The sequence below is a fragment of the Mycobacterium angelicum genome (assembly GCF_002086155.1).
In the GTDB taxonomy this organism is placed as follows: domain Bacteria; phylum Actinomycetota; class Actinomycetes; order Mycobacteriales; family Mycobacteriaceae; genus Mycobacterium; species Mycobacterium angelicum.
The window spans coordinates 1-56525 of record NZ_MVHE01000027.1 but is presented as its reverse complement, the minus strand read 5'-3'; the positions used below and the strand labels follow the sequence as shown (position 1 = coordinate 56525).

The following is a 56525-nucleotide window of genomic DNA, read 5'->3' as shown; positions in this document are numbered from 1 at the left end:
GCGCAGATACCCGAGGGATCCGTCGTCGACCTGCCCGGCCGCGGTAGCACCTACGTATACGACTCCGGACCCTGCGACGGACCGACCTACATTCTGTTGCACTCGCTGGCCTGTACCGGGTTGATGACGTGGTACCCAGCGCTGGACGTGGTGCGCGAGTTCGGCCGGGTGGTGGTCTTCGATCAGCGATGCCACGGGCAAGGCATCTCACCGCCCCGCATGCTCTTCGAAGACTGCGCCGACGACGTCGCCGCACTGGCCGACGTCCTGGGCATCGACAGCTTCGTGCCGGTCGGCTATTCGATGGGCTCGCTGGTCGCTCAGCTGGTGTGGCGCCGGCATCGCGAGCGGGTCGACGGGCTGGTGCTGTGCGCGGCCACGGCGGCGGTCAGCCGCGCCGCATATGAGCGGGTGGGCACCGGGCTGTTCGCGGCGCTGATGGACTCGCTCACCCCTGGGCCCCGCCGCCGTGCACCTGCGCGCGCGGTGACGGGCGGACGCTACGCCGATTATCAGTGGGTATTGGGGCAATTCCGCGCCACCTCGCCCGGAGGCATCACGCGGGCGATCGCCGAAGTGGTCCGGTTCGACTCTTCGACGTGGGTCGGCGACATCGATGTGCCCACTGCCGTCGTCGTGACGGGCAAGGACCGTGCCTTCGGCGTGCGGCGCCAGCAGTGGCTGGCAGACCACATCCCCGACGCCGAGACGTTCACGGTCGATGCGGGCCACGGCGGGTGCACTCTGGCGCCGGCGGCATTCGTCCCGGGATTGGCGCGCGCGATCGAATCGGTACACCGCCGGCTTCCGACGGCTGATTACGCCAAGCGGGCAATCACGTAGCCCATAGCGGAGGAGCGGCGGTGAAGCGACTCAGTGGTTGGGACGTGCTGATGCTGGCCAGCGAGACTCCCAACGTTCATCAGCACACGCTCAAGATCGCCGTCGTCGACACCACCGGCTTCGAGGGCACCGCGACGTTCGAGGCGTTCCGCGAGGTGTTTCGCTCCCGGCTCCCGGTCCTGGAACCCATGCGCTACCAACTGGTGTCCACCCCGTGGCGTCTGCATCGCCCGATCTGGCGCGACGACGCCGAACTGGACCTGGATTACCACCTGCAGCGGGTGCGGGTGCCGGCACCCGGCGGACGGCGCGAACTCGACGCACTGATCGGCACGATCGCCAGCACGGCCCTGGACCGCAGCCGCCCGCTGTGGCAGTTCTACTACGCCGAAGGACTGGCCGATGAGCGCGTGGCGGTGATCGGCAAGGTGCATCACGTCCTGGCTGACGGGGTCGCCTCGGCGAACCTGATGGCGCGGGTGATGCAGTTCGGTCCCGAGCCTGCGCCGTCCCAAATTCAGCCGAAACTTCCCCCGCCGACGACCGCAGAAGTGTTGCGGTTCGCGGCGCGCGACCATGCCGCACGAGTCCGGACGCTGCCGTCGGCAATTAGGGACGGCGTCGTCGGCGCTTACCGGCTGCAGCGCCGAGCGCGCCAGCGCCATGAATATTCGGAATTGGCAAGGCAATTCGACCCTGCACCCACCTTTCTCAACCACAAGCTCGCGCCGGGACGAACATTCGCCAGCGCAGCCCTGCCGCTCGCCGAGGTCAAAGCGACCAGCAAGAAGCTCGGCGTCACCATCAACGATCTGGTCCTGACGGTGGCCGCGGGGGCACTGAGGCGGCTGCTGCTGAACCACGGAGAACCCGCCGACCGGCCGCTGACCGCTTCGATACCCACCGCCACCGACACCTCGCCCGACCGGATCGCCGGCAACGCCCTGGCCACCATGCTGGTCTCGCTGCCGGTGCAGATCGCGGACCCGATGCAGCGGCTTCGGCTCATCCGCACGTCGACGCGCATCGCCAAGGAAGATCACCAACTGCTCGGCCCGACCCTGGTGGGCCGCTGGCTGGAATTCATCCCGCCGACCGTCACGCGCACGACTTTCGGCTGGATGTCGCGGCGCGAGGCGCCCAACCAGCTGTTCAACCTGATCGTCTCCAACGTCCCGGGACCGCGCGAGCGCGCCCGCATCGCCGGCGCGGTGGTGACCGAGTTCTATTCGGTGGGGCCACTTGCCGCCGGCGCGGCGCTGAACGTCACCGTCTGGAGCTACGTCGACCAGTTGAGCGTCTCGGTGCTCGCCGACGACGCGACGCTGACCGACACCCACGAGGTTACCGACGCATTCCTCGCCGCCTTCACCGAATTGCGTGACGTAGCGGGCTGCGCCAACGTGCCGGCCGGGTAAAGCGCGAAATTACTTGGGCGCGTTCGCCTTAGGGCGCCTCCTGGCCTCGGTCTTCGCCGTTGCCTTGGCGGCTCCGGTGGTCCGTTTCACGGGCGCCTTCCTGGGCCGCGAAACCTTGGCGGCGCCGGCGCGCTGCGGTCGTCCGTTGGTCAACGCACCGGCAAGGGCCGGCTGTTCGCCGCTTGTCGTGGCCAGGTATTGCTTGAGCAGGTCGCGTACCTCGGTGAGCAGTGCCCGGTCTTCCTCGGTGAAGGTTGTCGGATGTGCGGCCGATACCTGGTCGACGGCAGGCTTGCCCTCCCCGCCATTGCTGCCCCAGGCCTGTAGCCACGCGCTGAGTGTCATACGGCTTTGATTGATGTCCGTCGGTCCGAACGGCGGCGTGTTCTCGTCTTCCGCGTACTGGTGGGCAAATACCGAAACCCCCGCCGGAACGACCGGCGGATTGTCGGGGCCGGCGTAGCGGGGCACGATGATCTTGACCCCTTTCGGCAGTGACGCGACCGGCAGCAAGTCTGGGTTGGCGTTGAAGTTTACGTAGATGCTCGCGGCTTGCCGATTGACGAAAAGCGCCTGCCCTTTCGTGATGAATTCGTTGACGCCACTGGATTGATCCCCGCGGATGTCCCACTTCGGGCCGCCGTCCTCGACGTCCACCATGAACGCCAATTCCGGGAAGACACCGCCCACCGCATCGATCGCCGCCTTGAACGTGCCCCAGTTGTCAAAGTTGGGCACCCAGAAGTGATAGGCGATGATCTTCTTTATCTTGCCCTCGGCGACCAGCTGCTTGGCCCGCGTCATGTTGTCGACGAATTTGGTGTCGATGCCCCCATAGCGAGCCGCTGTCGTGGCGCTGGCATCGGCGATCGAGGCGCGGAAACAGACGACCGGATACGGATAGGACTCGTCAATGCAGCATTCTTGATATTGGCTGTAGTCACCCCATTTGACCAAGGGAATTTCGGGTCCTTCGACTTTCGAGGCATCCCAGTCTTCGGGAAGCTGCCAGTTGTCCCGCATGACGGCGTCCCATTCAGCGGCGTACACCCCCCCATATCCGAACGCCGGGTTGGGCGGCCAACCTTTCTGGCGTTGCAGCTCGGTCGCTGCCTTGGCGGTCGCATCATCCCAGTGCTTGGTCACCGCTAGACCCAGCTTTTCCTGCCACCGGCCCAGCCCGTCCTTGGCGGCCTGCGAGTCGGTCGCGTAGTCCCCGGAGATGCAGTTGTCGGGTCCCTCCAGCGGCCCGTAGTAGTAACCCATCGGCAGGGGAAATGCCAACGGATCGGGCGGGCCGAAGATATTGAGATACCCGTCGCGCAGCCGCTGCGCGAATTGCGCGAACCGTGGATTGTTCCAGGTGTCGTAACCGCATTGAAAGTGCATTTCATCCTGATCGCCGGCACCCCAGTCGCGGCCCCAGTAGATGTTTGCCTCGAACAGCGAAAGACCCTGCTTTACTTTGGTGACCTGATCCTGCGGCATGTCATATCTGTATTGATTGAGTTCGTCGGCGCACAGATCGATTGCGGTACCCGACAAATGGTTGGAGTTCCACATGCTGTCGACCGGATCCCAATACCACCAATTCTGGTGTCCGTCAGGGGGTTCGATGGAACGTATGTTGCGGTGGAACCACGCCGCCCAGGCGGACAGCACAGTCGCGGCGTCGCCGGCACGCACCACGAGACGAACCTTGTTAGTGCCGGGTACCGACACCGTGTCGCACTCGTCGCGCGAGCATTGCGGCCACCCGTTTTCGGTGATGAGGACCATTTGGGAACCCCCTGTTGGTTGATTTGGCGGGCGGCGACTGCCCGTTCAGCCGCCGATCGGTCCGTTCTTGCCGACGTAGGTGAATGCCGCGAGGTCATTGACGCTCCCGTTTTCCCGGGTGCCCCTCACGCAGATAGCGACATTCTTCGGCATCGCCACTCCTCGTACCGCTGAAGTTGGTACGGACAGTTGATATTTTGGCACTCCAAGGTGCGCCGCGACATACCCAAATTTGGGCGATATCGCCGACGATATCGCGTTCCAAGTCGGACTATTGGTCTGGAGCGCTCAGCGAAGCTCGGGCAACTAATCAGTCGAAGATGTCGCAGCGCGGAGGTCGCGGCGGGCCTGACGGACCAGCCGGATCGACGAACCACTCATGACTGAAGATCAGGCCAAGTACGGCGGGTGGCAGTTGAAGCAGCAGACCAAACAGCCGCGCGTTGCGCCCCGTACCGATCTGCGAGCGATGCGCACCGAATGCCACGCATTTCTGCCGCGCGAACCGACGCACATTGATCCGATGCGTAATGGTGGCCCGCGGGGCGTATGCGGTGCGCACCACATCGCGGTCGTAGGGCGCCGGCAGGCGCAGCAAGCGCGCCAGATCGCCTATGCGGCTGAGCAATTCGCGTGGCATCGTCGCTTCGAGCACACGTGGAGTCGTGGCCAGTTCAGCGGCTCGCTTGCCGACGTGATGCACCTGCACGTGATCGCGGTGGCCGTACCCGCCGTTGCTCTGATAGCTGAGCAAGAGCTGCGCATTTTCGGCGCGAAGTATCGAGGCGAGCCGCTGGGCCGCCTCGTCGACATCGGCGCGGCCGAACCGGACCCGTCCCGGGGGATCGGGGTAGAAGTCGGGCCCGTAGCCGCTGTCGGCGTAGCCCAGGCACTCCACCCGGTGGACTCCGAGAATGCCTGCGCTCGTTCGCAATTCGTTCAGGCGCAGGTCGTCGTCCTCGTTACCCATCCGGCCGTCGGTCGCGGTGACGACGACCACGCGATGCCCCGCCGCCGCCGCTTTCGCGAGCGTGCCGCCGGTGAGGATGACCTCGTCGTCCGGGTGTGCGTGGAAAGCGACGACGGTGGCCATGAATTGCAGTATGCAGGGCTAGCTGAGCTCCGCCGCGACCCGCTCCAGTGCGGCGAGATGGTCGTCGACGCCGGCCAGGCCGGCTTTCATGGTGTTCACCGATACGTGCGTGGCGCCCGCGGCTTTCCAGGCCGCGATGTCGGCCGCAATCTTCTCAAGGTCGCCGGTCCAGCTGACCCGGCCTTCCATCCCCAGGCCCCCGGCATCCCGTCCCGCGGCGGTTGCCGCGCGGTGTACCTGCTCACGGGCGTAGTCCAGGCCGGGGCCCGGCTCCATCATCGGAAACCAGCCGTCGCCGAGCCGGCCGGCGCGCTCGTAAGCCCGGTCGGACGCCGCACCGAACCACACCGGAATCGGCTGCTGGCTGGGCAGCGGTGCCAGGCCCGCCCCGGTCACCGTGTGGTACTTCCCGGCGAACGTCACCGACCGCTCTGTCCACAGCTTGCGCAGCACCTCGACCTGTTCCTCCGAGCGCTTGCCGCGATTGCTGAACTTTTCCCCGAGCGCCTCGAATTCGACTGCGTTCCAGCCCAATCCGACCCCGAGCCGAAACCGTCCGCCGGTGAGGAGGTCGACCTCGGCGGCCTGCTTGGCCACCAGCACCGACTGCCGCTGCGGCAGGATGATGATGCCGGTGACCAATTCCAGCGACGTGACTGCGGCCAGGTATCCGAACATGACGAACGGCTCGTGGAACGTCGAGTCGATGTCGTAGGGTCCCCACCACCCCTGGTGCATTTCCGGATCGGCGCCCACCACGTGGTCGTAGGCCAGGATGTGGGTGTACCCGAGTTCTTCGACACCTAGTCCGTAGGCACGCAGGACCGCGGGGTCTCCACCGAGCTCGGTTTGCGGAAATACGACTCCAATGCGCATTCCGCATTCAACCGCACCGCACCGCGACTGCTTCCCGGCGGTACCCCGGCATATGGTCGAACGGTGACGATCGCGTACGACGAAACGCTGCGTGCGCAGATTCGTGCGCGCTTGGCGGGTCACGACCGCCGCGCCGTGACGGACCCGACCAAACGGCATGCCGCCGTCGCCGTGGTGCTTGTCGATTCGGAGATCGGTGAGGACCGGACCGATCCGGCGCCGGTGCACGAGTGGATCGGTGGCCGGGCGATGCCGGAACCGGGTTTGGACGGCCATATGGTCGACGTGTCCGGAGGTGCGGCATTCCTGTTGTGCCGCAGGACATCTCGGCTCAGCTCACACGCCGCGCAGTGGGCGCTGCCCGGCGGCCGCCTGGATCCGGGGGAAAGTGTGGTGGAGGCAGCGTTGCGGGAGCTGCACGAGGAGGTCGGCGTCGAGCTGTCCGACTCGGCCGTGCTGGGGGTACTCGACGATTACCCGACGCGATCCGGTTACGTCATCACCCCGGTGGTGATCTGGGGCGGCGGGCGGCTCGAGCTAAGACCCGCGCCCGCGGAGGTGCTAGCGGTCTACCGGGTGGGGCTGCACCAATTGCAGCGCCCCGATTCGCCGCGGTTCATCGCAATTCCCGAAAGCCCGCGGCCGGTCGTGCAGATCCCGTTGGGAAACGACCTCATTCACGCGCCGACGGGGGCCGTGCTGCTGCAACTGCGCTGGCTGTGCCTGGAAGACCGGCACGACCCGGTCGACGAACTCGAGCAACCGGTGTTCGCCTGGAAGTAAGCCGCTATCTCAACGAACCAATCCCACTCAGAGCCGGTGGCAACGGGCCGACATGCAGGACGCCCAGACGCTGGGTGGCGCGGGTGAGCGCGACGTAGAGGTCGGCCGCACCGCGCGGGCCGGCTGCGAGAATTCGCTCCGGCTCGACCACCAGCACGGCATCGAACTCCAGGCCCTTGGTTTGCGACGGGGTCACCGCACCCGGCACACCAGGGGGCCCGATCACCACGCTGGTGCCCTCGCGCCCGGCTTCATCGCGGACGAATTCCGCTATGGCAGTGGATAGTTCGCCTTCGTTGAGGCGCCGTGCCCAGGGTTGCACCCCGCAGGCACGGACCGATTCCGGCGGCTGGACACCGGGCGCGAACTCGGCGAGCAGTCTTGCGGCGACGGCCATGATCTCCGCCGGGGTGCGGTAGTTCACCGACAGCGACCGGTACACCCAGCGGCCGGGCACATGCGGCTCCATGATCGGACCCCACTGCGTGGCTCCGGCCGCCGAACGTCGCTGGGCGAGGTCGCCGACCACCGTGAAGGAGCGCGCCGGACAGCGGCGCATGAGCACCCGCCAATCCATCTCGGACAATTCCTGGGCCTCGTCCACCACGATGTGCCCATAGGTCCAATCCCGGTCCGCCACAGCGCGTTCGGCGAGATCGCGAGTGTCGTGCTCCTGGAAACGCTCGGCCAGGTCCTCGCCGTAGAGCATGTCCGTCGCGAGCAGCTGATCCTCGTCGTCCATCAGATCCTCACGGTGGATCATCAGATCCAGCACGCCGGCGGCATAGGCGGCCTCATCGGCGGCCTCGGCGTCGCGTTCGCGCTGGGCGGCTTCGTCTGCCGCCTTGTCGCGGCCCAGCAGATCGACCAGTTCGTCGAGCAGAGCCACGTCCGAGACCGTCCACGCTTCGCCGTCGGTACGCAACAGCGTCTGGTCGGCGCGCGCCGCGCGTAGCCGCTCCGGCGAGGTGTACAGCGATGCCAACAGTCCTTCCGGTGTGAGCCTCGGCCAGAGTTGCTCGAGCGCGGCATTGAACTGGGCGCTGTCGGCGAGTTCGGTGAGCAGGTCCTCGCGCAGTCGCTCCCAGGCCTGGCGGTCCTGTCGGGTCAGCCAGCCCCGCCCGATGCGGGCTATCGCTCTTTCGGTGAGGACAAAAGTGACGATGTCGCTGAACACCGCGCGGGCCTCGTTGTGCGGCAGTCCGCTGTCGCGTGCCTCCTGCCGGGCCCATTCCGCGGTCTCGGAGTCGATGCGCACCTCGACGTCGGACAGCTGGATGGGCAGCGGTTCCTGCGGTAGCCGCTGCCGATCGGCGATCGCCGCCGCGAGCACCTCCAAGATCTGCAGTGAGCCCTTGATCCGGGCGACTTCCGGAGCGTCTTCGGCGGTGACGTGCAGCCCGGGCATCAGGTCGCCGGTGGTCATGAATACCACCTCCGACTCGCCAAGCGACGGCAACACCCGGCCGATGTGGTTGAGGAACGCCTGGTTGGGCCCCACCACGAGTACCCCGTGACGTTCAAACCGGTCCCGCTGGGTGTAGAGCAGATAGGCGACGCGGTGCAGTGCCACCACCGTCTTGCCGGTGCCCGGGCCGCCCTCGATCACCAGCACCCCGGGGTGATCGAGCCGGATGATCTGATCCTGTTCGGCCTGGATAGTCGCGACGATGTCGCGCATCCCCGCCCCGCGCGGCGCGTTGACCGCCGCCAAAAGTGCTGCGTCACCGCGTTGTTCGCCGCTGGGGCGTCCGAAAACCTCGTCGGTGAAGTCGAGGACTCGACGTCCGCGGGTATGGAACTGGCGGCGCCGGCGCATATCCTCCGGGCTCGCGGCGGTGGCGACGTAGAACGCGCGCGATGCCGGCGCCCGCCAGTCGAGCAGCAGCGGGTGGTACTCGTTCTCGCTGTCGAGAATGCCGATCCGGCCGATGTAAAGGTGTTCGCCTGACAGGGCGTCCAGCCGGCCGAAGCACAGGCCGTCGTCGGCGACGTCCAATCGCTGCATCGCTTTGGCGAGCGAACGCACCCCGGCATCGCGCTCGACCAGGGTCCCGCCATTCTGTGGATCAATCGGATGCTGCAGGGCTTCCCGGTAGCCCTCCTTAAGTCGCGCGCGTTCGGCGTCGAGCCGCGCGTAGAGATCGGTCACGTAGCTTTGCTCGGACCGCAATTCCTCGTCGTATGTATGCGTTGACACGTGCCCCCATCTGCGCCGTTTCTGCTTAGGCCAGCGATTGTGCGGCATCAGGGGGGTCTTGCCGCAAGCCCCCGGGTGCGGTATACGGTGGAAAGAGAAATCCCTGAAATATCAGGTTGTCGCGCTTGTGCTGCCGGCCAATAGCGCAGCCGGCCCCGGCGATTGCACCGGCCGGTTCGGCAGAAACCAGGCCGGTATCAGTGCAGATCCCGCCAGACAGGCGGCAATGACACCCACAACGGCGTACGCGTGCGACAGGTCGTTCGCGGCATGGCTCATGAAGTCGGCCGGGAAAGCCTGCTGGGGTGGCGCTGAAAGGTCTAGCGGCACATCGGTTTTGGCTGGATCGCTCGGCGGCATGGCCGCCCGTTTCACCGCCGAGAGGTACGGGCTGCGATTGAACTCGGCGGTCAGGATGACCGACATCAGGGCGGCCCCGGTCGAGATGGCTATCGGCGGATTCACACCCATCAATGTCGAACCCCGCGATACCTGGTGCGGTTTGAGGGTCCCGATCGCCGCCCCGGAAATCGCTGGACTGGTGCAGCCCATGCCCATCCCGATCACGGCTAGAGCAACCAGCACCATCGGCCAATAAGCGCAGTGCCGGCTGGCGGCATATGCGAAGACGACCATTCCCGTTGCGATCAGCGCGAGGCCGCCCAGCGCCAAATAACGTGGGCCGCGTTTGTCCACGAAGTACCCGGCGATCGGCATAATCGCTGCCAATCCCAATGCCTGAGGAACCAAACGCACTCCGGATTGCAGCGGTGTCTGCCCGAGTGCTTGCTGCAAAAAGCTGGGCATCAGCAAACCGAGGCCCGAGCAGGCGGCCAGGTACAACAGCATCGTGGCACTGGCCGCCGCGAAGGTTCGGTTACCGAACAATCGCAGGTCGACCAGCGGATGGCGGGGCCGGTACAGCGCATGGAAGAGGAAGCCGGCGAGCAGCACACACCCGATCGACACGAAAAGGTACGCATGCCAGCTCTGGGTGGTTCCGCGGCGCGGAATCGAGGAGATGCCGTACAGCAGCGTCGCCAGGCTGGGCGACAGCAGCAGCAAGCCGATGAAGTCGAGCCGCTCGTTGCTGGCGGGCTCGCTGTCGGGCAGGACCGCCAGCGCCAGTAGGAATACCACCAGGCAGATGGGCGGGTTGATCAAAAAGATCCACCGCCAGCTGAAGGAACCGATCAACCAGCCGCCGAGCATCGGAGCAAAGACGGAGGGAAGCATCATGGGCACGGCGAGAACGACCATGAGCCGGCCGATCCGATGTGCGCCGGCCTCCCGGGTCACGATGATGAAGGTGAGCGGCAGCAGTACGCCGCCGGCCAGTGCCTGCACCACCCGGAACGTCACCAGCAGGGCGATGTTGGGCGCCGCGGCACACAGCAGCGATCCCGCCGCGAACAACGCCACCGAACCCAGGAAGAGTCGCTTGGTGCCGAAGCGGTCGGCGGCCCAGCCGGTGAGTGGAATCACCGTCGCCAGCGCCAAGGTGTAGCCGGTCAGCGTCCAGGCGACAATGGCTGGCGGCGAAGCGAATTCGCGCGCGAAGGTTCGCTGCGCAACGATCACGATCCAGGAGTCCAGATCGGTGATCATCACGCCCAGCACACAAACGGCGGCGATCCTCAGCACGCGTGCATCGAGGCCGTCGGACACGGTGGTGCTTCGACTTGCGGGCATCGAAATTCTCGTTGGTCGCCACGGGGGTGGATCTAAGGTTGGGACAGTACACTTCATCCCGATGAGCACCAATCCATTTGATGACGAAAACGGCACCTTCTTGGTGCTGGTCAACGACGAGGAACAGCACAGCCTGTGGCCGACCTTCGCCGACGTCCCAGACGGCTGGAAGGTGGTGTTCGGCGAGGCCAGCCGAGCGGAGTGTCTGGAGTATGTCGAACAGAACTGGCCAGACATCCGGCCGAAGAGTCTGCGCGACCGGCTCGGCGGGTAGCCGGCACGTCCGTCGTGTCGCGGGCGTACCGCAAACTGCGGTTGCCATAGAGTGCGCTTGAAGCGCACTCGTCGGAAGCAGCCCATATGGACCTCGATCGCATCGCCCACCCGTTGCGCCTGGCCAGGGGATCACACCAGCCGGGATCCGCTAAAGGGTGCGCCATGAACGCCATTTCCTACATCAACGGCGACGCGCACATCACCGACTTTCCGGCGACTTCGGCGCGCCCGCTGGCCGCCTTCGTTCAACTGTGCAACGACCTGCTGGCCGGGCCGGACGGCTACTTGTCTCCGCAAGACAGCTTCGTCGCCCTCGACCTCGGCTGGCTGACCGTCGGGACCGCAGAGTTCACCGATCACGTCATGCACATCTGGGTGGACAAGCTACTGACCAGCCCGCCCTGGGGTGTCGTGCGATACGCCGGGGATGCTGCGGCTCGGGTGATCAACGACATCGCCGAACTACATCGCCGGCTCGGCCCCGGCGACATGCCGTCGATCGCGGCCTGGGACAGCGCCGCGCGCACCGCGCGCGACCTCAGCGCGAACATGCCGGTGGGTGCCGAACGGTATGCGGTGCGCGCCGCCTACCAGTCGACCTCACTCGTCGACCCCGACGACTCGGTCACGCTGGACGCCGTGACCGGCAACGCCCTGCGCGCTCACCGAATGGCGATCGGCGAAACCGACCCGCGCCGGATCGTGGAGATCACTCGTCAGGCCATCCGCTCGTGGCGCCGGCTGGCCGGGCTCAGCGTTGTCAGCAACACCCCGATTCCGGTCAAGGGGATTGTGCGGCGGGTGGGGATAGCCGCCTAGTCAGGCCTAGCCAGGCCTAGCCAGGCCGTCCAGCAGATCGGCGGCAGCGGCGACACTTACCGCGGGATCGGTCATCTCGGCGGCCACCGCCCGGGCTCTGACCGCAGATCCCGGGCCGAGAATGGCGCCCAGGTCGGAGACCAGGGAGTCGCGGGTGGTTGCCGAAAATGCCCGTGCTGCACCTACTTCCAGTTCGGTGACCGCGGCCGCCCAGAGCGGTTGATCGAGCCAGAACCAGAGGATCAAAGTGGGGATGCCGGCCCGCATGCCCGCGGCCGTGGTGCCGGCGCCACCGTGGTGAACCACCGCGCGGCATGCCGGGAAGATGGCCGCGTGGTTCACCGCGCCGACGGCCATCAAATGGTCGCTCTGGGTTGGCTCGATGCCGTTGCCGCAAATCAGTGCACGCTCGCCCAGCTGCGCGCAGGCCGCCTCGATCATGGCCACGGTGTCTGCGGCGCGCGCCAGCGGCGTGCTGCCGAAGCCGAAGAAAATGGGCGGCTTTCCCGCGGCGATCCAGGACAGCACCGTCTCGTCGGTGTCCGTCGGCAACTGCAGCGTCAATGCGCCGACGAAGGGCCGGCGGGCATCGGGCTGCACCCATTGGTCGGCGGGCTTGGGCAAGCACAGTTCGTCGTAGGCCTGTATCTCCAGCGCCGGTGGCGCCGGCTCGGCCTCCGGCAACCCGAGTGCGGCGCGCTGAGCGCCTTCCACCGCCGTCGTGATGAGCGGTGCCGCCCCGCCGGAGGCCCAGATCCGCGCCGGGAACGGGTGCACGGCCGCCAGTGGAATACCTTGATACTCGGCGACATTGGCGGCCAGCCCTTGCTCGTTGAAGCTGGCCACCAGCAGGTCGGCGCCGTCCGTGAGCGACGTCAGGGTCGCGCTCTTGTCCAGGTTGACCAGGCTGACATGCTCGATCACCTCCGACAGCATGCTGACCGGATTCTGCACCTGCGTAGCGAACTTCCGCGCCAGATCCGACGCCGGATTCTGCTCTTCCCGCGAGTCCGGGCCGTAGGCGACGGCAATCAGTCCCGCCGACTCGACGAAGCCGACCAGATTGGGCGGGACCGCCATGCACACGCTATGACCCCGGCGCGCCAGCTCCAGGCCGACCGCGGCGCAGGGCTCGACATCGCCGCGACTTCCATACGCTGCCAGCACGACTCGCATTCGCCGACCCTAGCCCGCGGCTTCTGGGCTAACGGATCGGCAAGCCAGTCAGCGCGCGCGAGATCACCAGGCGCTGGATTTCGCTGGTTCCCTCGAAGATCGTGAAAATCTTCGAGTCGCGGTGCATTCGCTCCACCGGGTAGTCGCGGGTGTACCCGTTGCCGCCGAGGATCTGGATGGCCTCGTCGGTGACGTACACCGCGGTTTCGCTGGCCATCAGCTTGGCCATCGACCCTTCGGCCGCGTCGAAGTTCTGGTTGTTGCGGGCCATCCAGCCGGCCCGCCAGACGAGCAGCCGGGCCGCGTCGATGCGGGTTTTCATGTCCGCCAGCTTGAACGCCACCGCCTGGAATTCGCCGATCTTGCGGCCGAATTGTTCGCGCTGGCAAGAATATTCGAGTGCGTACTCATAGGCGGCGCGGGCGACACCGACGGCCATGGCGCCGACGGTGGGCCGGGTGCGTTCGAAGGTCTTCATCGCCGCCTGCCCACCGGCGGAGGCACCGGATTTGACTCGGGCGATCCGGGCTTCGAACTTCTCGCGGCCACCCAGGATCGTGTCCTCGGGAATCCGGACGTTGTCGAGAACCACCTCGGCGGTGTGGGAAGCGCGGATTCCGTGCTTCTTGAACTTCTGCCCCTGCGCCAATCCCGGCGTCTCCGGCGGGATGACGAAGGTGGCCTGGCCGCGGGTACCGAGCTCGGGATAGACCGATGCGACGACGATGTGCACGTTTGCGATGCCGCCATTGGTGGCCCACGTCTTGGTGCCGTTGAGGATCCACTCCTGGGTTGCCTCGTCGTAGCGTGCCCGAGTGCGGATGGCGCCGACGTCCGAGCCCGCGTCGGGCTCTGACGAACAGAATGCGCCGAGCTTGGGTTCGCCTGCGGTGCCGAACATTTCGGGCAGCCAGCGGCCCAGCTGTTCAGGAGTTCCGTTGCCCGCCAACGCCGCCGCGGCCAGCCCGGTGCCCATGATGGACAGCGCGATACCGGCATCGCCCCAGAAGAGTTCCTCTAACACGGTGATCATGGCCAGTCCGCTCGGTTCGCCGGACTGCTGCGCGAAGAAGTCCGGCGAATACAGGCCCACCTTCGCGGCCTCCTGGATCACCGGCCACGGGGTCTCCTCGCGCTCATCCCACTCGGCGGCGGCCGGGCGGATGACCTCGGCGGCGAACTGGTGCACCCAGTCGCGCACCTCGATTACGTCTTCACTCAATTGCAGCGAAAAAGTCATGGCTCTACTCCTTGGTTGTTAGGTAGCTGACCGTTTGGCTCACCCACGCCTCGAAATAACGCTTCTCATCAACGTTTCCGGGGAGACGGCCGGTCAGCGCTTGCAGCGTGGCGGCATAGGACAGGGAACCGATTGCGACCGCCGCGGCCGCTTCGGGGTCGCGGACGGTCATCCGTCCGCGGTTGTTCGCCTTGCCGAGTTCGTCGGCGAATCGCTGGTAGGCGTTGTCGGTGATCACCTGCCAGGTCTTCTCGTCGAGATCGCCGAGTTCGTCGGGTTCGCGCAGCATGACCTTCAGCAGATCCTCACTCTGCTTCAGGTTGTTCCAGATCAGCTGCCCGGCGGTGCGCACCGCGTCCTCGACGGTCTTCGGCCGGCCGGCCTCGTACTCCTCGCGCGCGGCGACCACGCTGTCGATGCGGTGGCTGACCGCCGCCTCCAGCAGCTCACGCTTGGAGGCGAAGTGCTTGTACAGCGCACCCGATCCCGGGGCCAGGCCGGAGGCGCGCTGAATGTCGGCGACCGACGTCGCCGCATACCCCTTAGCGGCAAACAGCTTCAGCGCCTCGGCCAGCAGCCGGTCACGTCCGGAGGCGAGCATGGGTGAGAGAGTACTCACTCACCAGCCCTCGGCGCAAACCGGTCCGGCTGCGCCGAACGTGCACCCACTGCGAAAAAATCGGCGAAAAATCGCGGTCAGTGCACGCTGGGCGCAACTAGAACCGCAACTAGAAATAGAACCCGGCGTACGGAGCCTGCGGCACCGCGAACAGCCGATCGGCCACCGCGAGCGCCGCCGGATCGTCGGCGCGGGCCAGCCCGGAGACCGCGAGGCTGCGCCAGGTAGTGCCGCCGAGCAGCACCGCGCCCAGGCCCTCGATCGTGATGTGTACTTCGGCCGGCCGGGTGCTCGATTCGGCACCGTCGGCGGTGATGGTGAACCGGCCCGAGTTGCGCAACACCGGATCGTCGACCGCGACGGTGACGGCGCCGTCGCCGGTATAGCCGCGCGCGGACAGTGCCGTTGCGACGTCAATGACGCGCAGCCAGGTTTCATCGTGCAGCGCGGTGATCTTGGCGGCCCGCCGATCCAGCAGCAGCGTAGGCAGCGGATCATCGAGCGGGAGCATCCAGAACACCACACGGTCAATGAGATCCAGGCCGAGCAGGAAACGCAGCAGCCCGAGATAGGCCTCGGTGGTGGGGGCGAAGAAATCCTCGACCATGATGGTGCGCTGATCGCTGACGAACCACGTGCCGGTGTCGGTGGGGCGGTAGCGGACGAAGCCGGATTCGGCGCCCGGCTTGCCGTGCACCGCGATATATGAAGGGCCCGGCGATGATTCGCTGCGCAGCCGCAGGCTCTCCCACCACACCTGCGGACGGTCAACCGTCCCGGCCCGGGACGGGCGATTCTCCCGGTAGATCCTGGGCAGCAGATCCCACGCCTGCCCGGCCTCGATGAGTCGCACCGGCCCGCCGGCTTCGACGCCCGGCCGGAGCCTTGCCCGCGCCGTCTGCACCTCGACGCTCTGCACCGAATTGGCGACGCCGTAGCCGTACCGTCCATAGATGGTCGCCTCCGAGGCGCGCAGTGTGGCGACCACCTCGCCGCGCGCGGCGAAGTCGCGCAGCTGGTGGTGCACCAGGTCGGTGGCGACACCTTGCCTGGTGAACGACGGCAGCACGCCGATGTGTGTCACACCGGCGTGGGCCACGGTCGCTCCGCCCGGCAGCGACAGCCGGCCGGTTATGGCGTCAGCGGTGCCGATCAGTTCGTCGTCGACGAATGCCCCGATGGTGCGGCCCGGTTCGAGCAGCTTGGTGATCTGGCCGGGCGACAGATTCGGCAGTGGCGGCAAGCCGACCATCGCCGCGCGAAACACCTTGGCGGCGGCTAGCAGCTCGTCTTCGCTGTCCAGAACGCGGATGTCGGTGCTCACCGGGCAAATGTAATCGCCGGCGCCGGCCGCCACGCCTTAGCGGATGTCGAAGTGCCCGGGCTCCGGGGCGGCCAGCATGGCCGTCAGCGTCGCGCGGTCATACGGCCACAGATCGATAGTGTTGTTCTCGGTGCGGTACCAGGAGTTGCAGCCGGTGTTCCACACCGTGGGCGTCATCGCCTCGGCCACCGCGGCGTTGAACTCGTCGGTGGCTTCCTCGGTCACCTCGATCGAGGTTGCCGTGCCGTCGCGCAGCATCTGCAGGAACCGCGCGATGTAGTCGGCCGTCCGTTCGGCCGAATACTGCAGAGAGATGGATCCGGTGGGCGAGTTCGGGCCCAGCACGGTGAACAGGTTGGGGAATCCGGGGATAGCGGTCATCCGGTATGCCCTCGGACCGCCGGCCCAGGCCTTGTCGATGGTCAGGCCGTCGCGGCCGGTGATCTCCATGGGCCGCATGTAGTTGTGCGTGTGGAATCCGGTGGCCAGGATGATGACGTCGACGGGGCGGTCACGGCCGTCGGCGGTGCGGATGCCGGTGGGCGTCACCTCGGTGATCTGTTCGGTGACCAGCTCGGCGTTGCCGGATTGTATTGCGCGGTAATAGGTTCCGGAGACCACTTGCCGTTTGCACAGCGGTTGGTAGTCGGGGGTCAACCGGTTGCGCAGGTCTTGGTCGCGGACCTGCAGGCGCAGGCAAAGCCGGGCGTAGCCCTGGACCGTGCGCCGGCGCCACGACGGCCGGGTGGTGATGTCGGCCAGAATCCCCGAAGCCCACAGCAGGCCCCGGTACAGCGCGTCGTGCACCTTGGGCCAACGGGTCAGCGCCGCGCTGAGAAAAGCGCTCTGGCGCAACGACATCGGCGCCCAGAGAATCCACTGCGGGGAGCGGACGTAGTGGGCGATGGCCGCCGCGCTGGGCTGCAGGGCGGAGACGATCTGTACACCCGTGGATCCGGTGCCGATGACCGCGACGCGCCTGCCGCGTGTCTCAAGCTCGTCGTCCCAGCGCGCGGTATGCACTACCGGGCCGGCGAACTCGTCGAGACCGGGAATGTCCGGGGTCGCCGGGTGGTGGAGCACTCCGGTGGCGCAGACGACGACGTCGGCGACGATCTGCTCGCCGTCGGTGGTGGTCAGTGTCCAGCTCGCGGTGTCCGCACCCCATTGTGCGGCAATGACTTCGGTGTTCAGCCGGATGTGATCGCCCAAGCCGAGCGAATCCACCACCTCGCGGTGATAGCGCTGGATGTCACGGCCGTCGGCCCAGACGTGTGACCAGTCGGGCTTCGGTGCGAAACCGAATTGGTAGAGCTGCGAAGGCACGTCGCAGGTGAGGCCGGGATAGTGGTTCCAGTGCCATACCCCGCCCACGTCGGACGCCTTGTCCAGGACGGTGACGTCGGTGCAGCCACGTTGGGTGAAGACGTGCAGCGCGGTGATTCCGGCCAGGCCGGCACCGATGATGACCACCCGCGGCTCTCGGCTCATCCGATGGGCCCGCTTCCCAAGCGCGATAGCTGCTTTCGGGTTGGGGTCATAGCCGGTACCGGTGGTCGATGATCGTCAACGCATGATCAGCCCAGCGAATGTTCTCCTCCTCGAACGAGATTCCGCGCAGCAACGTCAGGTAGGGCCCCACTCGCTCTGTCTCCGCGAGGAATGCCCTTTCGGTACGGCCGTCAAGCATGCGGGCCCGAAGCCGTTCGTAGCGTTGCAGTTTGGCGCTGGCCCAGTGGAGTCGTCCGGCGATGAAGTCGCGGACCGCTTGCGTGTCACCGGCGTCGGCGGCTTGGACTTTGACCAGCAACTCGTCACGGATCACCGACGGCTTGGGTGCCCGCGCGGTGAACTGCTTGATCGCCTCATGGCCGGCCTCGGTCAGCGCATACATCCGCTTGTTCGGCCGGCGTTCCTGGTGGACGACGCGGGCTGAGATGAGGCCTTGTTCGGCCAGCCGGTCGAGTTCGCGATACAACTGCTGCGGGGTGGCCATCCAGAAGTTCGCCACCGACGCATCGAAGCCCTTGGCCAGGTCGTATCCCGACGACTCGCCCTCGAGCAGCGCGGCCAGCACGGCGTCTCGCAGGGACATCGGGCGATCATATATCCACGCACCTATTCAACAAAGTGATTAATCACCTATGGACACGTCCGGGGTGTGGCGTCTAACTTGTCCACATGCATCCATTCCGTAAGGCGGTCGAAGCGCGCGACTTGGCGGCCGTCCAGGCGATGTTGGCTGACAACGTCGTATTCACCAGCCCGGTGGCGTTCAAGCCGTATGTCGGCAAGCCGATCACCGCAGCGCTGCTGCGCGGTGTGTTGCGGGTCTTCGAGGACTTTCACTACATCCGGGAAATAACCGACGCCAACGGGCGCGATCACGCGTTCGTCTTCGAAGCCGGGATTTCGGGCTCGCCGGGCGTGAAGATCACCGGCTGCGACTTCCTGCACTTCAACGACGACGGCCTCATCGACGACTTCATGGTGATGGTCCGGCCGCTGTCAGGTGCAACCGCACTGTCCGAGGCGATGGGGGCCCAGTTCGACCGGATTCAGCAAGAAGCGCTCGAATTCGCCGCGCAGGCAGGCTGACCATGAGAATCGGATTGGGCATCAACTACGCCGGCGGCTTCAAGGATGTCGCCGCCGAAGTGGCGGATCTGGAGCGGGCCGGCCTCGACATTGTCTTTGTCCCCGAGGCGTATTCGTTCGACGCGGTGAGCGCGCTGGGCTACCTGGCCGCAAGCACCGAACGCGTCGAGTTGGCCTCCGGCATCCTGCAGCTCTACACCCGGACACCCACGCTGACCGCGATGACCGCGGCCGGTTTGGACTACGTCTCCGACGGCCGGTTCACCCTCGGTCTGGGTGCCTCCGGCCCCCAGGTCATCGAGGGTTTTCACGGTGTGCCCTACGACGCGCCGATCGGCCGCACCCGGGAAGTGGTCGAGATCTGCCGTCGGGTGTGGCGTCGCGAGACCCTTGACTACCAGGGCAAGCACTACACGATTCCACTGCCGGCCGGGCAGGGCACCGGGCTGGGCAAGCCGCTGAAGCTCATCAATCATCCGGTGCGGGAACGCATTCCGATACTGGTCGCCGCACTCGGCCCCAAGAACGTCGAACTGGCCGCCGAAATCGCCGAGGGCTGGCAACCGATCTTCTATCTGCCGGAGAAGGCGCAGGACGTGTGGGGCGAGTCGCTGGCCGCCGGCCAGGCCAAGCGCGACCCAGCGCTGGGGCCGCTCGAGGTGTACGCCGGCCCGGCGCTGGCCATCGGCGAAAACGTCGAGTCGCTAAGGGAATTCGTCAAACCCCACTTGGCCCTCTACATCGGCGGAATGGGCGCCAAGGGCAAGAACTTCTATCACACGCTGGCCACCAAATACGGTTACGGACCGCAGGCCGACCGCATCCAAGAGCTCTACCTCGCCGGCGACAAGGATGGTGCGGCCAAGGTGGTGCCCGACGAACTCGTCCGCGACGTCAACCTGATCGGCACCCGCGAGTTCGTCAAGGAGCGAGTCGCGGCATTCCGCGAGGCGGGGGTGACGACGCTGAACGTGACGCCCATGGCGGGGTCACCCGCCGAGCGGGTCAAGCTCATCGAGGAGTTGCGTCAACTCGTTGACTAGCCGATGAACCGATTCGCGTTGACTCTCGCATTGCTGGTTGCGCTGACGGGATGCGCCGCTGACCCAGTGAACAGCCGCCCGGCCCGAGCGGCCGGCATATCGGGGGACTTCAGCGGTCCGATCGACATCGGCAACGGCAGGCACCTTTATCTCGAGTGTCGCGGAAAGGGCAGCCCGACAATCATTTTGGAGTCCGGCTACCACAATGCGTCGGATCTGTGGAGCGTGTCCGATGCTGCCGCGCCGGCGGTAGGCCCGGCCGTGCTGCCCGCGCTTGCCCGGGAGCATCGGGTGTGCGCCTACGACCGGCCCGGAACCCTGCGCTCGTCCCCCCCGCCCGCCATTACCGACCGCAGTTCGCCGGCTCCGATGCCCCGCACCGCCCAAGACGTCGTTTCCGACCTGCATGCGGTGCTCGGAAACGCCCGGCTGCGGGGGCCGTACATCCTGGTCGGGCACTCACTGGGCGGGTTGTTCGTCCGGCTGTACGCGCAGACCTATCCCACACAGGTGCGTGCGCTGGTCTTCGTCGACGCCTTCGCCGTCGAAATCCCGAGCCTCATGGCATCCGACTGGCCGGCTTATCGGCAGGCGCTGGATGGCCCGTTGCCGCAGTTCGCCACTGCGCGGTCGTTCGAACTCATCGACATCGACAAGAGCGTCGAGCAGGTGGGCGCCGCTGCCCCGTTTCCGCCCATCCCCATCGCCGTGCTCACCAGAACCGAGCCCTTCATCATTCCCCCGGACGTCCCGGCCGAAAGAGGCCCGCAGTTAGAACAGGCATGGCGCGACGGTGCTGCCGATCTCGTCGCACTGCGGCCGCAAACACCGCACCTGGTGGCCGCCGGTAGCGACCACTTCATTCAGATCCACCAACCTGACCTGGTGGTGGCCGGCGTCGAGTTGGTGATGCAGAGGTCGGCAGGGAGCCACTGATGTCGGATGTGAAAGTTCACCATCTCAACTGCGGCACCATGAACATGCCGGGGGCGCCCCTGGTGGCCCATGTGCTGCTCATGGAAACCCGGAACGGGCTCGCGCTGGTCGACACCGGCTTCGGCATCCAGGATTGCGAAAATCCAAGCAGGATCGGCCCTTTCCGGCATTTCCTGCGGCCGGTGTTGTCGCGCCGGGAGACCGCGGTCCACCAGATCGAAGAACTCGGCTTCGACCCCACCGACGTCCGGCATATCGTCATCACCCACTTCGACTTCGACCACATCGGCGGCATCGCCGATTTCCCGCACGCGCGAATTCACGTCACCGCGGCCGAAGCGCTCGGCGCCGTGCACGCACCCTCGGCGCGGGAAAAGCTGCGTTACCGCAGCGGGCAATGGGCGCACGGGCCCAGCTTGGTCGAGCACGGCCCGGCCGGCGAATCATGGCGAGGTTTCGCCGCCGCGAAACCCCTCGATGCCATCGATCCGGGGGTTGTGCTGGTTCCCATGCCCGGTCATACGCGTGGCCACGCCGCGGTCGCGGTCGATGCCGGCCACCGCTGGATCCTGCACTGCGGCGACGCTTTCTATCACCCCGGCACCATCGACGGGCACTCGCGAGTTCCTCGGGTGCTCAGCGCTCAAGAAACCATGTTCGCCTTCGACCGCAAACAGCTTCGCGCCAACCAGGACCGCTTGACGGAGCTGTACCACCGCCAAGAACCCGGCCTGCTCATCGTCTGCGCTCACGACCCGGGGCTCTACGCGCGGGCCCGCGACAGCCAGCAAGCGGCCTAAGGCGACCTAGAGGGATTCAGCGCGTGGGTCTTCCCAGCCCTTGTCACCCGTCAGCACCGCATTGAATGTCTTGCTCGGCCGCATCACCGCCGCGGTCTTCTCCGGGTCCGGGAAGTAGTAGCCGCCGATGTCGGCCTCTTGGCCCTGGACCTCGTTGAGTTCGCGCACGATGGCCTCTTCGTTGTCGGCCAACTTCTCGGCGAGCGCGGCGAAGTGCTTTTGCAACTCCTTGTCCTCGGTCTGCGCGCCGAGTTCCTGCGCCCAGTACAGCGCCAGGTAGAACTGGCTGCCCCGGTTGTCGAGCTCACCGGTCTTGCGTGACGGGCCCTTGTTGTTTTCCAACAACTTGCCGGTAGCCGCATCGAGCGTCTTGGACAGGACCTTGGCGCGCTCGATGTCGTTCTTGCGGCCCAAGTCCTCGAGGCTGACGGCCAGCGCCAGGAATTCGCCGAGTGAATCCCAGCGCAGATGGTTCTCTTCCACCAATTGTTTGACGTGTTTGGGCGCCGAACCGCCCGCACCGGTTTCATACATTCCCCCGCCGGCCATCAGCGGCACGATGGACAGCATCTTGGCGCTGGTGCCCAGCTCCAGGATCGGGAACAGGTCGGTGAGGTAGTCACGCAGGATGTTGCCGGTGGCCGCGATCGTGTCCAGTCCGCGGATCAGGCGTTCGATCGTGTACCGCATGGCGCGTACCTGCGACATGATCATGATGTCGAGACCCTCGGTGTCGTGGTCCTTCAGGTAGGTCTTGACCTTCTTGATCAGCTCGTTCTCGTGCGGCCGGTAGGGATCCAGCCAGAACAGCACAGGCATGCCGGAGAGGCGGGCGCGGGTCACCGCCAACTTGACCCAGTCCCGGATGGGTGCGTCCCGCACGATGGGCATCCGCCAGATGTCCCCGGTTTCAACATTCTGGGTGAGGAGCACTTCTCCGGTCTCCAGGTCGACGATGTTGGCGACGCCGTCCTCGGGAATCTCGAAGGTCTTGTCGTGCGAGCCGTACTCCTCGGCCTGTTGCGCCATCAGGCCCACGTTGGGGACGGTGCCCATGGTTTTCGGATCGAAGGCGCCGTTGGTCTTACAGAAGTTGATGAGCTCCTGATAGATGCGGGAGAAGGTGGATTCGGGCATCACCGCTTTGGTGTCCTTGGTCCGTCCGTCGGCGCCGTACATCTTGCCGCCGGCGCGGATCATGGCCGGCATCGAGGCGTCCACGATCACGTCACTGGGGGAGTGGAAGTTGGTGATGCCCTTGGCCGAATCGACCATCGCCAGCTCCGGACGATGCTCGTGGCAGGCGTGCAGGTCCCGAATGATCTCATCGTGTTGGGATGCGGGCAGCGACTCGATCTTGTCGTAGAGGTCGACCATTCCGTTGTTGACGTTGACACCCAGTTCGTCGAACAGCTCCTGGTGCTTGGCGAAGGCGTCCTTGTAGAAGACCTTCACCGCGTGCCCGAAGACAATCGGGTGCGAGATCTTCATCATGGTGGCCTTGACGTGCAACGAGAACATGACGCCGGTCTTGCGGGCGTCCTCCATCTGCTCTTCGTAGAACTCCACCAAGGCCTTCTTGCTCATGAACATGCTGTCGATGATGTCGCCCTCGAGCAGCTCGACCTTGGGCTTGAGTACGAGGGTTTCACCGCTCTTGGTCTCCAGCACCATCTTCACGTTGCGGGCGCGGTCCAGCGTCATCGACTTCTCGCCGTGGTAGAAGTCGCCGTGCTTCATGGTCGCGGCGTGGGTACGGGAGGCCATCGACCACTCGCCCATGCTGTGCGGATGCTGGCGGGCATACTCTTTGACGGCCTTCGGCGCGCGACGGTCCGAATTGCCTTCCCGCAGCACCGGATTCACCGCACTGCCCAAGCAGTTGGCGTAGCGGTCCCGGATCTTCTTCTCCTCGTCGGTCTTGGGGTCCTGGGGGAAGTCGGGTAGGTCGTACCCCTTGCCCCTCAACTCCTTGATCGCCGCGACGAGCTGGGGCACCGAGGCGCTGATGTTGGGCAGCTTGATGATGTTGGTTTCCGGCTTCTGCGTCAGCTCGCCCAGTTCGGCCAGGTTGTCGGGCACCCGCTGCTCGTCGGTCAGACGGTCGGGGAACTCGGCCAGGATGCGGGCTGCCAGCGAGATGTCGCTGGACTTGATCGTGATGCCCGCCGGTTCGGCGAAGGCGCGGATGATCGGCAGAAAGGCGTAGGTCGCCAGCAGTGGCGCCTCGTCGGTCAGCGTGTAGATGATGGTCGGCTCGGCGCTCATGGTTGTTCTCCCGGCGTCACTGTCGGTCAAGATTGACGAAGGCGGATTGCCTGTTCGACCTTACTAATGATCCGCCGGTGCTGTGCGTCCGCGGCCAGCTTTCAGCGCGCGGCCTCGCCGTTCGGCGGCGGCTTCGAGAGCAGCGCAAGCACGGCGGCGACGTCGAGGTCGTCACGGTCCTTGACCGACGTCCAGCGCTCCAGCGCCGTCGCGGCGCCTATCGCCATGTCGCCGGGAAGCCCGGCGGCGCGCAACGCCTCGTCGGCCTCGCGCATTTCCGGTGCCCATCGCCAGGCGCGGGACGCGGCGGCGCGAAATCCGTCGGTGTCGGCAAGCGGCCGGCTGTGCAACAGGTCGGCCTCCCGGGCCAGGTGGTCTTCTACGTCGTGCCGGCGGGCCAGGGCGTGGGCGACGGCGCCCAAGACCCGACTGGCCTTTTGGTAGGACGCGTAGGCCATCTTCAATGCTGACGCCTGGCCGATGTCGCCGGAGAGCGTGACGACCTCGAGTGCGGTGCCTTCGAAGAGCCGCGCGATCGGTTCCGCATGGCCGCACACGTAAAGGCGGGTGGTGCCGGGTGTCATCGGCGGCTCGCCGATGATTGCGCCGTCGGCGAGCAACGCCGTCGGCAACAGGGCCGCGACCCGCTGCATCCGGGCCGGAGAGATCGCGTTGGCGTCGAGGTAGACACCGGTGAAGGCGCGTTCGGTGCTTTCGGCAACCGAACGAGCCACGTCCTCGGCGTGCGCGGGCGGACAGATCGACACGACGATGTCGCTGCCGTCGAGCGCGGTAGCCAGCTCGGCGCATTCGGCCAGCCCCGCATCCTTGGCGCGCCTACCCGTTTCGGCACTGCGGCCGGTGCCGACCCACCGCACGGTCGCCTCGGTACGCCGCGCCTGGGTACCCACCGCCGCTCCCATCGAACCGGGATGCAACAACGTCACGACCGTCATCGCGGCTGCCCCGCGCGCAGGCCGTCGAGGGCCACTTCGGTGACCCGCTCGGCGATGTCCGCGTTATAGCCCTGCATGGCCTGGCAGCCGACCAGCAGCGCCTTTACCTCGGGCACTCCCACGTCTGGGCGCGCGGTACCCGCATCCTGGGCGGCACGCAGCAGTTCGGCGAGCAGGCTCAGGAAATCCTGCTCGGCCTCGGGGACGGTGCTGTTGATGTCGATCCCGAAACCGGCCAGCGCCTCGACGAGACCGCGGTCGGCGGCGCCCCACTGCAACACCATCGAATGCAGAAACGCAAACAAAGCCTGACCGGGCCGCTCGGTCTCGAGCAAGGCGCGGCCCTCGTCGATGATGCGGTTCATCCGGTCGGCGATCACCGCCTGGAACAGCGCTTCCTTGGTGGGGAAGTGCCGGTACACGGTGCCGGCGCCGACGCCTGCGCGCCGGGCGATCTCGTCGATCGGCACCGTTAAACCCTCGGCGGCGAAGGTCTCATAGGCGACCTCCAGCACGCGCGCCCGGTTACGAGCGGCGTCTGCGCGAACCGGCCGACCGCATCGACCCAACTTTCACCCCTGGAGTACACGTGTTGACAAAACGGGGCGCACGTTCCGTATAGTCGGGAACCAAGCGGAGCGCTCGCCCCGTTTATTGCATCATAGCGAGGAGTCCCACGTGACCAAATGGACCGCCGGCGACATTCCGGACCAGACCGGCCGCACCGCCGTCATCACCGGCGCGAACACCGGCCTTGGCTTTGAGACGGCCGCGGCGCTGGCCGCGCACGGCGCACGGGTCGTGCTGGCCGTGCGCAATCTCGAGAAGGGTAAGCAGGCGGCGGCCCGGATCGCCGCGGCCACCCCGGGTGCGGAAGTCGAATTGCAGGAGCTCGACCTGTCGTCACTGGAATCGGTGCGCGCGGCCGCGGCGCAGCTGCGCGCCGATCACGACCGCATAGACTTGCTGATCAACAACGCCGGAGTGATGTACACGCCCAAGTCGACCACCGCGGACGGCTTCGAAATGCAGTTCGGCACGAACCATTTGGGCCACTTCGCCTTCACCGGCCTGCTGCTGGATCGGCTGTTGCCCGTGCCGGGTTCGCGGGTGGTGACCGTTAGCAGCATCGGCCACCGAATCCGCGCCGCGATCCATTTCGACGACCTGCAGTGGGAGCGCCGCTACAGCCGGGTCGGAGCGTACGGGCAGGCCAAGCTCGCCAATCTGCTGTTCACCTACGAACTGCAGCGCCGACTGGCGCCGAGCGGCACCACCATCGCGGTAGCCGCCCACCCGGGCGGCTCCAACACCGAGCTGATGCGCAACCTGCCGCGGGTGCTCGTCGCCGCGAGCGCAGTGCTGGGCCCGCTGTTCCAAGATCCGTCGCTGGGTGCCCTGCCGCAGTTGCGGGCCGCCACCGACCCTGAGGTGATCGGCGGCCAGTACTTCGGGCCGGACGGGTTCCAGGAGACGCGGGGCTACCCGAAAGTCGTGGCGTCCAGCCGGCAGTCGCACGACGCCGGGCTGCAGCGCCGGCTGTGGGCGGTCTCCGAAGAACTCACCAAGGTGGTCTACCCCGCCGGCTGATTCAGGCGGCGGCTTCGGCGTGAACGTTCCTGGCGCCCTTGACATTTCGTAGGCCCGAGCAATTCACGCAGCCGATGCACCCGACGCAGTCGGTGCAGCGCACGCACCCGATGCAGGCCACGCATCGGGTGCAGGCGATGCAGCCCAGGCAGGCAACGGATTCGCGGACGGCGACACACAGCACGGTCAACAGGCTGCCGATCACCGCGACGCTGCCCGCGGTGGCCGCCGACCCGGCGACTGCGACGCTGCCCGCGGTGGCAACCGAACCGGCGACCGCCACGCTGCCCGCGGTGCTGGCCGAGCCGGCCACCGCGGCGCTGCCGGCGACCGCGACCGATCCCGCGACGGCGACACTGTCCCGAACCGCTATCGACCCCACGACAACGTCAGCGGTGTCACCGTCGACGACCGGCGTATCCCACGCAATTGTCATAGGCCTCATCATGTCAGGCTGACGCCGCGGCGGCGTGTGTCCCGGCTCGCCGGCCGGCGAAGACGCAGTCGGACAGCGATAGACCGCTGACGTAGGAGTTGGAGCAGATGCCGGCGGCGGTGCGTCCGGCGCTGAACAGGCCGGGAATCGGCTGGCCTGATTCGTCGAGCACCGCCCCGGTGTCTTCGTCCACCCGGATACCGCCCAGGGTGAGCATCGGAGTGGGGTTGAGCAGGCTGGGCCGCACCGAGATGTTCAGCAGCGTGAAGGGCGGTTGCGCGATGCGCCGGACGAACTCGGCAGGCTTGCCGGCCGGGTCCGGTGTCCCGTTGTCGGCGGCATCGTTGTGCGCCGTGACCGTGGCCAGCAGTCCCTCCGGATCGACACCGGCCGCCTGGGCGACCTCGCGCAGCGACCCCCGCCGGACCGAGTCGACGGACATCAGCGCCGCCGACTGCGCACGCTGAAACCACAAGGGCTGCTTGAGCATTTGGCGCCGGGCTTCCCGCATCAGCGCGGCGTCGGCCAGAATCCAGCCCTTACCGTTGTGGTTTCGCACCATGGCCTGTCCGACGGCGGCGCCGTAGCGGCTCTCGTCGATGATCCGGCGCCCCTGTGCGTCGACGATGATGCCGCTGATGAACGCGCTGGGCGGCGTGATGAAGCGCCACGCCGAAATGTTGTCCATCCGCTCGGCCACCGCTCCGACGCTCTGCGCCAGCGCGATGCCGCTGCCGTCGTCACCGCTGGTGCCGAGTTGCAGCCCGTTGAGGTATTGCGGTGCGAACCGTTGCACCCATTCGGTGTTGGCGATGAAGCCGCCGGCGCAGACGATCACCGCGCGCCGCGCGGTGATGCGCAGCGGTTGGGCGTAGCGCCGTTCCAGCTTGCGCAGCCGGTGTTCCGTCACCCGCCGCAGCGGCGGGTAGTAGACCCCGGGTTTGGCCGAGATAGCCGCCAGTTCGGCATATAACCGCCGGATCCGCGGCGGCGCGTAGCTCATTGTGCTCGTCTCGACCCCGGTGACGCGCCCGGCCGGATCCTGGATCAGCCGGGTGGCAGTGGTGTGCGGGAGCAGCCGAACACCAAGGGACAGTGCGGACTTGGCCAACGGCTCGTACATCTTCTTGCCGGAGGTGCCCTTTCCCTTCACCCGATGGCCACGCTGCACCGGCGGGGTGTGGCAGCGGAAGGCGCCGGCGTTCTCGCTGCCCGAGTGATAGAGGTAGTAGCGATTGTTGGGAAACGACGTCTTGTAGGGGCACAGGGTGGAATCGAACGGCACGCCGTACTTGATCAGCCAGTCGATCATTTCGGGGCTGCCGTGCACGAAGGATTCCAGCGTCTTCGCGCTGACGGCGTCGCCCACTTCAAGCCGCAGGTAGGTCAGCATCTGCTCGGCGCTGTCGCTTACCCCGGCCTGCCGCTGAATTGCCGTGCCCCCGCCGGCGTAGATGATGCCACCCGACATTGCGGTGGCACCGCCACCGTTGGCACGGTCCACTGCGATGACATCGGCACCTTGCTCGCGGGCAGCGATCGCGGCGCATGCACCGGCCGCGCCGAAGCCGATCACCACCACATCAGCCGATTGGTCGGTGGTCATTCCGTCACTGTATCGGCGATGTCGATGACCACCGCGGTGATGTTGTCCGGCCCGCCCGCATTGTTGGCGGCGTCGATGAAAGCCGCACAGGCATCGTCGGGATCGCGCTGCTCATCCAGTATCCGCACCAGGCCCGCCTCGTCGACCACTCCGGACAGGCCGTCGCTGCACAGCAGAATGCGGTCGCCCCCTTGCACATCCAGCGTCGCCGAATCGGCCAGTGCACGCGGGTACATCGCGATGTGCCGGCTCAGCGTGTTACGGGCCGGATGGCCGTCGGCGTCCTTGATGTCGACTTGGCCCGCGTCGATCAAATCCTGCAGCACCGTGTGATCGCGGGTAAGCCGCTGTAGTCGGTGCTCGCGATACAGATAGACGCGGCTGTCTCCGAGGTGTGCGACCAACGCGCGCGCACCCGCGATAACCACCGCCACCACCGTGCTGCTGGCCCCTGATGCGCGCGGATCGGTGGCCGCGTAGGCGCGAAAGTCGTCGGAGAACTCGGCGACGGCACGGCCCAACAGCTCGGCTGCGTCAGGATCGTCCTCTGACGACTTGAGGTGGCGCGCAACATATGTCGGCAGCAATTCGATCACCAGCGCGGCGGCCAGAGCGCCATCGGTGCTGCAGGCCACGCCGTCGGCGACCATGAAGAGATTCTGGTCGGCATCGGCGCCCCAGCGATCCTGGTTAGTGGATCGCAGCCGGCCGATATCGCTGCGCCCGGCAAACCGCACGCATTCGTCCACCGCTACGCCCTCTCCGGCGCGCAACCGCCGCTCATCCGCTCGGACTCCGTCAGGCCCAGGTAGCGCTCGAGGTTGCGATGCATGTTGATGACCCGCCGCTCCTCGCCGGACAGTACAAGGTGGGTGAAGCCGGGTTGATGCAATCCGCGCTGCAAGCCCGGCAGGACTCGAATATCTTGGGTGAGAACCACTCCCGGCTCGGCGTCGGCGGCAGACATCCGCATGTCCGACGGTTTGTTGCGCGGCGCGCCCGGAGGCAGCCGCGTCATCAGGAACATGACCATCTCCCCGTGATCGGGATCCGGGCCGGGCCGTGAGCACATGATGGTCAAGTGGTCGGCGTTGGCCAGAAACGTCATGTTCGGGAACACGTTGTACTGATGCAGCCGGGTGATCCGGTCGGTGTCGGCCCAGCCCAGATCTACGCCGCGGGTTGCCGCGAACTCGCGGGTCCGTGTTGCGATCAGGTCGGCAACGGTCTGTTCGGGTTGGCCGGTGGGAAATGGAGTGCCTTCGGCTGCACCCATCAGTGCTCCCTGGGTGTAGACGTAAGCGTCCCATACCTCTTCGTCGCTCAGCGCGCCGTCGAAGCGGGGGCTCTGCACGCCGTACGGTTGATCGGACTTGCCGGTATGTCCCCAGATCTGTTGCGGGGCGTGGATGTCGTCGACGCAGCGCAGCAACTCCGGATGCAAAGTCTGGATATGGTAGGTCTCGCTGTAGCCGTCCGCGATGGTCTTCCAGTTTGCCTCGACCTCGACGGTAAGTGTTGCGTAACAACGGAATTCGCTCAACCTGCACCAGGCAATGTCGTCAGGCACTGCCTCCAAGTACTCGATCAACGGCATTGCGTCGAGGTCGAGGTTGACGAAAACCATTCCCTCCCAGACTTCGACGCGGGCCGCAAGCAGCGGGAAATCGGACATGTGCAACGAGCCGAAGCCCTTGCGGTTGGGCACCCGCTTGAGCGCGCCGGCCAGATCCCAGGTCCAGCCGTGGTAGCCGCACTTGAGTTCACGCAGGCCCGAGCCGGAGCCGGCGCAGATCGAGTTGCCGCGATGGCGGCAGACATTCTGGAAGGCGCGCAGCACGCCGTCGTCACCATGGACGATCAGCACTCCATATGGGCCGCAGCGGTATTCGAAGTAGTCGCCGGGCTTCGCCACGTGGTCGGCCATGCACGCGATCTGCCACACCTTCGGCCACAACCGTTCGGTCTCGAGGGCAGCGAACTCAGCAGAGTAATAGCGTTCGGCGGGCACCAGTGTCGGAGTTGCAGGAGGTGTGCCGATGGCGTCCTCGTCGCGGGTGCAGGCCGGATTCCCGGCGGCCAGCTTCATTCCGCGACCTAACGCGCGCCGCGTACCAGGCGGCCGGGACGTGCGCCGGTGTCCACGTCATGGCGGCGCGTCACCGTTCCGCTGACAATCGTCGCCGCATATCCGCTGGCGCCCTGCAGGATTCGGCGTCCACCTGCGGGCAGATCGTAAGCCATCGCGGCCGGGTGCAGCTTCAGGGCGGCCAGATCGATCACATTGACGTCGGCCTTCTTACCGACCTCGATCGTGCCGCGGTCGGTGAGACCGTACAGGTGGGCGGTGTCGCGTGACTGCTTGCGGATGACGTATTCCAGCGACAGCTGCTCACCGCGGTGGCGGTCGCGTGCCCAGTGCGTCAGCAGAAAGGTGGGATACGAAGCGTCACAGATCATTCCGCAGTGCGCACCGCCGTCGGACAGGCCGAGTACGCCGGCCGGGTGCAGCATCATCTCCCGGATCGCGTCGTGGTTACCTTCGGCGTAGTTGAACAGGGGCAGCATCAACATGGCGGTGCCCTTCGACTCGAGCATCAGGTCGTAGAGGGTCGCCAGCGGGTTCTCGCCGCGCGAGCGGGCGATCGCGGCGACGGTCCGATCGGGCGTGGGCTCGTAATCCGGCGGGTCGCCGAGCGCGTAGAGACGCTCCAGCGAGTGCTGCACGAACGCGAACATGCCATCGAACAACTGGGTCGGGTCGGCGGGCAGGTTGTCCTCGGCCAGGATGGCCCCTTTGACCGCCGGATCGGCGAGCCGCTGCGCGAGTTCGTCGCGGCCACATTGTTCCTTCAGCCGCCGATAGGTGGGCCGATGCGAAAAGCCGTGGTGCCCTTCGAATCCGATCATCATTCCGAACGGGCGGGCCGCGATCTGCGGATACAGCCGGCTGCCTGCGGCATGCGCATCCGCGGAAAGGTCCAGCTGCTCCCGCCAGAGTTTGGGGTCGGCGTCCACCTGGATGAGCGCGAACGACAGCGGCCGGTCGATCTCAGCCCCCAGCCGTCGCATCCAATCCAGCTCCTTCCTGGGCCCCACGATGTCCTCGCCCGCGGCCCCCTGCGGAGCAAGCTCGAATACCCCCTGCCCACCGGCCGCCATGGCGCGGCCGAGGCCGAACAGCTCCTCCTCGGCGGCGAACGTACCGGGCACGGGTTCGCCGTCCATCGCCCGGTGAGCCAGCGTGCGGGACGTCGAAAAACCAAGGGCGCCGGCTGCCATGGCCTCGGTGACCAGCCGGCTCATGGCCGCGATGTCCTCGGGTGTGGCCGGCTCGTTGCGGGCGCCCCGCTCGCCCATCGCGTACGCCCGGACCGCGCCGTGGGCGACCTGACTGCCGACATCAATCGAGAACTTCTGCTTGCCGATCGCGTCGAGATACTCGGGATAGGTTTCCCACCCCCAGGTGATGCCTTCGGTGAGAGCGGTACCCGGAATGTCCTCCACGCCCTCCATCAGCTTGATCAGCCAGTCCTCGGTGCCCGGCCGCACCGGGGCGAATCCGACGCCGCAGTTGCCGGTGACCACGGTCGTGACGCCATGACCGCTGGACGGCTCGAGCACGGCATCCCAGCTGACCTGACCGTCGTAGTGGGTGTGGATGTCGACGAAGCCGGGAGCCACCACTTGCCCTGTCGCGTCGATGGTTTCGGCCGCCTGGGCCGTGTCCAATCCGGGGTCTTCGGCGCCGCGCCGGACGATGTCGACGATCTTGCCGTCCTTGATGCCGACGTCGGCGCGATAGCGCTGCGCGCCCGTGCCGTCCACGACGGTCCCGCCGGTGATTTTCAGGTCGAACATGACTACCCCGGAATCTGTGCGCATTATTACGCTACGCACGGTAGCGTATGTCCCACCGTATGCGCCCCGGCCGGTCGAGTCAATGAAGCGTGCTTAGCCGCCGACCATGGTCAGGCCGCCGTCTACCGGCAGCAATTGCCCGGTGATGAAGCCCGACCCCGTCCCGGACAGAAAGACCAGCAGCGGTCCGACATCTCGGGCGGGATCGCCCAACGCACCGCCGAGCGGAATCATCGTTTTCAGTTGCTGGTCGATCAGCGGGCCGGCTGCTGGGCCGAGGAACTCCCGCAGCCGGTCGGCCCCGGGCGTCTGCACCGCCGGCGCCAGTGCGTTGACGGTGACTTTGTCGGCGGCCCAAGCGCGCGCGGCCGAGCGGGTCCAGGCCTGCACGGCGCCTTTCGTCGCGGCATAGACCGCCGAAATAGGGCTGCCCATAACGGCTTCGGAGGATCCGAAGTTGATGATCCGGCCGCCTTTGGGATCCTGGTCCTTCATCACGGCGTAGGCGGCCTGATTGGTCAGGATCGTCGCCTTGACGTTGGTGTCGAGCAGGAAGGAAATGTCGTCGGCGCCCAGATATCCCGGTATGCCCGGCTGCCACAGCCCCGCGGCGTTCACCAGGACATCGAGCCCGCCGAGGACCTCGGCAGCTTGCCGCACCATCGCCGAAACAGCTTCGGTATCGCGTACATCGCACTGCAGCCAGGTGGCCGCGAGATCGTCCGGCGGCGGCGTCCGGTGGTAGGTCGCGGTGACGTCGGCGCCCGCTTCGGTGAGGACTCCGACGGCGGCCGCGCCGATGCCGGTCGCTGCACCGGTGACGAGAATCCGGCGGCCGCGCAGTGGTGGCGTCACTTCTGCCATGGCCGAAACGCTATATCGTCACGCCGCTCAGCGATGGTGCGCAGTGAAGAACTGCCAGATGGTGTCGGTGGCGTCGAGCGCTGTGGACGGGGCGGGGATGCCGACTCTCTCGAGTACCGGACTGCGTGAACCGCCGGGCCACTGATGGCCGGCACCGGCCACCAAGATCAACTCCACGGTGCGCCCGTCCGCGCATGCGGCCGTCTCCGTTGTCACGTCTCCAGCGGTGCTGGAGGTCGGCGGCCCGCATGCGTCAATGCCGCGCCAGGTGGCGTTGACTGATGGCACCGAGGGGCCGTCAACGCGTGCGGTTCCGTTGGCCGCGAACGCTTTACCGGGTCCTCCGCCGTAGGGCACCCGGTCGTCCGCGGTGCCGTGGATCTGCAGGACCGATGTCGGCTGGGCCCGCGAGCAATCGGTGAGCAGCGTTCCCGCCACGGGTGCGATGGCCGCGAAGGTGTCGGTCTCGCAGGCCAGCCGAAGTGCCATCATGGCGCCGTTGGACATGCCGGTGGCGTAGACGCGAGTCGTGTCGATCGGGATCTGTTGTCCGATCGCCCCGACCATCGCGGTGATGAACCCGACGTCATCCACGCCGGTATGTCCCGGCATGCCGCAGCAGGATCCGGCATTCCAGGCGCGGCCGAGGCCGTCGGGATAGACCACCAGAAAATGCCCATTGTCGGCCTCGCTGTCCCAGTGGTAGGCGCGTTCGGCCTGCGCGCCATTGCCGAAGCCGCCATGCAGCATCACTACCAGCGGCGCCGCGCCGGTCAGTCCCGCCGGCCGGTAGATGTTGAAAGTCCGCGTGGCGCCGCCGAATTCGATGCTCTGGCTGGATTGGCCGACTGGGATCGTCCGGGGCGCCGGAGCGCCGATCGCATGCCCTCCGCCGAAGCAGCCGCTGAGCGTTGTTCCCAGCGCTGCGACCAGGACCACGTTGAATATCCGAACGAATCCAGATGCCATCACCCCATCGTGACAGGGCGCGCCGAGATTGACAAGTAACTTGTCAATTTCGGAGAAAGTGGCACACTCAGCCCATGCGACGTCTTCTGGATGCGGACTGGGAGCCGACCGTCCCGGCCCTGCTGCAATTGGTGGCGGCCAGCGGCGGGCCCCGGTTGCGGGCCGCATTCGCCGCCGCTGGACTCGACGGCATCCGGCCGGCCCAAGCGGTGGCGCTGGTGCCGTTGGTCGCCGGCGGATTGCACGCCTCAGATCTGGCAGACCGGCTGCGGGTGAGCCGGCAGGCGGTGGCACAGGCGGTGGCTGCGCTAGAGCGACACGGCTATGTGAGTCGGGTGCCCAACCCCGCCGACGCCCGTTCTCGAATCATCGAGCTGGCTCCGCGGGGGCGGCAGGCGCTGCGGGTAATGCGTTCCAATGCACTGGAATTGGAGAAGCATTGGCGACAGACGCTGGGGCAGCAGCGGTTCGACGAGCTGCGTAAGAGTTTGCAGATGCTGCTGTCCGCCGAAGCTGAAACAGAACCCGAAGCCGAGCCCGAAGGCGGATCGGCGCCGCCGCCGTGAGCACCCGGGCGGCGACGAGCGCGGTCATCATCACCGTGACGCACAGCAGCCCGTCGTCCTTGAGCCCCCACTTCACCGAAGCCAGGATCGCGGCCCCCGCGACGCAGAGCAGCACGCCGACCGCGGTGCCGCGCCGGTCCGAGTTGATCGCGGGCGCGCCATCCCAGCCCGGCAGCGGTGTGTTCTCCAGCGGCCGCAGCGCGAGGAAGAGCACCGCGACGACGGCGACCATGATGAGGACCTGCGCCACGCTGATCGCGATGAAATGTGGCCGGCCGGGGTAGCGGGCCAGGCCCAACTCGTCGCACAGTAGGTGGACCGCCAGGAGCGCGGGCATATGCCAGAGGTACAGCGTCATCGCCCCGGAGTTGCCGACCACGGTCCACCACCACACCCGCGGGCGCTGCGCCCAGCGGGCGATAGCCGGAGCGGCCGCAATTGCCAACGCGCTCAGGATGATTGCGTGTCCGGCCAGCAGCAGTGAGGGCGGGCTCATGTTCGGGAAATGCTGGCCTTCGATGCCCACCAGGCTCAGTTCGTAAGGGCCCCAGCGCAGCAGCGCCACATTTACCGCCAGCAGGGCCACCGCAATGCCCAGCGCCGCACGCCCGGTGAGTAGCCCGCGGCGGTAGGCGATACCGAACATCCCCGGCAGCAGCCACACGGCCATGTTGAGATAACCGAGCGGCGCCATGGCGAGCCAGTACAGCCGCACGACGTCAATGACGGCGACCGCGCCGTAGACGGTGACCACACCGGCTACCAAGCGGCTGGTCGTGGTGATTCGCGACAGCACCGGCATTGCGGCCAGCACCAGCACGTAAGCGCCCAGAAACCACAGCAGCTGAATGCTGATGCCGGCGACCGGTTGGTAAACATGTTGCGGCAGCACGTGATACAGCAGCGTCAGGGTGACGGCCCAGAATGTCAGGTAGTAGAACACCGGCCGGAACAGCCGGGTGCAGCGTTTCATCAGCCAGCCGCCCCAGTTGGTGCCCGGCTGCCACGATGCTTCACACGCCGCGACGCCTGCGAAGAAGAACAGCGGCATGATCTGGAAGATCCAGGTCAGCGCCTGAAACGTGGTGGAGGTGGAGAGCAGGTTGTCCCAGATGAGTACGCGATTGCGGATCACGCTGGTCGCCATCACCGTGTGTCCGATCACCACTCCGATCAGGGCGGTTATCCGGATGACGTCGATCGCGCGATCTCGGCTCGGGGGCGTGCTGGCGGCAAGTTCGGCGGGGCCGGGAATCGATTTCACTCAGGAAGCATCGCCGACCCGCCGGTTGATGCGCTTGCGTAGTTCTACTCGTCCTGCCGCTTAGTTGCCCCAGTTCCACATGCACGTCGTCGCGATCATCGTGTGCGGTATCGGGAAGTCTTCGGTGGAATCGGCCGCGGCGAGCTTGGGTTCGGCGACCGCACCGATGACCAGGGCCACGAAGATGGCCGCGAGAAGGACGATATAGAGGGCTATGGACGCCGAGCCGGATCGCGACCCGAGGGCTTTGTTGCGCACGGCTGCAGCTTCCTTTCGATCAAAGTGCTTGGGCCTCAACGGCATCGGTCTGCCGCTGATTCGGTATCTCGACCCGGTTGGTCCGGAAGGTGTAGACGGTTATGGCCGCGGACGCGGCGGTGGCGGCCGCCAGCATCTGCGAGCCGTTGGCAACCAGGCTGATACATCCGCCGATGGTGGCGCCCGCGGTGTAACTGGTGAACTGCAAGATGTATCCGAGCCAATCGCTGGCCGATCCGCCGCTGATGTGACGCTCGATTCCCTGGCCGAACTTCACCAGTGTGCCGGTCACGTAGCTCACCGGAGTGGTGACCTCACCGTCGCGGACGAAGGAGGTGTTCATCGCGCCAAGAGCGAAGGCCACGAACACAATTGAGACGAACGTGACTCCGTCGACGCCGTCAACCGCATCGATCGCGGTCGCGATGATCAAGAACAAGGTCGTCAGCGCCGTCGGGCTGTGCGGGTGCCCCACCCAGAGGTGCCGCCGGCACAGCGATGCCAGCACCACACCGCCGAGGAACGACGCCATCAACATCGCACCGCTCGCCGACAGCCAGTAGTGACTCTTGAACAGCCCCACCACCGCGACCCGCGCGTTGCCGGTCATGAAGGTCACGAAGTAGCCGACGGTTTGAGTCAGGGCCGTCGCTCCCAAGAGGCCGGATAACGCTGTCAAGACCCACAACAACCGCGCCTCACGAGTGCGGATTTCACGCATGCCATTACCCAATCGGTAGGCCGCCGATGCTGTTCGACAATGAAATCAATCGACGTGAACTTGCATATATTCGCAGAATTTAGCCGCGTGCTGTTCGACCGGCCATGGGCATGTTCACCGATGCGCCCAGGTGGCGGTCGACATTGTGCACATTGCCACGATCAGGGCCGGGTCGCGGCACCGTCGTCGGGCGCTCTACCAGGGCGAAGCTTGCTGGGTGAGGTTCACGAACAGGTAGGCGAGGCAGAACAGAAAGTTCAGCACGACAAGCACCAACCCGGCGAATATGGCCGAGTGGGTGCTGCGCTTTCTAAAACGCTTGAGCTTTGCGGCCCGCTTTTCATGGTCGAGGTGGGTGGCGATGAGGGCGAAATTCACGTCCGTTAGTTCGACGGGTGAAGCGGGAGCTCCCGCCATCATTTGTTGCAGGCGCCTCGGTGCGATTTCGACGCCGACCCCGACGAAGCGCTGGCTCAGCTTGCGCGCTTGCCACCCGCTGAGAATCTGATCTCGCATCCGAAGCTGATGCGAGAAATACCGTCGTTCGTCGCCCCAGGGGTTCGACGGGGTCGTCACAAATCGGGATTGTAGTTCGCCAGCGCGTGCAATAGGGCAGTTCCACGCCGATATTTCGGGCATTGGCCGAACCATTCGTCGATGGCCGGATGAACTGCGCCGACCCCGACCTCGTGATCGAATTGCTTATACCGACTACATTTCCGAAGGGACGTGTTGATGGACGCCGACGAGGTCAGCGAGCGGGACGGCGCATCCAACGAGAACAAGCCCCGGGCCCCCGTCACCCGGCGCGGCGCGTTGCTGGGGATGGCCGCCGTGGGGGGTGTTGCCGCGGTGGATGTCGGTGGGTTCGCCTATGCGGGCGGCTGGCTGGCCAGCTTCTCCGGGCCCGGCGCGCTGACCCCGGCGCGGTTCGCCGATCGCTTCGAAAACGTCTATGGCCGCCACGACGGCTTCCGCCGAAACCACGCCAAAGGCCTCAGTGCCACAGGAACTTTCGTGAGCAGTGGGGCGGCCGCGGAGATCTGCCGGGCCGCGGTTTTCCAGCCGGGAAGCGTCCCGGTGATCGGCCGTTTCTCGCTGGGCGGCGGCTTGCCGGGTCAGGCGGACAAGCCCGACGCCGTCCGGGGACTGGGGCTGCTGTTTCAGGCCGGAGGACAGCAATGGCGTACGGCGATGATCAACATCCCGGTTTTCACCGACAGCACACCGCAGGGGTTTTACGAACGGTTGCTGGCCACCAAACCGCTGCCGGGCACCGGCAAGCCCGACCCGCAGCAGATGGCCGCATTTCTCGATCGCCATCCCGAAACCGTCGCCGCGATGAAGATCATCAGGCAATCGCCGCCGAGCTCTGGATTCGCGGACAGCACGTTTTACGGGCTGAATGCCTTTTACTTCACCAACAGTGCCGGCGCGACGGTTCCGGTGCGCTGGGCCGTGGTACCGCTGCAACCCGGTCAGCCAAAGCCGGCCCCTTCGCCGGGGGCGACGGGGAAGGATTTCCTTTTCGACGATCTCATCCGAACCTTGGCCCAAGGGCCCCGTCAGTGGCGACTGGCCATCACCCTCGGTGCGCCGGGCGACGCGACCGACGACCCCACCAAACCGTGGCCGCCGTCGCGGCGCACCGTCGACGCCGGCACCCTGACGATCGACGCGGTGCACACCGAGGAAGCCGGCAACGCACGCGACATCAACTTCGACCCGCTCGTGCTGCCCGACGGCATCAGCGCCTCCGACGATCCCATACCCAAGGCGAGATCGGCCGTGTACGCCCGCTCCTTCAGCCGCCGCGCCGAGGAACCCAAGTCGCCCAGCGAGGTCGACGTCGCGCGGGTGCTGTCATGACACAGCGGGCCACGGCCGTCACATCGCGCTTTGCTCTCCCGTCGCGGATTCTGCACTGGCTGATGGCGCCGATGGTCGTCGCACAGCTGTTCATCGGCGTCACCACGGTGGCTTCGCTGAGCTATTACCCGCTGCTGCTGGCCATCCACCGGCCGCTGGGAATCCTGATCCTGGTCTTCGCGCTGGCGCGCCTGGTTAATCGGCTCATCCACCGGCTGCCGCCGTTTCCGGCCACCATGGGCCCGGCCGAGCGCCGCATCGCCTCCTGGTCGGAATACCTTCTCTATGCCTTGCTGCTCGTGCAGCCCCTGATCGGCTGGGCGATGCTCTCGGCGGCCCGGTTTCCGATCACTGTTGCCGGGCCACTGCGGTTGCCCAGGATCGCGCCGTACAACTTGGATGTCTATGCGGCGCTTCGCTTTTGCCACAGCGTTTTCGGCTATCTGTTGTTCCTGACGTTCACCGCCCACCTGTGTGCGGTGCTGTTTCATACGTTGGTGCTGCGCGATCGGCTCCTCGACCGCATGGCGATCTGGCCCACCAAACCCACACCTGCGAAATCGGATGAACAATGAACCTGACCTACCCAAAAGACCTCACCGGCCTTCTTGTCATCGATCCGTACAACGACTTCATTTCCGAAGGTGGCAAAGTATGGGATCGGCTCAAGGGTGTTGCTGAGGCCAACGGGTGTGTTGCGCACATGAAGCAGGTCCTCGACGCCGCGCGCGCGGCCGAAATCCGCGTCTTCTATGCGTTGCACCGCCGGTATCGTCCGGGCGACTACGAGAGCTGGAAGTACATCGCGCCCATTCAGAGAGCCGCCTGGTCGCGTCAGACCTTCGCTTACGGCAGCTGGGGTGGTGAGCTCCATCCAGATTTCGAACCCCAGACGGTCCAGTCGGGCGGCCCGAAAGATATTCTTGCCCAAGAACATTGGTGTTCCAGCGGTTTCGCCAACACCGATCTGGACCTGCTGCTCAAAAAGCACGGCATCCACCGGCTCATCGTGATGGGACTGATAGCGCACACATGCGTGGAAGCCACCGTCCGATACGCCGCCGAACTCGGTTACGACGTCACGATGGTCAAGGATGCGACCGCGAGCTACTCGGAGGTGGAGATGCACGCGGCCCTCGAAGTCAACATCCCGAACTACGCCACCGCCGTCGTCACCGCCAGCGAGGTGGTCGCTGCGCTTGCCGGGCAGCCGTAGCCAGCAAAAACGTCGACAGCTCTGCCCGGAGGGGCCCGACGTTGGTAGCGTCGGGGAATGCTCTTTGCGGCACTGCGCGATATGCAATGGCGAAAACGGCGCCTTGTTATCGCGATCGTCAGCACCGGCCTGATCTTCGGAATGACTCTGGTGCTGACCGGCCTGGCGAATGGATTCCGGGTCGAGGCGAGGCACACCGTCGATTCCCTGGGCGTGGACGCATTCGTGGTGAAGACCGGGGCGGCCGGACCTTTCCTGGGCTCGACGCCCTTTCCGGATGTCGACCTGGCCCGAGTGGCCGCCGAACCCGGCGTCATCGCCGCCGCCCCATTGGGCTGCGTCGGGACGATCATGAAGGAAGGCACCTCGGGAAAGAACATCACCGCCTTCGGTGCGCCCGAGCGCGGGCCCGGGATGCCGAGCGTCTCGCAGGGCCGCACACCCTCGAGGCCCGACGAGGTCGCGGTGTCCAGTACCCTGCGCCGGCACATCGGCGACACCATTCAGGTCGGTGTGCACACCTTGCACATCGTCGGCATCGTGCCCAATTCGACTGCGCTGGCCAAGATTCCGAACATCTTCCTGACGACCGAGGGGCTGCAGCAGGTCGCGTACAACGGTCAGCCGATGATCACGTCCTTCGGGATTGTCGGCACCGCCCGCCAGCTGCCGGAGGGTTACCAGACCTATGACCGGACCGGCGCGGTCAATGACTTGTTGCGCCCGCTGAAGGTCGCGGTGAATTCGATTTCGATCGTGGCCATCCTGCTGTGGATAGTGGCGGCGCTGATCGTCGGATCGGTGGTGTACCTGTCGGCGCTGGAGCGGCTGCGCGACTTTGCGGTGTTCAAGGCGATCGGCACGCCGACCCGCTCGATCATGGCGGGGCTGGCGCTGCAGGCGCTGGTCGTCTCGCTGTTCGCGGCGGCGGTGGGCGTGCTTCTCTCGAAGCTGCTGGCGCCGTTGTTCCCGATGATCGTCGCCGTGCCGGCGGGCGCATACCTGGCGCTACCCGGGGTGGCGATCGTGATCGGCTTAGTGGCCAGCCTCGCCGGCCTGCGGCGGGTGGTGGCGGTCGATCCGGCGCTCGCGTTCGGAGGTCCCTGACCGGTGGGCGATCTCAGCATTCAGAACCTGGTCGTCGAGTACTACAGCGGCGGGTACGCGCTGCGGCCGATCAACGGTTTGAACCTCGACGTCGAAGCGGGGTCGTTGGTGATTTTGCTGGGACCCAGCGGCTGCGGGAAGACGACGCTGCTGTCCTGCCTGGGCGGCATCCTGCGGCCGAAGTCGGGGGCGATCAAGTTCGAGGACGTCGACATCACCACCTTGGAAGGGCCCGCGCTGGCAAAGTACCGGCGCGACAAGGTGGGCATCGTGTTTCAGGCGTTCAACCTGGTGCCCAGCCTTACCGCGCTGGAGAACGTCATGGTTCCGCTGCGGTCGGCCGGGATGTCGCGGGCGGCGGCGCGCAAGCGCGCAGAGGAGTTACTGACACGGGTCAATCTCGGTGACCGGATGAAGCATCGGCCGGGGGACCTGAGTGGCGGGCAGCAGCAGCGGGTCGCGGTCGCCCGAGCGATCGCGCTGGACCCGCCGTTGATTCTGGCCGACGAGCCCACCGCGCACCTGGACTTCATTCAGGTGGAGGAGGTGTTGCGGCTGATCCGCGAACTCGCCGACGACGACCGGGTGGTGGTGGTCGCCACCCACGACAGCCGCATGCTGCCGCTGGCTGACCGCGTGGTCGAGCTGACACCCGATTTCGCCGAGACGGATCGCGAACCCGAGACGGTGGAACTGAAGGCCGGCGAAGTGCTGTTCGAACAGAGCACGATGGGCGACCTGATCTACGTGGTGTCCGAGGGCGAGTTCGAGATCGTGCACGAATTGGCCGACGGCGGTGAGGAATTGTTTAAGGTCGTCGGGCCCGGGGACTACTTCGGCGAAATCGGTGTGCTGTTTCACCTGCCGCGCTCGGCGACCGTGCGCGCCCGCACCGATGCGACGGCGGTCGGCTATACGGCGCCGGCGTTTCGGGAAAGACTCGGTGCGGGCGGCTTGCGCGATCTGATCGAGCACCGCGCGCTCGCCGGCGCCGACACCGAAGCTGCTGAGCCGGCGACGACCAGGGAGGAGAGGGCTGTGCCGAACGCGGAGCAAGCGAGCCGGATGGCGTCGGGCAAGGGCTTCGTCGCGGCGCTCGACCAGAGCGGTGGGTCGACACCAAAGGCGTTGCGCCTCTACGGGATTGAGGACGACGAGTATTCCGGCGAAGAGGAGATGTTCGACCTCATCCATCAGATGCGCTCGCGGATCATCACCTCACCGGTGTTCAACGGCGATCGGGTGCTGGCGGCGATTCTGTTCGAGCAGACCATGGACCGCGACATCGCGGATGTGCCGTCGCCGACCTATCTCTGGGAGACCAAGGGTGTGGTGCCCATCCTCAAGATCGACAAGGGACTCGCTGACGCCTCCGACGACGTGCAGTTGATGAAGCCGATGCCGGGACTCGACGAGTTGCTGGAGCGCGCCGTGCGCAAGGGTGTTTTCGGCACCAAGGAGCGGTCGGTGATCGGAGGTGCCAACCCCGACGGCATCGCTGCGGTGGTCGCCCAGCAGTTCGAGGTGGCTAACCGGGTGCTGTCGCATGGCCTGGTTCCGATCATCGAACCCGAGGTCACCATCTCGATCTCGGACAAGGCGGAAGCCGAAGACATCCTGCGCGAGGAAATCACGAAACAACTGGAAACGGTGCCCGATGGCCAGCAGGTGATGCTCAAACTCACCCTGCCCAGCGAGGTCAACCACTATCGTGATTTCGTCGGACATCCCAAGGTGATGCGGGTGCTCGCGCTCTCCGGTGGCTACTCCCGCGCCGACGCCAACAAGCTGCTGGCGGAGAACACCGGTGTGATCGCCAGCTTCAGTCGCGCGCTGACCGAAGGTCTATCGGCCGATCAATCCGACAAACAGTTCAACGCCACTCTGGATGCGTCGATCCAGTCGATCTACGACGCGTCAGTCGCCGGCTGAGCGTGATCGCGGCTGGCCCAGAACGATCGATCGTCGAGCCTGCATTTTTGCAGCGAAAGTGCGAAGAGCGGCCTGCAAATCTGCAGGCTCGGCGGCGAGCAATCGAACTCGACCGCGGCGCAAACTTGGCCAACTAGGCAACGGCGGGTGGGCCAAATACACCGGGGTTGACTTTGGGCAAACGCCTGCGACTCATTTCATAGCGTCGCCGGCCTGAGCTTGGCGGTCGCATCAAACGCCGTCCGCTCCGATCGTGCCGTCCTGGCCGAGGTATTGACCGCCGCTGCCGCCGGCTCCGCCGTGCGCGGGGTTGAAACCGGACCCGCCGTTGCCGCCGTTACCGCCGTCGCCGACGAGCTGGGCGCTGCCGCCGCTACCGCCGGCCCCACCGACCCCGGATGCGGCCGAGGCCTCGCCCCCGGCCCCGCCGCTACCTCCGCTGCCGAACTGTCCAGCGTCACCGCCGTCGCCGCCGATTCCGCCGCGCGGACTGGTGCTGGACCCGTAACCGGCACCGCCCACACCGCCGCTGCCGACCCACTGCCCGCCGTTGCCGCCGTTGCCGCCGTCGCCGCCGCCGGCGGGACCGAAACCGCCGGCACCGCCGGCTCCGCCGTTACCGACCCAGCCGGCGTTGCCGCCCTGCCCGCCCCAGCCGCCGATCATGTTGGGCCCACCGGCTCCGCCCTGCCCGCCGGCTCCGCCGTTGCCCAGCAACCAGCCGCCGGCGCCACCGTGTCCGCCGCCCGGGGTGATCTTGTTGATCGCCGTGCTGTCTCCGGCTGCCCCGCCGTTGCCGCCGTTGCCGATCATTCCCGCGCTACCGCCGCGGCCGCCGGGCCGCCCGGGCGCGCCGGATCCGCCGTTGCCGCCGTTGCCGAACAGTAGGCCGCCCGGTCCGCCGGCGTCGCCGGTTCCGGGTGCGCCGTCGGCGCCGTTGCCGATCAAGGGCCGCCCCACCATCGCCTGGGTGGGGGCATTGATCAGGTTCAGCAACGATGTCGCGGCCGTCTCAGCGCTGGTGTAGGAGCCGGCGGCGGCCTGCAAGGCCGCGACGAACTGGTGGTGAAAGGCGGTCGCCTGTGCGCTTGCCGCGCGATAGGCCTGGGCGTTTGCGGCGAACAGTGTCGCCACGGCACCGGACACCTCGTCGGCGCCGGCGGCCGCGAGTCGGGTGGCCGGGGCGGCGGCGTTGGCCGCGCTCAGTGCCGAGCCGATGCCGGCCACTTCGGTTGCCGTCGCGGCGAGTGCTTCGGGGACAGCAATCAGGTACGCCACCGCATGGCCTCCTCTCTCGCGCTCAATGATCATCTCAGCCGCCCAGGAACGGCGTTTCGAAGGTCGAGCGTTCGCCACGGCCGCATCGACATCGGCCGCATTGGCCGCACACGATCTGTTGGCCCGCATCGTCGAACGGGCCGACTGCGCTCGCCCCAACCTCTGCAATGTTGGCATCGTGTTTGATCGCCATGGGCGTGACTGACCCGAAAGCACCGCCGTAGGACCGCATTCCATGTTTTGATTCGCGCCGAGACGGCGGGTATCGACAACCTGCGCGAAGTGGGACTGGGCCATCATCCCGCGGTGGTGGCCGCGGAGAACAAGTATGCGGTGCCGCTTGCCGGCATCGAAGTCACATGAGCCACAGCCGTATCGGCCAGCGGGCCAATTGGCGATTTTGAAGCGCGATATAGCGCGTTCTGAAGTCACCCATGGGTTCCCATGCGCGGGTCGACGGCAATCTGCCGCCTGCCAGTTTCAGCGGGCCCGCAGCTAACCCATGGACCGTCCCACCATCCAGTAAGCCCGCGCCGCGATCGACTTGCGCGGTATGCCGAAGTCGTGCTGCAGGACTCGGCTAACCGACCGCGTGGTGCGACTGTCGCAGGCGACCCAGCCGAAGTGGCGGTTCGCGCCGAACGCCGCCGCCCTCACCGTGTCCACTAGGGCATTTCCGTCGTCCTCCCGGTCGACCCAGGTGATTCCTTCGGTTCGCGCAACCGGCAGGTCCTTGTCGTCGTCGTAGCCCGCCTCCAGGAACACCTGAGCGGGTGCGTCACCGATCGCGCTCAGCAGCGAGTTGATCGCCGGCAGCGACGCGGCGTCGCCGACGAAGATGTATCCGGCCGGCTCGGGCTCTGGAAGGGCGAATTTGCTGCCCAAAACGGTCGCCTTGATGACGTCACCGGGCTGTGCCGCCGCTGCCCAGCGGGAGGCCAGACCGCCGTGCAAGGCGAATTCGACGTCCACGGTGTCGGCGACGGGATCGGGGTCGACCAGCGTATATCCGCGCTGGTGCAGCTTATCCCCGTCGGCGAACCACATCCGCACCCACATCGTCGGATGCGGCGGGTGCGCCTCGAGCATGCCGGCGGCGTCGAAGCTCAGCCGTAGGTAATGGGGACTGATTTGGCGCCGGCCGGTGACGGTGAGGCGGTAATCGCCGGCACCGAGCAATTTCAGGATCGCCCCGGCCATACCGCGGGAACCTCGCTCTTCGCGCATATCTGCGAGTACCCCTAGACTTCGAAGTTCAGCAAGTCGATTACCGTCCACCAGAGCCGCGACGGTCCGACGACATACCAGCAACAAAGGTTGTGCCTTGCCCGAAAATCACGATGAATCCGCCACGCTAGCTCCCCACTTCGAGGACGTACAGGCACACTACGACCTGTCCGACGATTTCTTCCGGCTGTTCCTGGACCCGACGCAGACTTACAGCTGCGCCTATTTCCAGCGCGACGACATGTCGCTCGAAGAGGCGCAGCTGGCAAAGATCGACCTCTCACTCGGCAAACTCGGGCTGCAACCGGGCATGACGCTGCTCGACATCGGGTGCGGCTGGGGCGCAACGGTCACTCGTGCTTTGGAGCGTTACGACGTGAACGTCGTCGGCCTGACACTGAGCCGCAATCAGCAGGCCCATACGCAGCAACTGCTCGACAAACATCCCAGCGGACGCAGCAAGCGCGTGCTACTGCAGGGCTGGGAGCAGTTCGACGAAAAAGTCGACCGCATCGTGTCCATCGGGGCCTTCGAACACTTCGGACGTGACCGCTACGACGACTTTTTCGCGATGGCTTACCGGGCCCTTCCAGCCGACGGCGTGATGTTGTTGCATTCCATCATCAAGCCCAGCGATGAAGAATTCGCCGAGCGTGGATTGCCGATCACAATGACCAAGCTGCGGTTCATGAAATTCATCATGGACGAGATCTTCCCGGGCGGTGACCTGCCCAATGCCAAGGCGGTTACCGAGCATGCGGAGCGTGCCGGCTTCTCCGTCCAGCTGGTCCAGCCGCTACGTCTGCATTACGCCCGCACCCTGGACACCTGGGCTACCGCGCTCGAGGCGCACCGCGATGAGGCCGTTGCGATCCAGTCCCAGGAGGTCTACGACCGGTACATGAAGTACCTGACCGGTTGCGCCGACCTGTTTCGCGAGGGCTACACCGACGTGGCGCAATTCACCCTGGCCAAGGCCGGCGGTTAACCTCGCCGGGCGGCTACCCGCAACTCGATTGCCTCAGCCGGGTCCAGGTCAGGGTGACGTGGGTGCCGTTGGGTGTGCAATCGATGGTTGCCTTGTCGGCGAGTGCCTGCATTAAAGGGATGCCGCGGCCGCGGATCTGAAATCGCGCCCCGCCGGCCACCGGCTCCGGGACGCGCCACCGGCCGCGGTCATTGACGGCAACCGCGAGGGTGTCGGAATTTTCGTCGTAGGCGGCGCTGACATCGAGCGTGCCACTGTGCGAGAAGTCGGTGTAGGCGAATTCGGCGGCATTGGCCAGCGCCTCGTTTACCGCCAGCAGCAGATCGTTGAACCGTTCGGCGCTGAGCGTGAAATGCCGCTGCAGCCAATTCCCGAACTCGAGCCGAGTCTGAGCGGCACTCGGCGCATCGGCGACGACCCGGGTCCGTTGGAAGCGGGAGCGGTCGTCGATGCAGGTAACCATTCAGTGCCGATCACGAGAGAGCCATTGCGGCAAGGCATAGATTTCTGCCGGATACCCATCTCGGCAATTTTTAACGCATTGGTTACTCGCCGAGAGCGCTGTCCAGGTCGCGGTACAGGGGGACCACCGAGTCGATTCCCATGAGCTTGATCGGCCGGCTGGTGGCCGCGCCCTCAGCGACGACCGCGAGCCGGGTGTGTGGCTGCGCCTCAGCCTGGGCGGTGACCAGCACACTCATCCCGGCCGACGCGAGAAATTCCACTTTGGACAGGTCGACGACGAGAACCGGGGGCCGGGCCTCCAGCGCGGCTCGTATCGCCTCCTCGAGCTGTGGGGCGGTCAGCATGTCCACTTCGCCGGACACCGTGAGCACGACCGCCTGTTTCACCTGGCTTTCCTCGACCGTGAATGCCCCACTACCTGGTGCAACCATGCCGTACCTCACATCCGTTTCTGCGGGGACACCACTAGTCCGAAGCTGAGCAATACCACTCGACGGGCTGTGGATTCAACCCTGCGGGAAACGCTGCTTTGCGGCAACCACGTTGCCATTGCGCCTGCGCAGCGGGCTGGGGGCGGCCCTGGCATTTCCTGATATTCCCTTGACCCTAATCCACTGCCGAGCGGCAAAGATCAGCAGGCAGTCCATTGGCTAACACTTCGTGCCCGCACGCATCAGCAGGCATATCGAGGTGAGCAACTGCCACGCGATGATCGAGTACACGCTTCCGCGCTCGGCTGCCCCATTGGGCAACACAACGGTCCGGTCCGCCGCTGAGTTGATGATCAACAAGGCCAGACATGAGAAGCCCAGGGCCGCAATGAGTCGAGAGACAATCCGGTACCAGCGGCGGCCGCCGACCGGCGCCACGCGGCCTTCCGTGGCTGCCACGATCGCCGCGTTGCCACCCACGATTGCCAGCGCGGCGCCGGCGACGTGCACCTTCCCGCTGTGCACGATTGCGATCACGATGTTCCCAACGGCATTCGCCGCAACCAGAGCCAGGAAAAGCTGAGCCCGTCGCGTGCGCGGCAGCCCGGCAAGCAGCAGCGCCCCGAGCAGGAACAGGGTTCCCTGCAGGTAGAACGCCGCACGCATCAAATAGGCCTGCGGCGAAGCCAACCCCAGATCGCTGATGTAGTCGGTCCAGTAGCGGTACCCGGGCCGGTAACCCGCGGCTACCGCCTCGAGGACCAGGTACCCCGCGGCAGCCATCAGCCAGACGGCGGCTGCACGGGCGGTACCCAAAGGGGCCTTTCGGTAGGGACTTATGCCGATACTGCGATGGCCGACAGCAGATCGGCAAGTCGATCCGGGCGGTCCAGCATCGAGAACGTCCGCGCGCCGTCGATGACCTCGAGACGGGCGTTCGGGATGGTCGCGGCCAGTCGCTCGCCGTCTTCGAACGGGAAGAACTCGTCGTCGGCCGACCACGCGATGAGGGCCGGCTTGTCGAACTCCGGCAGCCGCTGGGCAACCCGCAGCGTCACTTCGGTGCGCAGCGACAAGGTGAACTGGCGAAGATCCTCTGCGATCCGCGGATCGGACAGTCCGGGGCGCACCCAGGCCTGGGTGAGCTGGTCGATGTCGCGGTGCGCCAGGCCGGCGAAGGCGCGCTTGCGGGCCACCGGAGCCCGCATCGCCTGACTCACCGCCCGGAACGACGTCTTCGACTTTGCGGCCAGAATCACCGGTTTCAGGATCGGCGGCGGAAAGTGCTCAAACGCGTCGCAGCTCGTGAGAACCAAAGCACCCAGACGTTCGGGGTGATGGACGGCGACCAGTTGCGTGATCACCCCTCCGGTGTCGTTGCCGACCAGCACCACGTCCTGCAGGTCGAGGGCGGCCAGTACGTCGGCGACCATGCGCGCGACGCCGCCGATGGTTCGATCCGCGCCGGGCCGCAGTGGCTGTGCATGGGCACCCAGCGGCCAGGTCGGGGCGATGCAGCGCAGTCCGTGACCGGCGAGCCGCTCGCTCACCGGTCGCCACAGCTGCCCGCCCATCAGGTACCCGTGCACGAAGACAACCGGTCTGCCGTCCTCGGGTCCGGTTGCTTCGTAATGGATGGTTCCGGCACTAATGTCGATCGACGACATGGATAACCCCCACTTCGAGATATAGTTACAAACAGGCTGTCTGTAACTTACCAACAGGTTGTATGGAAATCAAGAGACGCACCCAGGAAGAGCGCTCCGCGGCCACCCGTGAGGCGTTGATCTCGGCCGCCCGCAAGCTGTGGGGCGCACGCGGTTACGCCGAGGTCGGAACGCCGGAGATCGCCAAAGAGGCGGGTCTGACCCGCGGTGCGATGTACCACCAATTCGCCGACAAGGCAACGTTATTCCGCGAGGTCGTCGAGGCGGTCGAGCACGACGTGATGGCTCGGATGGCCACGCTGGTGGCGTCCTCGGGGGCCGAGTCGCCGGCCGATGCGATCCGCGCCGCTGTCGATGCCTGGCTGGAAGTGTCCGGCGAACCCGAAGTGCGCCAGCTGATCCTGCTCGACGCGCCCGCGGTGCTCGGCTGGGCCGGCTTCCGCGAGGTGGCCCAGCGCTACAGCCTCGGAATGACCGAGCAGTTGCTCGCCGAGGCCGTTCGGGCGGGTCAATTGGCGCGGCAACCGGTACGGCCGCTGGCGACGGTGATGATCGGTGCGCTCGACGAGGCGGCAATGGCCATTGCCACCGCCGAGGATCCCAAGCGGGCCCGTCGGGAAATCCGGCAGGTGCTGCGCCGGCTCATCGACGGGATGCTGGACGACTGACGTCGTGCGGTTTCGACGCGAGCTGCGGATAGTGCTCGCTGAGGTCCCGCAGGTATTGGGGAGCCGACTGCCTGGCGACGTCGAGAAAGCAACGCACGCTTGGTGATTGGTTGGAGGTGCGCCAAACCAGGGCCAGCGGGCGGTATGGCAGTGGGCCGTGCAGCGGGACGAACCGGACACCCTTGCGATTGAGATTGATGAAAGATGTTGGCAGCAGGGCGATTCCCGCACCGGAAGCCACCAGCGCGAGAATCGTCTGAATGCGCGGCACCTCGTCGACGACGGGTGGATCGATGTCGTGCAGCCGGAACAGCTCGACCACGTCGGCGTAGGTGGTGCTCGCCGCGGCGCGTGTCCACAGCACGATCGGCTGATCTTTCAGCTGTGACGGATCGATCCGCTCATGGCCGGTAAGCGGATCGTCTTCGCACACGACCGCGGCAAGGGGATCATCGATGAGCGTCTGGATGGTCAGCGTCGGCTCGTCGACGGGCCCGCGCACAAAGCCGACGTCGAGGCGGTGTTCGACCAGTTGGGCCACCTGCTCGGTGGTGGTCATCTCGGTCAGTTCGAGCTTGACGTCGGGATACTCGCGCCGGTGGGTGCGCATGACGTAGGACAAGACGCCGTCCACCGCGGCTTGCAGGGCACCGATATGAAGATGGCCAAGATGCCCGGTGGCCGCCCTGCGTGCGGCCGCGAAGGCGCGCTCGGCGTGCGTAAGCGCGAGCCGGGCCTCCTCGAACAGTGCATTGCCGGCGTCGGTCAGCTCGATCGGGCGCCGGGATCGATCGATGAGTTCGGCGCCCAGTTGGCGTTCGAGCTTCTGAATCTGCTGGCTCAGCGGCGGCTGGGCGATATGCAGCCGCTCGGCGGCGCGGCCGAAGTGACGTTCCTCGGCGACGGTGACGAAGTACCGCAGCAACCGCAGCTCCGGATCTGCCATATCTGCAGAATATAATAGCTGTATCAATATGTCTTGGACGTAGATGGTGTCGCGAACCTACGTTGGTCCCAACGAGCAACGTAGGAGGCAAATCAAATGACCGCTGTGATCACCGAGGAACGCGATCTCGTCGAGTACTACTTCGACCAGCCGTGGAGCGACGGCCTGCCAGTGGTCCCCCCGACGCCCGAGCGCGTTGCGGCCGTGCTGGACGTATTGGGTGGCAAGCCAAAAGAACTCGTGGCCCGCATTCCGCCGCGGTGGGGCAGCCTGACCCGTGAGCTGCTGGCCGTGAACATGGTGATGGCCGGATGCAAGCCCGAGTACGCCCCCGTCGTCCGCGCCGCAATCCTGGCATTGGCCGACGCACGGTTCAACCTCAACGGCATTCAGGCCACCACCCACGTCGTCTCGCCGCTGGTGGTCGTCAATGGCCCCATTGCCCGCGAGATCGGAATGAACTCCGGCGGAAACGTTTTCGGCTCAGGCAACCGCGCCAATGCCACGATCGGCCGCGCCGTTCGGCTGATCCTGCTCAGCGTCGGCGGCGGCATCGCGGGCGAACTCGACAAGAGCACGCTGGGCCATCCCGGCAAGTACACCTTCTGCATCGCCGAAAACGAAGAGGCCAGTCCGTGGGCGCCCTACCACGTCGAGCACGGCTACGCCCCCGAAGACAGCACCGTCCTGGTGATCGGCGCCGAAGCCCCGCACAGCGTCACCAACCACATTTCCGATGACCCGCAGGGGATCCTGGACTCCATTGCGTCGGCCATGAGCACCATCGCGCACAACAACGCGGTGCTGGGCGGGTCCTGCACGGTGGTCATCGGGGTGGAGCATGCCCGCACCATCGCCTCCTTCGGCTGGAGCCGTGACGACGTCCGCCGCTACCTGTGGTTCAACGGCACCAACGATTGGGACGACGTGAGCTACGGGGATCGCTACGCCCCGCCCGGCGGACACACCTATAACCGCAATCTGCCCAAGTGGTACCCCCGGGTTTCGGGTCGCAAGCTACCAATTGTGTTCACGCCCGACGACATTCATCTGTTCGTCGCCGGCGGCGCCGCCGGCCGATTCTCCGCCTTCCTGCCCGGCTGGAGCACGGCGACCACACCGGTGCTGCGCGCCATCGAGGGCCACGCCGACCAGGCGGCCAGTGCCAGCGTCCGCGAACTTGATTGCTCCGACGGCGCCTGCCGCCTGTGATCACGACCAGTCTGAGGAGAGAAGAAATGAACGACTACATCTATGACCCGTGCGGCGTGGTCGAGGTAACGGCCATCCCGATGGCCCCGCGGTCGACCGGCATCGAGGGCTTGCGCCTGGGCGTGCTGAGCAACACCAAATGGAACGCCGCCAAGCTGTTGCGTGCCACGGTGCGTGAATTGACCGAGCACGGAATCACTTTCGCCTCGGTCACCTACTACGACAAGCACCACTTCTCCTCCGACGCCAGTCCGGAGTTGATCAGCCAGATCGCCGCCGAGAACGACGTCGCGCTCACGGCGATCGGCGACTGCGGATCGTGCTGCTCGGCGTGTGTCAACGACGGAGTGCGCCTGGAGGCGGCTGGGGTGCCCACGGTTGTCATCGTCACCACCGAGTTCGAATTGGAGGCGCGCTTGCAGCGTGAGTCGCGGGGGATGGCCGGTCTGGAGCCCGCGGTGGCCACCCACCCGATCAGCAGCCTGACGCTCGAGCAACTCGACGGCCGGGCCGCCGAGATCGCCGCACAGGCCCGGCGGATCTGGTTCGGCGCCGCCGCCAACGGTCACCTGCTGGAGGCCGCCGCCAAATGACGAATCATCATGCACCGCCACCCCTTTCGAAGCTGTTGGTGGTCGACTTCTCGCGGATACTGGCCGGACCGTTCTGCACGATGACCCTCGGTGACCTGGGCGCTGACATCATCAAGATCGAACGCCCCGAAGGCGACGACACCCGAGCCTGGGGTCCGCCGTTCGTCGACGACGACAGCACCTACTACCTCGGCGTCAACCGCAACAAGCGCAGCATCGTCCTCGATCTGCGCGACCCCGAGGACTTGCAGACGGCGAAGACGCTCGCCGAGCGCGCCGACGTAGTGGTGGAGAACTTCCGCCCCGGCACCATGGCGCGGTTCGGATTGGACGAATCCACCATTCGCCGGGCCAACCCGACAGTGGTCTACTGCAGCATCTCGGCGTTCGGATCGGGCGAAGGCGGCAGCCTGGCCGGATACGACCTGCTGGTGCAGGCGCTGGGCGGGTTGATGAGCATCACCGGGCCGAACCCCGAGACGCCGACCAAGGTCGGGGTGGCGCTGGTCGACGTGCTGGCCGGCCTGTTCGCCACGGTCGGCATTCTGGCGGCGCTGCGCGAACGCGACCAGCACGGGCGCGGCCAGTACGTCGAGATCAACCTGATGTCGGCGCTGCTGTCGGCGCTGGCCAACCAATCCGCCAGTTACGTTCTGGCGGGCGAGGTTCCGCGCGCGATGGGCAACGGACATGCCAGCATCGCGCCCTATGACACCTATCGGACCGGTGACGGAATGATCGTGCTGGCGGTGGGCAATGACAAGCAGTTCGCCCAACTCTGCGGCGCCCTGGACATCGCCCACCTGGCGCAGGATCAGCGCTTCGCCACCAACGAACTGCGGGTGCGCAACCGGGTTCTGTTGCGCGAGTACCTGGAAACCGCGTTGGCCCCCAACTCCGGCAAGTACTGGTCGAGAATTCTGCCCGAACTCGGCGTGCCGGCCGGTGCGGTCAACAACATCGCCGAGGCCTTCGCCCTGGCTGAACAACTCGGCCTGCAACCGCTGCGCGACACCGAAGACGGCGAAGGTCCCGGTCCCCAGGTAGCCAGCCCGATCAAGCTGTCCGCCACACCCGTTACCTACCGCACCAGGGCACCGCGGCTGGGCGAACACACCAGCGCGATCCGCAGCTGGCTCGCCGGCCTCGCCGGCCGCCGAACAGCCTGAAAGGAACACAATGAGTGCCCACGATTTCTTGACCATCGACGGCGGCTTGTCGGATGAGGAAAGACTGATCCGCGACACCGTTCGTGCCTATGTCCGCCGCGACCTGCTGTCCCGGATGCCCGAAGCTTACGCCGAAGGCTACCTGCCCCCCGGATTCCCCACCGCCGCGGGCGAACTCGGCCTACTCGGCATGCACCTGCACGGCTACGACTGCCCCGGTATGAGCGCCGTCTCCTACGGCCTGGCATGCATGGAGCTCGAGGCCGGCGACAGTGGGTTACGCAGCTTCGTGTCCGTGCAGGGATCGCTGGCCATGTTCGCGATCTGGCGGTACGGCAGCGAGCAGCAGAAGCAAACCTGGTTGCCCTCGATGGCGCGGGGCGCGGCCGTCGGATGCTTCGGACTCACCGAGCCCGACGCGGGCAGCGATCCCGCCGGCATGCGCACGACCGCTCGGCGCGAGGGCGACGAGTGGGTCCTCAACGGCGCCAAGATGTGGATCACCAACGGCGATATCGCCGACGTGGCGGTGATCTGGGCGAAGACGCCCGACGGCATCCGCGGATTCGTGTTGCCGCGCAACACCTCTGGCTTCACGGCGCGCGAGATCCGGCACAAGCTGTCGCTGCGTGCATCGACCACCGCGGAGCTGGCCTTCGAGGATTGCCGGCTGCCGCTGGATGCCATGCTTCCCGAGGCCCGCGGTCTGCGGGCACCGCTGTCCTGCCTTACCGAAGCCCGATTCGGAATCATCTGGGGCGCGGTCGGAGCCGCCCGCGCCTGCTACGAGGCCGCGCTCGACTATGCCGGTAGCAGAACGCAATTCGGCCGACCGATCGCCGGATTCCAGCTCACCCAGCACAAGCTGGTCGAGATGCTCACCGAGGTCAACCTCTGCTATCTGTTGGCCCTGCATCTGGGCCGGCTCAAAGATGCCGGTCAGCTACAGCCCGAACAGGTGAGCTTCGGCAAGCTGCACAACGTGCGCAAGGCACTGGATGTGGCGCGGATGGCCCGAACAATATTGGGCGCCAACGGAATCACCCTCGACTACCCGGTAATGCGCCATATGGCCAACCTCGAGTCGGTGCTCACCTATGAGGGCACCAGCGAGGTTCACACGCTGGTGCTGGGTCACGCCATTACCGGCTTGGCGGCCTTTCACTGACGTCCGGGGCGGACACGCAGCCAGTTGCCCAACTTTCCGGCCTGTCCTGGCCAGAGAAGTAATACTCTCTGACCAGACAACCCCGCTTCTGGCCATGCCGTAACGGGCCGAGCTTTGCTGGAAGGTGCCCGCATGTTATTCGTGATGGCCGCCCCCGAGGCGCTGGCCACGGCCGCCGCTGATCTGGCCGCAGTCGGTTCGACATTGAGCGCGGCCACCACGGCAGCGGCAGCTCCCACGACAACGATGCTGACCGCCGCCGAAGACGAAGTCTCGGCAGCGATCGCGGCCGTGTTCTCCGGACATGCCCTGGATTTTCAATCGCTGAGTCAGCGGGCAGCGGCGGTCCATCGGCAGTTCGTGGACGCACTGACCTCCGGCGCCGGGGCCTATGCCGGCGCCGAATCCGCCAACGCGTCGCCGCTGCAGCAACTGCTCAACGCGATCAACGCACCGGTCCAAACGCTGACCGGGCGTCCATTGATCGGCAATGGCACTAACGGCACTCCGGGTACGGGAGCAGACGGCACGCCCGGCGGATGGTTACTGGGCGATGGCGGCGCCGGCGGGTCGGGCGCTCCCGGGCAAAGCGGCGGTAACGGCGGCGCGGCCGGATTGCTGGGTGCCGGCGGCGCCGGCGGTCCCGGGGGAAGCTCACCAACCGGCAACGCCGGTAACGGCGGCAATGGCGGTGCCGGCGGCTGGCTATGGGGCCACGGTGGAGCCGGCGGCGGGGGCGGTAGCGCCACGGTGGCCGGCAACGGCGGCAATGGCGGAAGCGGCGGCTTGTTCGGCGGCGGCGGCATCGGCGGACTCGGCGGCAGCGGCAATACCGGGGGCACCGGCGGAGCCGGCGGCCACGGCGGTCTGCTTGCCGGCGCCGGCGGCTCGGGCGGAGCCGGCGGATTCGGCTCACTGGGCACCGGCGGCGGCGGGGGCACCGGCGGCTCCGGTGGCCGGGTCTTCGGTTCCGGCGGCGCGGGCGGCGACGGCGGATTCGGCGAAGTGGCCGGCGGTAACGGCGGGCACGGCGGTGGCGGCGGTCTGCTGCTCTCGAACGGCGGTGTCGGCGGGGCGGGCGGAGCCGGCGTGGTGCAGGGCGGCGCCGGCGGGACCGGCGGCGATGCGCTGCTACTCGGCAACGGCGGTGCGGGTGGCACCGGCGGGGCGGCGGTGGCGGCCGGCTTCGCCGGGCTCGCCGGGTCCGGCGGTGCCGGCGGTAAAGGCGGTTTGCTGTTCGGCAACGGCGGTGCGGGCGGTTCCGGCGGGCAGGGCGCCACGGTCGGTGGCGCCGGTGGCACCGGAGGCGACGCCGTGCTGATCGGTAATGGCGGCAACGGCGGCAACGGCGGAACCGGGCCCACGCTGGGCGGCGACGGCGCCGGCGGCACCGCCGGGCGATTGATCGGTGCAGACGGGTTCAACGCGCCGACCAGCAGCTCGCCGATCCACGTGCTGCAGCAGCAGGGGATGGCCATGATCAATGCGCCGGCCCAGACATTGTTCGGACGCCCACTGATCGGCAACGGCCTGCCCGGTGCCCCGGGAACCGGAAATCCAGGCGGACCGGGTGGACTTTTGCTGGGCGACGGCGGGGCCGGCGGGTCGGGCGGTTCCGGCGAAACCGGTGGCGTGGGTGGGCCTGCCGGACTGTGGGGCACCGGCGGCGCCGGGGGTGCCGGTGGCGGTTCGGTGAGCAACGGAGTCGGCGGGGT

53 protein-coding genes and 4 pseudogenes (1 of these 57 running past the window's edge) are annotated in these 56525 nt (G+C 66.4%); 25 read left to right on the top strand and 32 right to left on the bottom strand.

Going from position 1 to position 56525, the window contains the following annotated elements:
- Together BST12_RS16780 and BST12_RS16775 are read left to right on the top strand one after the other, a co-directional pair.
- Positions 1–843 carry the 3' portion of an alpha/beta fold hydrolase gene (locus BST12_RS16780; protein WP_245850366.1) on the top strand. The gene continues 48 nt to the left of window position 1, outside the view, so only the last 843 of its 891 coding nucleotides appear in the window; its start codon lies off the left edge, out of view; its stop codon occupies positions 841–843.
- Between the two features lie 20 nt (positions 844–863).
- Complete coding sequence (locus BST12_RS16775; RefSeq protein ID WP_083114257.1) at positions 864–2261, top strand: WS/DGAT/MGAT family O-acyltransferase; 1398 nt, start codon at positions 864–866, stop codon at positions 2259–2261.
- Between the two features lie 9 nt (positions 2262–2270).
- On the opposite strand, the gene BST12_RS16770 is transcribed toward BST12_RS16775, so the two are convergent.
- The 3 genes from BST12_RS16770 to BST12_RS16760 all read right to left on the bottom strand — a co-directional run bounded on the left by BST12_RS16770 (position 2271) and on the right by BST12_RS16760 (position 6009).
- The gene (locus BST12_RS16770) at positions 2271–4040 is read right to left on the bottom strand and encodes a M15 family metallopeptidase (protein ID WP_083114256.1); all 1770 of its coding nucleotides are present in this window, start codon (positions 4038–4040) and stop codon (positions 2271–2273) included.
- Positions 4041–4350: 310 nt separating this feature from the next.
- Positions 4351–5133, bottom strand: coding sequence for a PIG-L deacetylase family protein (locus BST12_RS16765; protein ID WP_083114255.1), 783 nt, complete (start codon positions 5131–5133; stop codon positions 4351–4353).
- Positions 5134–5151: 18 nt separating this feature from the next.
- Positions 5152–6009 carry an LLM class F420-dependent oxidoreductase gene (locus BST12_RS16760; protein WP_083114254.1) on the bottom strand — a complete coding sequence of 286 codons (858 nt, stop codon included), beginning with the start codon at positions 6007–6009 and terminating at the stop codon, positions 5152–5154.
- Positions 6010–6072: 63 nt separating this feature from the next.
- Here BST12_RS16760 and BST12_RS16755 point away from each other — a divergent pair, with 63 nt between their 5' ends.
- A complete protein-coding gene (locus tag BST12_RS16755) occupies positions 6073–6792 on the top strand; it encodes an NUDIX hydrolase (RefSeq protein WP_083114253.1) in 720 nt (239 codons plus the stop codon).
- Between the two features lie 4 nt (positions 6793–6796).
- On the opposite strand, the gene helR is transcribed toward BST12_RS16755, so the two are convergent.
- Both helR and BST12_RS16745 read right to left on the bottom strand, forming a co-directional pair.
- A complete protein-coding gene (gene helR, locus BST12_RS16750) occupies positions 6797–8992 on the bottom strand; it encodes an RNA polymerase recycling motor ATPase HelR (protein ID WP_281254777.1) in 2196 nt (731 codons plus the stop codon).
- Positions 8993–9103: 111 nt separating this feature from the next.
- A complete protein-coding gene (locus tag BST12_RS16745) occupies positions 9104–10684 on the bottom strand; it encodes a DHA2 family efflux MFS transporter permease subunit (protein ID WP_245850364.1) in 1581 nt (526 codons plus the stop codon).
- 61 nt (positions 10685–10745) lie between these two features.
- Between BST12_RS16745 and BST12_RS16740 the strand changes: the two genes are divergently transcribed.
- On the top strand, positions 10746–10958 hold the full coding sequence (locus BST12_RS16740) for an MbtH family protein (RefSeq protein ID WP_083114251.1): 213 nt from the start codon (positions 10746–10748) through the stop codon (positions 10956–10958).
- An 86-nt stretch (positions 10959–11044) separates the two neighbouring features.
- On the top strand, positions 11045–11779 hold the full coding sequence (locus tag BST12_RS16735) for a hypothetical protein (RefSeq protein WP_083114250.1): 735 nt from the start codon (positions 11045–11047) through the stop codon (positions 11777–11779).
- 6 nt (positions 11780–11785) lie between these two features.
- On the opposite strand, the gene BST12_RS16730 is transcribed toward BST12_RS16735, so the two are convergent.
- From BST12_RS16730 to BST12_RS16705, 6 genes are all read right to left on the bottom strand, one after another.
- Complete coding sequence (locus BST12_RS16730) at positions 11786–12955, bottom strand: glycosyltransferase (protein ID WP_083114249.1); 1170 nt, start codon at positions 12953–12955, stop codon at positions 11786–11788.
- A 28-nt stretch (positions 12956–12983) separates the two neighbouring features.
- Positions 12984–14195 carry an acyl-CoA dehydrogenase family protein gene (locus BST12_RS16725; protein WP_083114248.1) on the bottom strand — a complete coding sequence of 404 codons (1212 nt, stop codon included), beginning with the start codon at positions 14193–14195 and terminating at the stop codon, positions 12984–12986.
- Between the two features lie 4 nt (positions 14196–14199).
- A complete protein-coding gene (locus tag BST12_RS16720; protein ID WP_083114247.1) occupies positions 14200–14796 on the bottom strand; it encodes a TetR/AcrR family transcriptional regulator in 597 nt (198 codons plus the stop codon).
- A gap of 127 nt (positions 14797–14923) precedes the next feature.
- Positions 14924–16138 carry a GNAT family N-acetyltransferase gene (locus BST12_RS16715; RefSeq protein ID WP_083114268.1) on the bottom strand — a complete coding sequence of 405 codons (1215 nt, stop codon included), beginning with the start codon at positions 16136–16138 and terminating at the stop codon, positions 14924–14926.
- A 36-nt stretch (positions 16139–16174) separates the two neighbouring features.
- Positions 16175–17629, bottom strand: coding sequence for a flavin-containing monooxygenase (locus BST12_RS16710; RefSeq protein WP_083114246.1), 1455 nt, complete (start codon positions 17627–17629; stop codon positions 16175–16177).
- A 46-nt stretch (positions 17630–17675) separates the two neighbouring features.
- Positions 17676–18233, bottom strand: a complete 558-nt coding sequence (locus BST12_RS16705; RefSeq protein ID WP_083114245.1) for a PadR family transcriptional regulator — start codon at positions 18231–18233, stop codon at positions 17676–17678.
- Positions 18234–18319: 86 nt separating this feature from the next.
- Here BST12_RS16705 and BST12_RS16700 point away from each other — a divergent pair, with 86 nt between their 5' ends.
- The 4 genes from BST12_RS16700 (at position 18320) to BST12_RS16685 (ending at position 21515) form a co-directional block, all read left to right on the top strand.
- A complete protein-coding gene (locus BST12_RS16700) occupies positions 18320–18736 on the top strand; it encodes a nuclear transport factor 2 family protein (RefSeq protein WP_083114244.1) in 417 nt (138 codons plus the stop codon).
- A 2-nt stretch (positions 18737–18738) separates the two neighbouring features.
- Positions 18739–19779 carry an LLM class F420-dependent oxidoreductase gene (locus BST12_RS16695; RefSeq protein ID WP_083114243.1) on the top strand — a complete coding sequence of 347 codons (1041 nt, stop codon included), beginning with the start codon at positions 18739–18741 and terminating at the stop codon, positions 19777–19779.
- A 66-nt stretch (positions 19780–19845) separates the two neighbouring features.
- On the top strand, positions 19846–20715 hold the full coding sequence (locus BST12_RS16690; protein WP_211281290.1) for an alpha/beta fold hydrolase: 870 nt from the start codon (positions 19846–19848) through the stop codon (positions 20713–20715).
- Positions 20716–20723: 8 nt separating this feature from the next.
- Positions 20724–21515, top strand: a complete 792-nt coding sequence (locus BST12_RS16685; RefSeq protein WP_083114267.1) for an MBL fold metallo-hydrolase — start codon at positions 20724–20726, stop codon at positions 21513–21515.
- A 6-nt stretch (positions 21516–21521) separates the two neighbouring features.
- On the opposite strand, the gene BST12_RS16680 is transcribed toward BST12_RS16685, so the two are convergent.
- The 3 genes from BST12_RS16680 to BST12_RS16670 all read right to left on the bottom strand — a co-directional run bounded on the left by BST12_RS16680 (position 21522) and on the right by BST12_RS16670 (position 25308).
- Entirely contained in the window at positions 21522–23783 is a 2262-nt protein-coding gene (locus tag BST12_RS16680) for an NADP-dependent isocitrate dehydrogenase (protein ID WP_083114241.1), read from the bottom strand.
- Positions 23784–23884: 101 nt separating this feature from the next.
- On the bottom strand, positions 23885–24739 hold the full coding sequence (locus BST12_RS16675) for a DUF1932 domain-containing protein (RefSeq protein ID WP_083114240.1): 855 nt from the start codon (positions 24737–24739) through the stop codon (positions 23885–23887).
- Positions 24736–25308, bottom strand: coding sequence for a TetR/AcrR family transcriptional regulator (locus tag BST12_RS16670; protein WP_083114239.1), 573 nt, complete (start codon positions 25306–25308; stop codon positions 24736–24738). The genes BST12_RS16675 and BST12_RS16670 overlap by 4 nt, the downstream gene beginning before the upstream one ends.
- A 109-nt stretch (positions 25309–25417) precedes the next feature.
- Here BST12_RS16670 and BST12_RS16665 point away from each other — a divergent pair, with 109 nt between their 5' ends.
- Entirely contained in the window at positions 25418–26329 is a 912-nt protein-coding gene (locus tag BST12_RS16665; protein ID WP_083114238.1) for an SDR family NAD(P)-dependent oxidoreductase, read from the top strand.
- A 1-nt stretch (position 26330) separates the two neighbouring features.
- Here BST12_RS16665 and BST12_RS16660 read toward each other — a convergent pair whose 3' ends face one another.
- From BST12_RS16660 to BST12_RS16630, 7 genes are all read right to left on the bottom strand, one after another.
- Positions 26331–26765: a hypothetical protein gene (locus BST12_RS16660; protein ID WP_083114237.1), complete on the bottom strand. Its 435-nt coding sequence runs from the start codon at positions 26763–26765 to the stop codon at positions 26331–26333.
- A gap of 13 nt (positions 26766–26778) precedes the next feature.
- Complete coding sequence (locus BST12_RS16655) at positions 26779–28371, bottom strand: FAD-binding protein (RefSeq protein WP_083114236.1); 1593 nt, start codon at positions 28369–28371, stop codon at positions 26779–26781.
- Entirely contained in the window at positions 28368–29144 is a 777-nt protein-coding gene (locus BST12_RS16650) for a PP2C family protein-serine/threonine phosphatase (protein ID WP_083114235.1), read from the bottom strand. The genes BST12_RS16655 and BST12_RS16650 overlap by 4 nt, the downstream gene beginning before the upstream one ends.
- Positions 29123–30460, bottom strand: a complete 1338-nt coding sequence (locus BST12_RS16645; RefSeq protein WP_083114234.1) for an aromatic ring-hydroxylating oxygenase subunit alpha — start codon at positions 30458–30460, stop codon at positions 29123–29125. The genes BST12_RS16650 and BST12_RS16645 overlap by 22 nt, the downstream gene beginning before the upstream one ends.
- Before the next feature lie 8 nt (positions 30461–30468).
- The gene (locus BST12_RS16640; protein WP_083114233.1) at positions 30469–32232 is read right to left on the bottom strand and encodes an N-acyl-D-amino-acid deacylase family protein; all 1764 of its coding nucleotides are present in this window, start codon (positions 32230–32232) and stop codon (positions 30469–30471) included.
- Positions 32233–32325: 93 nt separating this feature from the next.
- Positions 32326–33087, bottom strand: a complete 762-nt coding sequence (locus tag BST12_RS16635) for an SDR family NAD(P)-dependent oxidoreductase (protein WP_139801724.1) — start codon at positions 33085–33087, stop codon at positions 32326–32328.
- 36 nt (positions 33088–33123) lie between these two features.
- Positions 33124–34065: an extracellular catalytic domain type 1 short-chain-length polyhydroxyalkanoate depolymerase gene (locus BST12_RS16630; protein ID WP_083114231.1), complete on the bottom strand. Its 942-nt coding sequence runs from the start codon at positions 34063–34065 to the stop codon at positions 33124–33126.
- Positions 34066–34139: 74 nt separating this feature from the next.
- On the opposite strand from BST12_RS16630, the gene BST12_RS16625 reads away from it, so the two are divergent.
- Positions 34140–34631: a MarR family winged helix-turn-helix transcriptional regulator gene (locus BST12_RS16625; RefSeq protein WP_083114230.1), complete on the top strand. Its 492-nt coding sequence runs from the start codon at positions 34140–34142 to the stop codon at positions 34629–34631.
- Here the strand turns inward: BST12_RS16625 and BST12_RS16620 are convergent.
- From BST12_RS16620 to BST12_RS16605, 4 genes and pseudogenes are all read right to left on the bottom strand, one after another.
- A pseudogene (locus BST12_RS16620) lies at positions 34618–35895 on the bottom strand (acyltransferase family protein); the annotation flags it as partial. The gene BST12_RS16625 and the pseudogene BST12_RS16620 overlap by 14 nt on opposite strands.
- 81 nt (positions 35896–35976) lie before the next feature.
- Positions 35977–36111 (bottom strand): annotated as a pseudogene (locus tag BST12_RS16615) (DUF5078 domain-containing protein); the annotation flags it as partial.
- Between the two features lie 61 nt (positions 36112–36172).
- Positions 36173–36874 (bottom strand): YoaK family protein, encoded by a 702-nt coding sequence (locus BST12_RS16610; RefSeq protein ID WP_083114228.1) that lies wholly within the window; start codon positions 36872–36874, stop codon positions 36173–36175.
- A gap of 195 nt (positions 36875–37069) precedes the next feature.
- Complete coding sequence (locus BST12_RS16605; protein WP_083114227.1) at positions 37070–37450, bottom strand: hypothetical protein; 381 nt, start codon at positions 37448–37450, stop codon at positions 37070–37072.
- Between the two features lie 159 nt (positions 37451–37609).
- Here BST12_RS16605 and BST12_RS16600 point away from each other — a divergent pair, with 159 nt between their 5' ends.
- The 6 genes and pseudogenes from BST12_RS16600 to BST12_RS30920 all read left to right on the top strand — a co-directional run bounded on the left by BST12_RS16600 (position 37610) and on the right by BST12_RS30920 (position 42998).
- Positions 37610–38743 carry a catalase family peroxidase gene (locus BST12_RS16600; protein WP_245850363.1) on the top strand — a complete coding sequence of 378 codons (1134 nt, stop codon included), beginning with the start codon at positions 37610–37612 and terminating at the stop codon, positions 38741–38743.
- The gene (locus tag BST12_RS16595) at positions 38740–39318 is read left to right on the top strand and encodes a cytochrome b (RefSeq protein WP_083114225.1); all 579 of its coding nucleotides are present in this window, start codon (positions 38740–38742) and stop codon (positions 39316–39318) included. Before BST12_RS16600 ends, BST12_RS16595 begins: the two co-directional genes overlap by 4 nt.
- Positions 39315–39959, top strand: coding sequence for a cysteine hydrolase family protein (locus BST12_RS16590; protein WP_083114223.1), 645 nt, complete (start codon positions 39315–39317; stop codon positions 39957–39959). Before BST12_RS16595 ends, BST12_RS16590 begins: the two co-directional genes overlap by 4 nt.
- 57 nt (positions 39960–40016) lie before the next feature.
- Entirely contained in the window at positions 40017–41066 is a 1050-nt protein-coding gene (locus BST12_RS16585) for an ABC transporter permease (protein WP_083114221.1), read from the top strand.
- 3 nt (positions 41067–41069) lie between these two features.
- Positions 41070–42053: pseudogene (locus BST12_RS30925) on the top strand (ABC transporter ATP-binding protein); the annotation flags it as partial.
- A 51-nt stretch (positions 42054–42104) separates the two neighbouring features.
- Positions 42105–42998, top strand: a complete 894-nt coding sequence (locus BST12_RS30920) for a fructose bisphosphate aldolase (RefSeq protein ID WP_139801723.1) — start codon at positions 42105–42107, stop codon at positions 42996–42998.
- 237 nt (positions 42999–43235) lie between these two features.
- On the opposite strand, the pseudogene BST12_RS34280 reads toward BST12_RS30920, so the two are convergent.
- Positions 43236–44276: pseudogene (locus BST12_RS34280) on the bottom strand (PE family protein); the annotation flags it as partial.
- 240 nt (positions 44277–44516) lie between these two features.
- Here BST12_RS34280 and BST12_RS34275 point away from each other — a divergent pair.
- Complete coding sequence (locus BST12_RS34275; protein ID WP_264062618.1) at positions 44517–44639, top strand: hypothetical protein; 123 nt, start codon at positions 44517–44519, stop codon at positions 44637–44639.
- 132 nt (positions 44640–44771) lie between these two features.
- On the opposite strand, the gene BST12_RS16565 is transcribed toward BST12_RS34275, so the two are convergent.
- Positions 44772–45503 (bottom strand): siderophore-interacting protein, encoded by a 732-nt coding sequence (locus BST12_RS16565; protein WP_083114216.1) that lies wholly within the window; start codon positions 45501–45503, stop codon positions 44772–44774.
- Between the two features lie 97 nt (positions 45504–45600).
- Here BST12_RS16565 and BST12_RS16560 point away from each other — a divergent pair, with 97 nt between their 5' ends.
- A complete protein-coding gene (locus BST12_RS16560; RefSeq protein ID WP_083114215.1) occupies positions 45601–46491 on the top strand; it encodes a cyclopropane mycolic acid synthase family methyltransferase in 891 nt (296 codons plus the stop codon).
- A 13-nt stretch (positions 46492–46504) separates the two neighbouring features.
- On the opposite strand, the gene BST12_RS16555 is transcribed toward BST12_RS16560, so the two are convergent.
- From BST12_RS16555 to BST12_RS16540, 4 genes are all read right to left on the bottom strand, one after another.
- On the bottom strand, positions 46505–46954 hold the full coding sequence (locus BST12_RS16555; RefSeq protein WP_083114214.1) for an ATP-binding protein: 450 nt from the start codon (positions 46952–46954) through the stop codon (positions 46505–46507).
- Positions 46955–47036: 82 nt separating this feature from the next.
- Entirely contained in the window at positions 47037–47387 is a 351-nt protein-coding gene (locus BST12_RS16550) for an STAS domain-containing protein (protein ID WP_083114264.1), read from the bottom strand.
- Positions 47388–47606: 219 nt separating this feature from the next.
- The gene (locus tag BST12_RS16545) at positions 47607–48170 is read right to left on the bottom strand and encodes a DUF998 domain-containing protein (RefSeq protein ID WP_139801721.1); all 564 of its coding nucleotides are present in this window, start codon (positions 48168–48170) and stop codon (positions 47607–47609) included.
- Between the two features lie 53 nt (positions 48171–48223).
- The gene (locus BST12_RS16540) at positions 48224–49054 is read right to left on the bottom strand and encodes an alpha/beta fold hydrolase (protein ID WP_083114212.1); all 831 of its coding nucleotides are present in this window, start codon (positions 49052–49054) and stop codon (positions 48224–48226) included.
- 62 nt (positions 49055–49116) lie between these two features.
- Between BST12_RS16540 and BST12_RS16535 the strand changes: the two genes are divergently transcribed.
- The gene (locus BST12_RS16535; protein WP_083114211.1) at positions 49117–49722 is read left to right on the top strand and encodes a TetR/AcrR family transcriptional regulator; all 606 of its coding nucleotides are present in this window, start codon (positions 49117–49119) and stop codon (positions 49720–49722) included.
- On the opposite strand, the gene BST12_RS16530 is transcribed toward BST12_RS16535, so the two are convergent.
- The gene (locus BST12_RS16530; RefSeq protein WP_083114210.1) at positions 49697–50668 is read right to left on the bottom strand and encodes a LysR family transcriptional regulator; all 972 of its coding nucleotides are present in this window, start codon (positions 50666–50668) and stop codon (positions 49697–49699) included. The genes BST12_RS16535 and BST12_RS16530 overlap by 26 nt on opposite strands.
- A gap of 96 nt (positions 50669–50764) precedes the next feature.
- Between BST12_RS16530 and BST12_RS16525 the strand changes: the two genes are divergently transcribed.
- From BST12_RS16525 to BST12_RS16505, 5 genes are all read left to right on the top strand, one after another.
- A complete protein-coding gene (locus tag BST12_RS16525) occupies positions 50765–51880 on the top strand; it encodes a hypothetical protein (RefSeq protein WP_083114209.1) in 1116 nt (371 codons plus the stop codon).
- A gap of 26 nt (positions 51881–51906) precedes the next feature.
- Positions 51907–52473 carry a UGSC family (seleno)protein gene (locus tag BST12_RS16520; RefSeq protein ID WP_083114208.1) on the top strand — a complete coding sequence of 189 codons (567 nt, stop codon included), beginning with the start codon at positions 51907–51909 and terminating at the stop codon, positions 52471–52473.
- Positions 52470–53642 (top strand): CaiB/BaiF CoA transferase family protein, encoded by a 1173-nt coding sequence (locus BST12_RS16515; protein WP_083114207.1) that lies wholly within the window; start codon positions 52470–52472, stop codon positions 53640–53642. The genes BST12_RS16520 and BST12_RS16515 overlap by 4 nt, the downstream gene beginning before the upstream one ends.
- Positions 53643–53652: 10 nt before the next feature.
- Entirely contained in the window at positions 53653–54810 is a 1158-nt protein-coding gene (locus tag BST12_RS16510) for an acyl-CoA dehydrogenase family protein (protein WP_083114206.1), read from the top strand.
- Between the two features lie 132 nt (positions 54811–54942).
- The coding region (locus BST12_RS16505) for a PE family protein (protein ID WP_139801720.1) at positions 54943–56525 on the top strand (1583 nt) is incomplete at its 3' end.

Coding starts and splice junctions, on each gene's coding strand:
- BST12_RS16770 (WP_083114256.1), bottom strand. CDS start 4,040: ATGGTCCTCATCACCGAAAACGGGTGGCCGCAATGCTCGCGCGACGAG.
- BST12_RS16765 (WP_083114255.1), bottom strand. CDS start 5,133: ATGGCCACCGTCGTCGCTTTCCACGCACACCCGGACGACGAGGTCATC.
- BST12_RS16760 (WP_083114254.1), bottom strand. CDS start 6,009: ATGCGCATTGGAGTCGTATTTCCGCAAACCGAGCTCGGTGGAGACCCC.
- BST12_RS16745 (WP_245850364.1), bottom strand. CDS start 10,684: ATGCCCGCAAGTCGAAGCACCACCGTGTCCGACGGCCTCGATGCACGC.
- BST12_RS16740 (WP_083114251.1), top strand. CDS start 10,746: ATGAGCACCAATCCATTTGATGACGAAAACGGCACCTTCTTGGTGCTG.
- BST12_RS16735 (WP_083114250.1), top strand. CDS start 11,045: ATGGACCTCGATCGCATCGCCCACCCGTTGCGCCTGGCCAGGGGATCA.
- BST12_RS16730 (WP_083114249.1), bottom strand. CDS start 12,955: ATGCGAGTCGTGCTGGCAGCGTATGGAAGTCGCGGCGATGTCGAGCCC.
- BST12_RS16725 (WP_083114248.1), bottom strand. CDS start 14,195: ATGACTTTTTCGCTGCAATTGAGTGAAGACGTAATCGAGGTGCGCGAC.
- BST12_RS16720 (WP_083114247.1), bottom strand. CDS start 14,796: ATGCTCGCCTCCGGACGTGACCGGCTGCTGGCCGAGGCGCTGAAGCTG.
- BST12_RS16710 (WP_083114246.1), bottom strand. CDS start 17,629: ATGAGCCGAGAGCCGCGGGTGGTCATCATCGGTGCCGGCCTGGCCGGA.
- BST12_RS16705 (WP_083114245.1), bottom strand. CDS start 18,233: ATGTCCCTGCGAGACGCCGTGCTGGCCGCGCTGCTCGAGGGCGAGTCG.
- BST12_RS16700 (WP_083114244.1), top strand. CDS start 18,320: ATGCATCCATTCCGTAAGGCGGTCGAAGCGCGCGACTTGGCGGCCGTC.
- BST12_RS16695 (WP_083114243.1), top strand. CDS start 18,739: ATGAGAATCGGATTGGGCATCAACTACGCCGGCGGCTTCAAGGATGTC.
- BST12_RS16680 (WP_083114241.1), bottom strand. CDS start 23,783: ATGAGCGCCGAGCCGACCATCATCTACACGCTGACCGACGAGGCGCCA.
- BST12_RS16675 (WP_083114240.1), bottom strand. CDS start 24,739: ATGACGGTCGTGACGTTGTTGCATCCCGGTTCGATGGGAGCGGCGGTG.
- BST12_RS16660 (WP_083114237.1), bottom strand. CDS start 26,765: ATGACAATTGCGTGGGATACGCCGGTCGTCGACGGTGACACCGCTGAC.
- BST12_RS16655 (WP_083114236.1), bottom strand. CDS start 28,371: ATGACCACCGACCAATCGGCTGATGTGGTGGTGATCGGCTTCGGCGCG.
- BST12_RS16645 (WP_083114234.1), bottom strand. CDS start 30,460: ATGAAGCTGGCCGCCGGGAATCCGGCCTGCACCCGCGACGAGGACGCC.
- BST12_RS16640 (WP_083114233.1), bottom strand. CDS start 32,232: ATGTTCGACCTGAAAATCACCGGCGGGACCGTCGTGGACGGCACGGGC.
- BST12_RS16630 (WP_083114231.1), bottom strand. CDS start 34,065: ATGGCATCTGGATTCGTTCGGATATTCAACGTGGTCCTGGTCGCAGCG.
- BST12_RS16625 (WP_083114230.1), top strand. CDS start 34,140: ATGCGACGTCTTCTGGATGCGGACTGGGAGCCGACCGTCCCGGCCCTG.
- BST12_RS16610 (WP_083114228.1), bottom strand. CDS start 36,874: ATGCGTGAAATCCGCACTCGTGAGGCGCGGTTGTTGTGGGTCTTGACA.
- BST12_RS16600 (WP_245850363.1), top strand. CDS start 37,610: ATGGACGCCGACGAGGTCAGCGAGCGGGACGGCGCATCCAACGAGAAC.
- BST12_RS16595 (WP_083114225.1), top strand. CDS start 38,740: ATGACACAGCGGGCCACGGCCGTCACATCGCGCTTTGCTCTCCCGTCG.
- BST12_RS16590 (WP_083114223.1), top strand. CDS start 39,315: ATGAACCTGACCTACCCAAAAGACCTCACCGGCCTTCTTGTCATCGAT.
- BST12_RS16585 (WP_083114221.1), top strand. CDS start 40,017: ATGCTCTTTGCGGCACTGCGCGATATGCAATGGCGAAAACGGCGCCTT.
- BST12_RS16565 (WP_083114216.1), bottom strand. CDS start 45,503: ATGCGCGAAGAGCGAGGTTCCCGCGGTATGGCCGGGGCGATCCTGAAA.
- BST12_RS16555 (WP_083114214.1), bottom strand. CDS start 46,954: ATGGTTACCTGCATCGACGACCGCTCCCGCTTCCAACGGACCCGGGTC.
- BST12_RS16550 (WP_083114264.1), bottom strand. CDS start 47,387: ATGGTTGCACCAGGTAGTGGGGCATTCACGGTCGAGGAAAGCCAGGTG.
- BST12_RS16545 (WP_139801721.1), bottom strand. CDS start 48,170: ATGGCTGCCGCGGGGTACCTGGTCCTCGAGGCGGTAGCCGCGGGTTAC.
- BST12_RS16540 (WP_083114212.1), bottom strand. CDS start 49,054: ATGTCGTCGATCGACATTAGTGCCGGAACCATCCATTACGAAGCAACC.
- BST12_RS16535 (WP_083114211.1), top strand. CDS start 49,117: ATGGAAATCAAGAGACGCACCCAGGAAGAGCGCTCCGCGGCCACCCGT.
- BST12_RS16530 (WP_083114210.1), bottom strand. CDS start 50,668: ATGGCAGATCCGGAGCTGCGGTTGCTGCGGTACTTCGTCACCGTCGCC.
- BST12_RS16525 (WP_083114209.1), top strand. CDS start 50,765: ATGACCGCTGTGATCACCGAGGAACGCGATCTCGTCGAGTACTACTTC.
- BST12_RS16520 (WP_083114208.1), top strand. CDS start 51,907: ATGAACGACTACATCTATGACCCGTGCGGCGTGGTCGAGGTAACGGCC.
- BST12_RS16515 (WP_083114207.1), top strand. CDS start 52,470: ATGACGAATCATCATGCACCGCCACCCCTTTCGAAGCTGTTGGTGGTC.
- BST12_RS16510 (WP_083114206.1), top strand. CDS start 53,653: ATGAGTGCCCACGATTTCTTGACCATCGACGGCGGCTTGTCGGATGAG.